Origin of the sequence: Sulfitobacter sp. EE-36, assembly GCF_000152605.1 — a bacterium.
GTDB lineage: Bacteria > Pseudomonadota > Alphaproteobacteria > Rhodobacterales > Rhodobacteraceae > Sulfitobacter > Sulfitobacter pontiacus.
In genome coordinates, this window is the sequence record NZ_CH959310.1 from 2,927,274 (window position 1) to 2,974,643 (window position 47,370).

At 57.9% G+C, this 47,370-nt stretch carries 42 protein-coding genes and 3 tRNA genes (1 of these 45 cut by a window edge); 21 read left to right on the plus strand and 24 right to left on the minus strand.

Going from position 1 to position 47,370, the window contains the following annotated elements:
* Positions 1–561, minus strand: partial view of an iron ABC transporter permease gene (locus tag EE36_RS16705; protein ID WP_005854241.1) — the 5' portion only. The gene continues 432 nt to the left of window position 1, outside the view; 561 of the gene's 993 nt are visible here — the first part of the coding sequence; its start codon is at positions 559–561; the stop codon falls past the left edge of the window.
* A gap of 248 nt (positions 562–809) precedes the next feature.
* Here EE36_RS16705 and EE36_RS16710 point away from each other — a divergent pair, with 248 nt between their 5' ends.
* Positions 810–1,907, plus strand: coding sequence for an AI-2E family transporter (locus EE36_RS16710; protein WP_005854243.1), 1,098 nt, complete (start codon positions 810–812; stop codon positions 1,905–1,907).
* On the opposite strand, the gene EE36_RS16715 is transcribed toward EE36_RS16710, so the two are convergent.
* The 3 genes from EE36_RS16715 to dctP all read right to left on the minus strand — a co-directional run bounded on the left by EE36_RS16715 (position 1,893) and on the right by dctP (position 5,023).
* Complete coding sequence (locus tag EE36_RS16715) at positions 1,893–3,293, minus strand: TRAP transporter large permease (protein WP_005854245.1); 1,401 nt, start codon at positions 3,291–3,293, stop codon at positions 1,893–1,895. The genes EE36_RS16710 and EE36_RS16715 overlap by 15 nt on opposite strands.
* 2 nt (positions 3,294–3,295) lie before the next feature.
* Positions 3,296–3,925: a TRAP transporter small permease subunit gene (locus tag EE36_RS16720; protein ID WP_005854247.1), complete on the minus strand. Its 630-nt coding sequence runs from the start codon at positions 3,923–3,925 to the stop codon at positions 3,296–3,298.
* A gap of 81 nt (positions 3,926–4,006) precedes the next feature.
* On the minus strand, positions 4,007–5,023 hold the full coding sequence (gene dctP / locus EE36_RS16725) for a TRAP transporter substrate-binding protein DctP (protein WP_005854249.1): 1,017 nt from the start codon (positions 5,021–5,023) through the stop codon (positions 4,007–4,009).
* A gap of 380 nt (positions 5,024–5,403) precedes the next feature.
* Here dctP and acs point away from each other — a divergent pair, with 380 nt between their 5' ends.
* Positions 5,404–7,359: an acetate--CoA ligase gene (acs, locus tag EE36_RS16730; RefSeq protein WP_005854251.1), complete on the plus strand. Its 1,956-nt coding sequence runs from the start codon at positions 5,404–5,406 to the stop codon at positions 7,357–7,359.
* Positions 7,360–7,421: 62 nt separating this feature from the next.
* On the opposite strand, the gene EE36_RS16735 is transcribed toward acs, so the two are convergent.
* Entirely contained in the window at positions 7,422–7,937 is a 516-nt protein-coding gene (locus EE36_RS16735; protein ID WP_005854253.1) for a DUF992 domain-containing protein, read from the minus strand.
* A 281-nt stretch (positions 7,938–8,218) separates the two neighbouring features.
* On the opposite strand from EE36_RS16735, the gene EE36_RS16740 reads away from it, so the two are divergent.
* Positions 8,219–8,737: a flavin reductase family protein gene (locus EE36_RS16740; RefSeq protein ID WP_005854255.1), complete on the plus strand. Its 519-nt coding sequence runs from the start codon at positions 8,219–8,221 to the stop codon at positions 8,735–8,737.
* Positions 8,738–8,846: 109 nt separating this feature from the next.
* Here EE36_RS16740 and EE36_RS17725 read toward each other — a convergent pair whose 3' ends face one another.
* From EE36_RS17725 to acnA, 4 genes are all read right to left on the minus strand, one after another.
* The gene (locus tag EE36_RS17725; RefSeq protein WP_005854257.1) at positions 8,847–9,974 is read right to left on the minus strand and encodes a translocation/assembly module TamB domain-containing protein; all 1,128 of its coding nucleotides are present in this window, start codon (positions 9,972–9,974) and stop codon (positions 8,847–8,849) included.
* Positions 9,971–13,003 (minus strand): hypothetical protein, encoded by a 3,033-nt coding sequence (locus EE36_RS17225; protein ID WP_005854259.1) that lies wholly within the window; start codon positions 13,001–13,003, stop codon positions 9,971–9,973. Before EE36_RS17225 ends, EE36_RS17725 begins: the two co-directional genes overlap by 4 nt.
* Positions 13,000–14,823, minus strand: coding sequence for an autotransporter assembly complex family protein (locus EE36_RS16755; RefSeq protein ID WP_005854261.1), 1,824 nt, complete (start codon positions 14,821–14,823; stop codon positions 13,000–13,002). The genes EE36_RS17225 and EE36_RS16755 overlap by 4 nt, the downstream gene beginning before the upstream one ends.
* Positions 14,824–15,121: 298 nt before the next feature.
* On the minus strand, positions 15,122–17,896 hold the full coding sequence (gene acnA / locus EE36_RS16760) for an aconitate hydratase AcnA (RefSeq protein ID WP_005854263.1): 2,775 nt from the start codon (positions 17,894–17,896) through the stop codon (positions 15,122–15,124).
* Between the two features lie 234 nt (positions 17,897–18,130).
* On the opposite strand from acnA, the gene EE36_RS16765 reads away from it, so the two are divergent.
* Positions 18,131–18,829 carry a thioredoxin family protein gene (locus EE36_RS16765; RefSeq protein WP_005854265.1) on the plus strand — a complete coding sequence of 233 codons (699 nt, stop codon included), beginning with the start codon at positions 18,131–18,133 and terminating at the stop codon, positions 18,827–18,829.
* A 28-nt stretch (positions 18,830–18,857) separates the two neighbouring features.
* Here EE36_RS16765 and EE36_RS16770 read toward each other — a convergent pair whose 3' ends face one another.
* The 3 genes from EE36_RS16770 to purB form a co-directional block, all read right to left on the minus strand.
* Positions 18,858–19,760 carry a lysophospholipid acyltransferase family protein gene (locus EE36_RS16770; RefSeq protein WP_005854267.1) on the minus strand — a complete coding sequence of 301 codons (903 nt, stop codon included), beginning with the start codon at positions 19,758–19,760 and terminating at the stop codon, positions 18,858–18,860.
* A gap of 126 nt (positions 19,761–19,886) precedes the next feature.
* A complete protein-coding gene (locus EE36_RS16775; RefSeq protein ID WP_005854275.1) occupies positions 19,887–20,411 on the minus strand; it encodes a tetratricopeptide repeat protein in 525 nt (174 codons plus the stop codon).
* A 179-nt stretch (positions 20,412–20,590) separates the two neighbouring features.
* Positions 20,591–21,895, minus strand: a complete 1,305-nt coding sequence (gene purB / locus EE36_RS16780; protein ID WP_005854277.1) for an adenylosuccinate lyase — start codon at positions 21,893–21,895, stop codon at positions 20,591–20,593.
* A 254-nt stretch (positions 21,896–22,149) separates the two neighbouring features.
* Between purB and EE36_RS16785 the strand changes: the two genes are divergently transcribed.
* Positions 22,150–23,298, plus strand: a complete 1,149-nt coding sequence (locus tag EE36_RS16785; RefSeq protein WP_005854279.1) for a PLP-dependent aspartate aminotransferase family protein — start codon at positions 22,150–22,152, stop codon at positions 23,296–23,298.
* 68 nt (positions 23,299–23,366) lie between these two features.
* Here EE36_RS16785 and EE36_RS16790 read toward each other — a convergent pair.
* Positions 23,367–23,452, minus strand: a tRNA-Leu gene (locus tag EE36_RS16790).
* Positions 23,453–23,625: 173 nt separating this feature from the next.
* Between EE36_RS16790 and EE36_RS16795 the strand changes: the two genes are divergently transcribed.
* The 4 genes from EE36_RS16795 (at position 23,626) to EE36_RS16810 (ending at position 27,293) form a co-directional block, all read left to right on the plus strand.
* On the plus strand, positions 23,626–24,297 hold the full coding sequence (locus tag EE36_RS16795; protein WP_005854281.1) for a DsbA family protein: 672 nt from the start codon (positions 23,626–23,628) through the stop codon (positions 24,295–24,297).
* A gap of 36 nt (positions 24,298–24,333) precedes the next feature.
* A complete protein-coding gene (gene lipB / locus EE36_RS16800) occupies positions 24,334–25,011 on the plus strand; it encodes a lipoyl(octanoyl) transferase LipB (RefSeq protein WP_005854282.1) in 678 nt (225 codons plus the stop codon).
* A 295-nt stretch (positions 25,012–25,306) separates the two neighbouring features.
* A complete protein-coding gene (ctaD, locus tag EE36_RS16805; protein WP_005854284.1) occupies positions 25,307–26,980 on the plus strand; it encodes a cytochrome c oxidase subunit I in 1,674 nt (557 codons plus the stop codon).
* Between the two features lie 238 nt (positions 26,981–27,218).
* Positions 27,219–27,293: transfer RNA gene (locus tag EE36_RS16810), tRNA-Gly, on the plus strand.
* A 675-nt stretch (positions 27,294–27,968) separates the two neighbouring features.
* Here the strand turns inward: EE36_RS16810 and EE36_RS16815 are convergent.
* Entirely contained in the window at positions 27,969–28,694 is a 726-nt protein-coding gene (locus EE36_RS16815; protein ID WP_005854286.1) for a hypothetical protein, read from the minus strand.
* Positions 28,695–28,946: 252 nt separating this feature from the next.
* Here EE36_RS16815 and EE36_RS16820 point away from each other — a divergent pair, with 252 nt between their 5' ends.
* A complete protein-coding gene (locus EE36_RS16820) occupies positions 28,947–29,891 on the plus strand; it encodes a PleD family two-component system response regulator (RefSeq protein ID WP_005854289.1) in 945 nt (314 codons plus the stop codon).
* Between the two features lie 2 nt (positions 29,892–29,893).
* On the opposite strand, the gene EE36_RS16825 is transcribed toward EE36_RS16820, so the two are convergent.
* Together EE36_RS16825 and EE36_RS16830 are read right to left on the minus strand one after the other, a co-directional pair.
* Positions 29,894–30,124: a hypothetical protein gene (locus EE36_RS16825; RefSeq protein WP_235183796.1), complete on the minus strand. Its 231-nt coding sequence runs from the start codon at positions 30,122–30,124 to the stop codon at positions 29,894–29,896.
* A gap of 101 nt (positions 30,125–30,225) precedes the next feature.
* Positions 30,226–30,465 carry an Lrp/AsnC ligand binding domain-containing protein gene (locus tag EE36_RS16830; protein ID WP_005854294.1) on the minus strand — a complete coding sequence of 80 codons (240 nt, stop codon included), beginning with the start codon at positions 30,463–30,465 and terminating at the stop codon, positions 30,226–30,228.
* 150 nt (positions 30,466–30,615) lie between these two features.
* On the opposite strand from EE36_RS16830, the gene hisB reads away from it, so the two are divergent.
* Complete coding sequence (gene hisB, locus EE36_RS16835) at positions 30,616–31,203, plus strand: imidazoleglycerol-phosphate dehydratase HisB (RefSeq protein WP_005854296.1); 588 nt, start codon at positions 30,616–30,618, stop codon at positions 31,201–31,203.
* A 2-nt stretch (positions 31,204–31,205) separates the two neighbouring features.
* Positions 31,206–31,844 carry an imidazole glycerol phosphate synthase subunit HisH gene (gene hisH / locus EE36_RS16840; RefSeq protein ID WP_005854298.1) on the plus strand — a complete coding sequence of 213 codons (639 nt, stop codon included), beginning with the start codon at positions 31,206–31,208 and terminating at the stop codon, positions 31,842–31,844.
* A gap of 15 nt (positions 31,845–31,859) precedes the next feature.
* Here hisH and EE36_RS16845 read toward each other — a convergent pair whose 3' ends face one another.
* Complete coding sequence (locus tag EE36_RS16845; RefSeq protein ID WP_005854300.1) at positions 31,860–32,252, minus strand: DUF2147 domain-containing protein; 393 nt, start codon at positions 32,250–32,252, stop codon at positions 31,860–31,862.
* 130 nt (positions 32,253–32,382) lie between these two features.
* Positions 32,383–32,772: a DUF2147 domain-containing protein gene (locus EE36_RS16850; RefSeq protein ID WP_005854302.1), complete on the minus strand. Its 390-nt coding sequence runs from the start codon at positions 32,770–32,772 to the stop codon at positions 32,383–32,385.
* A 143-nt stretch (positions 32,773–32,915) separates the two neighbouring features.
* Between EE36_RS16850 and hisA the strand changes: the two genes are divergently transcribed.
* From hisA to EE36_RS16865, 3 genes are all read left to right on the plus strand, one after another.
* Positions 32,916–33,632 (plus strand): 1-(5-phosphoribosyl)-5-[(5-phosphoribosylamino)methylideneamino]imidazole-4-carboxamide isomerase, encoded by a 717-nt coding sequence (gene hisA, locus EE36_RS16855; protein WP_005854303.1) that lies wholly within the window; start codon positions 32,916–32,918, stop codon positions 33,630–33,632.
* Between the two features lie 90 nt (positions 33,633–33,722).
* The gene (gene hisF / locus EE36_RS16860; RefSeq protein WP_005854304.1) at positions 33,723–34,484 is read left to right on the plus strand and encodes an imidazole glycerol phosphate synthase subunit HisF; all 762 of its coding nucleotides are present in this window, start codon (positions 33,723–33,725) and stop codon (positions 34,482–34,484) included.
* Positions 34,481–34,786, plus strand: a complete 306-nt coding sequence (locus tag EE36_RS16865; protein WP_005854305.1) for a phosphoribosyl-ATP diphosphatase — start codon at positions 34,481–34,483, stop codon at positions 34,784–34,786. Before hisF ends, EE36_RS16865 begins: the two co-directional genes overlap by 4 nt.
* A 50-nt stretch (positions 34,787–34,836) precedes the next feature.
* On the opposite strand, the gene EE36_RS16870 is transcribed toward EE36_RS16865, so the two are convergent.
* The 3 genes from EE36_RS16870 to rlmB all read right to left on the minus strand — a co-directional run bounded on the left by EE36_RS16870 (position 34,837) and on the right by rlmB (position 36,640).
* Positions 34,837–35,304 carry a CoA-binding protein gene (locus tag EE36_RS16870; RefSeq protein ID WP_005854306.1) on the minus strand — a complete coding sequence of 156 codons (468 nt, stop codon included), beginning with the start codon at positions 35,302–35,304 and terminating at the stop codon, positions 34,837–34,839.
* A 231-nt stretch (positions 35,305–35,535) separates the two neighbouring features.
* Entirely contained in the window at positions 35,536–35,853 is a 318-nt protein-coding gene (locus EE36_RS16875; protein WP_039912131.1) for a hypothetical protein, read from the minus strand.
* A 10-nt stretch (positions 35,854–35,863) separates the two neighbouring features.
* Positions 35,864–36,640, minus strand: a complete 777-nt coding sequence (rlmB, locus tag EE36_RS16880; RefSeq protein ID WP_005854307.1) for a 23S rRNA (guanosine(2251)-2'-O)-methyltransferase RlmB — start codon at positions 36,638–36,640, stop codon at positions 35,864–35,866.
* 127 nt (positions 36,641–36,767) lie between these two features.
* Between rlmB and EE36_RS17515 the strand changes: the two genes are divergently transcribed.
* From EE36_RS17515 to EE36_RS16890, 3 genes are all read left to right on the plus strand, one after another.
* Positions 36,768–36,851, plus strand: a tRNA-Tyr gene (locus EE36_RS17515).
* A gap of 121 nt (positions 36,852–36,972) precedes the next feature.
* Positions 36,973–37,977 (plus strand): hypothetical protein, encoded by a 1,005-nt coding sequence (locus tag EE36_RS16885; RefSeq protein WP_005854309.1) that lies wholly within the window; start codon positions 36,973–36,975, stop codon positions 37,975–37,977.
* Between the two features lie 122 nt (positions 37,978–38,099).
* On the plus strand, positions 38,100–39,392 hold the full coding sequence (locus tag EE36_RS16890; RefSeq protein ID WP_005854311.1) for an O-acetylhomoserine aminocarboxypropyltransferase/cysteine synthase family protein: 1,293 nt from the start codon (positions 38,100–38,102) through the stop codon (positions 39,390–39,392).
* A gap of 93 nt (positions 39,393–39,485) precedes the next feature.
* Here EE36_RS16890 and EE36_RS16895 read toward each other — a convergent pair whose 3' ends face one another.
* Positions 39,486–40,184 (minus strand): SIMPL domain-containing protein, encoded by a 699-nt coding sequence (locus EE36_RS16895; RefSeq protein ID WP_254655600.1) that lies wholly within the window; start codon positions 40,182–40,184, stop codon positions 39,486–39,488.
* Between the two features lie 224 nt (positions 40,185–40,408).
* Between EE36_RS16895 and EE36_RS16900 the strand changes: the two genes are divergently transcribed.
* The gene (locus tag EE36_RS16900; RefSeq protein ID WP_005854314.1) at positions 40,409–43,069 is read left to right on the plus strand and encodes a hypothetical protein; all 2,661 of its coding nucleotides are present in this window, start codon (positions 40,409–40,411) and stop codon (positions 43,067–43,069) included.
* A 66-nt stretch (positions 43,070–43,135) separates the two neighbouring features.
* Here EE36_RS16900 and hppD read toward each other — a convergent pair whose 3' ends face one another.
* Positions 43,136–44,230, minus strand: a complete 1,095-nt coding sequence (hppD, locus tag EE36_RS16905) for a 4-hydroxyphenylpyruvate dioxygenase (RefSeq protein WP_005854325.1) — start codon at positions 44,228–44,230, stop codon at positions 43,136–43,138.
* Between the two features lie 133 nt (positions 44,231–44,363).
* Here hppD and EE36_RS16910 point away from each other — a divergent pair, with 133 nt between their 5' ends.
* On the plus strand, positions 44,364–44,822 hold the full coding sequence (locus EE36_RS16910; RefSeq protein ID WP_005854326.1) for an Lrp/AsnC family transcriptional regulator: 459 nt from the start codon (positions 44,364–44,366) through the stop codon (positions 44,820–44,822).
* A 45-nt stretch (positions 44,823–44,867) separates the two neighbouring features.
* Positions 44,868–46,805: a cation:proton antiporter gene (locus EE36_RS16915; RefSeq protein ID WP_005854327.1), complete on the plus strand. Its 1,938-nt coding sequence runs from the start codon at positions 44,868–44,870 to the stop codon at positions 46,803–46,805.
* Between the two features lie 80 nt (positions 46,806–46,885).
* Here EE36_RS16915 and EE36_RS16920 read toward each other — a convergent pair.
* On the minus strand, positions 46,886–47,370 hold a 485-nt coding region (locus EE36_RS16920), incomplete at its 5' end, for a CarD family transcriptional regulator (RefSeq protein WP_005854329.1).

A 47,370-nucleotide genomic window follows, 5' to 3' on the forward strand; every position in this document is an offset into this window, starting at 1 on the left:
GGACCGGTCCGCCAGGGAGCCCATCATCCAGAATACGATCTCATTCGCCGCATAGGGGTTCGGCGACAGGTTCAGCACCAGCGAGGTCAATGCCGCAGCAAAGGCCGATATTGCGATACCAGCGAGGATCAGCGCCAGTGACGTGCCCCGAGGGCCTGCCAACAGCAACACCAACAACACCCCCAGCAGGGCACCGCCAAGCGCCATTGCGGGAAGCGCGAGCGTTGCAAGCGCGGCCAATCCGGTCTGTATCGCCAGCACAGCGCCCAACGCTGCAGAGCCCGATACCCCGATCAGCCCCGGATCCGCCAAGGGGTTGCGCAGATAGCCCTGCATCGCAGCGCCAGAAAGCCCCAAGGCACCGCCGATCATCACGCCCAATAGCGCACGCGGGAGCCGTATCTCGCGCATGACGGTGGCCAGCGGGCCGCCCTGCCCGGTGACCAACGCATTCAAACTGTCGCCCACGGAAGCGCTGGACGGGCCAATCAACAGCGACCCGACAAATAGCACGCACACAAGGCTGCCGAGACCAAGCGCCAGGACCGCTGACCGCCCCATCAGCAAGCGCCCCGGGCACTTAGGCACTTCATTTGCCCCACTGCATAGGTCGCAACACTTAACATTGGGTGAATGGATATGCTCATCGTTCCGCTCATAATTTCTTCGCGACCCTCCTAGTTTCATCACAGTTGCGCGCAACCTTCGAGGGGCGTTTGGTCACTGCCGCAATATAAGCTCACACACCCGTGAACTTTTCCACGCGCTACGGCGTTGAGGTTTAAATCCTTCAACTGCTGGAGCCATATTTGGAACATCTGCCCTCAATCCGGCGCTCGCTTCAGTTGCTGGTCCTGATTTCCCTTTTCGTCACCGCGTATTTCGCCAAGGACTTGATATTGCCCATTGTTCTGGGCTTTTTGCTTGCCCTGACCCTGTCGCCCGTGGGCCGTGCGCTGTATCGCATCGGCGTGCCGCATCCTGTGTCGGCCTTTTTGCTGGTGACGGCGACGAGTTTGGTGATTGCTGCCGTGGTTTTACTGTCCGCGGGCACCGTGGCGATCTGGAGCGACGAGATCCCGGAAATGGGCCGCGAGATCCAGATAAAGCTGAGCGGCGTGAGCAATGCGGTCGAAACGATGCGATCTGCCTCGGAAGAGGTAGAGAAACTGGGCACCGAAACCGGTGGCAAACCGCAAGAGGTCGTCGTGCGCCAACCTGGCTTGCTCGACACCGCCATGGATACGGTGAGCAAAACTGGGGCGTCGCTGGCGGTGATCCTGATTCTGGCGCTGTTCTTACTTGGCTCTGGCGAGCTGTTTTACTTAAAACTTGTGCAATCCATGCCGACGTTAACGGAAAAGAAACGTGCGCTGCATACGGTCTATGACGTGGAGAAGCGGGTGTCGCGCTACCTGCTGACGATTGCCACGATCAATGCTGTGCTCGGCATATTAGTCGGGACCTATCTGACAGTGCTGGGCTTGCCGTCGGCCTATATCTGGGGGATCGCGGCGTTCATGCTGAACTTCCTGCCCTATATCGGCGGGTTTGCGGGGGTGCTTTTGGTCGCGGGATTCTCTCTCGTGACTTTTGATACCATCGGCTATGCGATGTTGGCCCCGATCGGTTACCTGACGCTGACTCTTTTAGAGGGGCAGATTATTACCCCGTGGCTGGTCGGCCGCCGGTTGGAGATGAATACCGTGGCGGTATTTCTGACGGTCGTGTTTTGGGGGTGGCTATGGGGCATCCCCGGCGCATTGGTCGCGGTGCCCTTTCTTGTGGTGTTCAAAGTCGTTTGCGAGAACTTTGAACCGCTTCATACCATCGGGAATTTCCTGTCCGCAGAGCAGGTTAAACCCGATGATATGAAGGATCAGGAAGTCATGTCAGCCAGCGAGTGATGGCAGCCACAACACGATGGACGGGAAGGCCACCAACAATGCGATTGTAACGGCATCCGCGATAAAGAACGGTGTCACGCCCTTGAACACGTCCTGAACGCTCAGGTCAGGGCGTACCCCTGCAACCACAAAGCAGTTGAGGCCAATGGGAGGCGTGATCAGACAGAACTCTGCCATCTTCACCACCAAGATACCGAACCAGATCGCACACATCGGCCCCGACATGCCAAAGGCGCTATCCGCGGCAGAGACGAACTCGCCCCCGTTCAGCGCCATGACGGCAGGATAGACCACCGGAAGTGTCAGAAGCAGCATGCCAATCGCATCCATGAACATCCCCAGCACCGCATAGGCCAGCAGGATGCACACGAGGATCAGGATCGGCGAAGCCTCAAGCCCCGAAATCCAGTCGGCGAACGCGCCCGGCAGATCGGCAAAGCCCAGGAACCGAACATAAATCAGCACGCCCCAGATGATGGTAAAGATCATCACCGTCAGCTTCGCGGTTTCAAGCAGCGCGTCCTTCAGCTCGGCCCACCGCATGCCGCGATAAAGCGCCATCAGGAACACGATAAATGCGCCCACGGCCCCGCCCTCGGTCGGGGTGCCCCATGCGTCGCCGAAGGGGTTGTAAACAAAGAAAATAATGATGATCACAACCGCAAAGATCGGCATGGCGGCAGGGAGAGACGCGAACCGTTGCTTCCAGGTAAAGCCGCTTACAGGGGGGCCGACGCTTTTCCAGATGGTCGCAATGCCCACGATCAGGACGGCGTAGACGATGGCCGAAAACGCACCGGGGATAAAGCCCGCCAGAAGCAGCTTGCCCACGTCTTGTTCAACGATGATCGCATAGATGACAAGGATCGCTGACGGCGGGATCAACGAGGCCAAAGTGCCCCCGGCCGCCACGACGCCCGCCGCGAATTTCTTGTTGTACCCGATCGCCAGCATCTCGGGGATGGCGATACGGGCAAAAACCGCTGCCGTCGCGACCGAAGCACCGGAAACCGCTGCAAAGCCCGCGGTTGCAAAGACGGTCGACACAGCAAGACCACCGGGCAGCCAAGCAATCCAGCGTTTTGCAGCCTCGAACAAGGCGCGGGTCAGACCGGCGTAATAGGCAAGAAAGCCGATCAGAATGAAGGTGGGAATCAAGCTTAGCGTCTGGCTCGACACTTTGGAGTGTGGCACCTGCCCCGCGGTCTTGATCGCGACCGTCAGCGCCCAGTCCAGTTCGGACCACTGCATGCCTTTCTTGGACCAAAAGATCCAGATCAGGCCGACCAGACCCGCCATTGCCGCGGCGAAAGCCACGCGCATACCGAGCACCACCATAAGCAGCAGCCCGCCCGAGACCCATAGGCCAATTTCAATAGGATCCATAATCAGTCCCGCCCGTCTAGATGTTCAGCTTCCGCCATCGCCTGTTCGGCTGCGGATTGTACCAAAGGTACGGCAACGGGGTTTTCCAACCCCAATACAAAGGCCCGCCCATAGCCCCAGATCTGCAGCAGCAACCGCAGAGCCAGCACCGTAAAGGCCATTGGCACGATCAGTTTCGCAGGCCAGATCGGCAGACCGATATCGATGGAGCTGTCACGGCTCCACATCGGGGCGGCGAAGTCAAAGCTGCGCTGGAAATGCGCCCAAGAGCCCCAGATCAGCGCCAGCATAAGGATAAAGATCAGCACGACCGAGAATGTCTCGGCGGCCCATAGCGCGCGGCCTTTGAGCTGGCCGATCAGGATGTCCATGCGCACATGGCCGCCGTTCCGCTGGGTATAGGAAATCCCCATGATCGCGATCAACGGCATGGCGAATTCAATCCAGTCCACATACCCCGCCAGCGGCGTGCCAAAGAACTTGCGGCCGCCAACGGACCAGACGGCAAGCACCATCAGCATGAAAACGGCAATACCAGAGACCAGAGCAAACACGGTTTCAAGGCGTAAAAGCCCTTTGTCGATACGGCTAAGCAGACTGCCGTCTTCGAGCACGGCGGAGGAACCGGCCATGATGCTTTCCTTTCAAATGAGTGGGAGGGAGATCGTACAAACAAAGGGGGCCTGCATCGGCAAGCCCCCTCCCCGCGCCAATTAGTTGGACGCGCGTTTTTCTTCAAGCGTTTTGACGACCAGGTCATAAAGCTCTTGGCCCGGGATGCCTTGGGCTTCCATGTCCTTGATCCAGGCTTCACGCGCGGGGTCAGCTGCTTTGGATTTGAACTCGGCCAGAACTTCGGGCGTGAACATCACTTTTTCAACGCCTTTTTCTTCCAGCACGGCGTCCCAGCGGTTCAGCAGCTCGCCATAGTTCGCCAGATAGTGATCCAGCGCCTCGTCGACAGAACCGTCCAGCGCTTCTTTTTCCGCGTCCGACAGGGCCTCATAGGCATCGATGTTCACCACAACAGGGCAGTTCACCGTGCCGGGGTTGAGGTTCGCGGTCCACCAATCGGCTTTGTTGATCGTCCCAAAGCTCAGGTGTGCGTGCTGCGCGAACGCCACGGTATCCACAACACCGGATTCCATTGCGTTATATGCCTCGGAGGAGGTCACGGAGGTCGGCACAGCGCCCACGGTTTCGAAGGCTTTGCCCAGACCACCTGTCGCACGCACGCGCATGCCATCGAAGGATTCCAGCGTATCGCGAGGCTCGCCCGTGCCAACAAGGTTATACTGCGGCATTGGCGAGGTCATCAGCATCTTGGCGTTCCACTGTGCCATCTCTTTGGCCACGGCGGGGTGTGCATACACAGCGCGGGATACGGCGACTTCTTCTTCAAGGTTCTGAACCCCGAGGAAGGGCAGTTCTAGCACGGTGATCGCGCGGTTCTTGTCGGCGTGGTAACCAGCACAGAATTGCGCCATCTCGAAGGCACCGATGGAAATACCATCGAGGTTGTCAGAGTTCTTGGACAGACCGCCATAGCTGACATTGATGGTGAATTCGCCATTGGTCTTTTCGGACACAAGCTCGGCAATCTTTTCGACATGCTCTGTGAAGGCACGACGTTTACCCCAGACAGAGGCGTTCCATTCCGTCGCGGCCGCCTGCGAGGCAAAAGCGAAAGTCAAAGCGCAGACAGCTGCGCCGTTCAGTAGATTGTTCATTGATATCTCCCTTATGCGGGCTGTTTGGGGCCCGCTTGGGCGAAATACTATCCTTAGGGCAACTTGCTGCCAACCCCTGAACATATCTCTTGATTGCCCCTGTGGGAGCCTTCGGCGAGGATTTTTCACCATTTGGAACCATGCCCCGCGCGCGATCAGCCCCATTAACAGGCAATCGGTGCTGTTTCCTAGGGTTTTGGCAGGGTTGTCAGCGAAATTTACTATTCTGCGCAGAAAACGGAAAAATATTTACAGACAAACCGCGTGTTTCCATATGCTTATTTCCTTCTTTTCACTTCCCGTTATGATCTGCCAAGGGAGAGCCGCCACGCCTATGCGTCCGAGCGGCAGAAAACGAACAGAGTTCTGAGGGAGGAACCATGTCCAACGTCGCCACACAGACCTATCCGCCATCCGACGACATGGCGGCCAATGCCCATGTGAACGCCGCAAAATACGATGCGATGTATCATGCCTCTATCGCGGACCCCGAAGGGTTCTGGCTGGAGCAGGCGCAGCGCATCGACTGGATGAAGCCATTTACCAAGGTCAAGGACGTCGATTTCACTTTCGGTCAGGTCAAGATCAACTGGTTTGCCGACGGTGCGCTGAACGTCAGCGCCAATTGCATCGACCGTCATCTTGAAACGCGCGGCGACCAGACCGCGATCATCTGGGAGCCGGACAGCCCGGACGAAGAGGCGCAGCACATCAGCTATCGCGCCCTGCATGCCCAGACTTGTAAAATGGCCAATATCCTGCGCGATATCGGCGTCGGCAAAGGCGACCGGGTTATCATCTACATGCCGATGATCCCCGAAGCCGCCTATGCCATGCTGGCCTGCGCGCGCATCGGTGCGATCCATTCGATCGTCTTCGCCGGCTTCTCTCCGGATGCGCTGGCGGCACGGGTTCAGGGGTCGGACGCCAAGGTTGTGATTACCGCAGATTATGCGCCCCGCGGAGGCAAAGCGACGCCGCTGAAGGCCAACGCAGACAAGGCTTTGGCAGGCTGCGACCCATTGGTCAAATGTCTGGTGGTGCGGCGCACTGGCGGTGATGTGGCGTGGAATGATGCGCGCGACGTGGATTATACCGCGCTTGAAAAAGAGGCTTCTGACACTTGCGCGCCGGAAGAGATGAACGCCGAGGATCCGCTGTTCATCCTATATACCTCTGGCTCGACCGGTCAGCCCAAAGGGGTCGTGCATACGACGGGTGGCTATCTGGTCTATGCCGCGCTGACCCACGAGGTCACGTTTGATTACCACGATGGCGATGTCTATTGGTGCACGGCCGATGTGGGTTGGGTGACGGGCCACAGCTATATCGTCTACGGTCCGCTTGCCAACGGGGCGACGACGCTCATGTTCGAAGGCGTGCCCACCTACCCCGACGCCAGTCGCTTTTGGCAGATATGTGAAAAACACAAGGTAAATCAGTTCTACACCGCCCCGACCGCCATTCGCGCGCTGATGGGCAAAGGGCGGGCCTTTGTTGACGGTTGCGATCTGAGCAGCCTGAAACTGCTTGGCACCGTGGGCGAGCCGATCAACCCCGAAGCCTGGAACTGGTACAATGACGTTGTGGGCAAAGGGAACTGCCCCATCGTGGACACATGGTGGCAGACGGAAACCGGCGGTCACCTGATGACGCCGCTGCCCGGTGCCCACGCCACCAAACCCGGCGCCGCGATGAAGCCCTTCTTTGGGATCAAACCGGTCGTACTTGAACCCACCACCGGTGCCGAGATCGAGGGCAATGACGTCGAGGGGGTTCTATGTATCGCTGACAGTTGGCCAGGCCAGATGCGCACGGTCTGGGGCGATCACGAGCGGTTCGAGCAGACCTATTTCAGCGACTACAAGGGCTATTACTTCACCGGGGACGGGTGCCGCCGGGACGCGGATGGCGATTATTGGATCACGGGGCGCGTGGATGACGTGATCAACGTCTCCGGTCACCGGATGGGCACGGCCGAAGTCGAAAGCGCTTTGGTCGCCCACCCTAAGGTGGCAGAGGCTGCGGTCGTCGGGTTTCCCCATGATATCAAGGGACAGGGCATCTATTGCTATGTCTCTTTGATGAGCGGTGAAAGCCCGAGCGAGGACCTGCGGGCCGAGCTACGCAACTGGGTCCGCTCGGAGATTGGTCCGATCGCCTCGCCCGATATGATCCAATGGGCCCCCGGCTTGCCCAAAACCCGTTCAGGCAAGATCATGCGCCGCATCCTGCGCAAGATCGCAGAGAACGACTATAGCACGCTTGGTGATACATCTACCCTGGCAGAGCCCGAGGTTGTCGACGATCTGATCGCGAACCGGATGAACCGCTGACCACATAACGCGAAAGGGGCACCAAATGGTGCCCCTTCTGCATATCGACCTATTGGCCTGAATTAACCTTCAACGCGTTGCAGTGTAATTTCACCCACGCCAATGGCGAAGTTTACGCCGTTCTGCGTGTTGACGCTCACCGGTTGCAGCGCCAGCGTGTCCTCGGAACCGCCGACCATGACATTGGCACCTAGGCCAACACCAACAGTGGCTTCAGCAGAAACACCCTGATAGTCGCCGTTCAACCCGCCTTCGTAATATTCGGATTCAGTTGGTGCCAGCACCAACCAGGACATCTGACCATTCTGGGTCTTGCCGATATCAATGCCGTAGCGTTTGATCTCGCCGATGTATGTCTCGTCAGCCAGACCCTCTTGCACGGGATTGAAGGTGCAGGTCAGCTCGCGGGTAGACCCGAAGATGAAGCCTGTGCCATCACCAACATCACAGCTCAGCGAGCCGACCTCAGTGTGGTCCACAGTCTCGCCGTCGTCGGCCAGTGCAGGCGTGGACAATGCAGCGCCGGTGACAAGGGCTGCGACAGTCAACTTGATGGGGGCAAAACGATTCAGTGTCATAGTTAATCCTTCCGGCGGGAAACCCGCCAATAACAGTCGTGAGCGTCGGCATTCGGGTGCCTGTTGGCGGTAGCTGGAACCTCATATCCCAACACCCCTTCTCCGACAGGCAGTCCGAAATTTCGCGGTCATGCCTCTCAGTGGGGGAACAACACGGCAGGCGCTATTCGGTTCCACACAGCATTATTTAGCGACCACCATCGCCACCCGCAAAGGGCGTACCGCAACGGGCCGGGGTTTGCTGTCTGGACAAATCCGGCTCCCCGTGGCACCGCTGCGGCATGGCTGATCCTTTGCACCACTTCATCCCCCTGCCCGATGCCACAGTCGAGCTTCGCCGCGCCTTTGGTCGTTTTGGTACGGGGGTCACGATTGTGACGGTGCAGACCGCGAATGGCCCATTGGGGATGACCGCGAACTCCTTTTCCTCGGTTTCGCTGGACCCGCCCCTGGTGCAGTGGTCCCCCGCGCTCAGCTCCAAACGTCATGACGCATTCACCAACGCGGCGCAGTTCGCTGTGCATATTCTGGGTAGCGGTCAGCGGGCACTGGCAGATGCCTTTGCTGTCTCTGGCGACGCGTTCGACCAATTCGACTGGACGATTGGCCCCAATGGCGCGCCGACACTGGCAGGCTGCCTCGCCAGCTTCCACTGTGACACCTTCGGCGTGCATCCGGCGGGTGACCACTCCATTGTCCTCGGGCAGGTCACGCACGCCGCATATGACCCCGATGACAGCGTTGCAGGCCTGATGTATGACCAGGGCCGCTATGGCCGTTTTACACCGCTGACGGAATAGCCCGTAAGCCTTTCCAGATGGTCAAAATCCCGGGGGTGTCCCGGCATCGCCGGGACGGGGGCTGGCCCCCATCCCAGCTGAACCGCAGAACAAAGCGCTCAATGGCGGGTCAATAATCCTTCTCAAAGAAGATACCGATCCCGGTGTTCCCATCGGACCCTACCGTCCCCTTCGCCGTCAGGTTCTTGGTCAGATCAAGGTTGATAGACACATCCGCTGTCCCGTCAGAGGCGGCGGTCACATCGGTGTAGACATTCTCAGAAATGTATTTACCCGCGCGGACAGCCGTGGCACCGCTGTCCGTGGTGGTCACATCCAGATCGTCCAGCCCGAACCCCGTGCGTAGATTAGAGATCACCCCCGCGCCACCGCGTCCGGCAAGTGTCGCCACCGCGCTGGCAAGTTGCAGCGCCTGAAACGCCGAGATTTCAGAGATGTTTCGCCCAAACAGAAGCTGCGCCAGCACCTCGTCCTGCGGTGCATCGGGTGTCGATTCAAAGGAAACCTCGGGCGATGTGGCCTTGCCTTCGATCACGATACGAACCTCGCCCGTGTTGGTGGTCGTCGAGGTTACAAACCTCAGATAGGGCACCAGATCGCCTTGGAAGCGCACGGCCCCCTCGTCCAGCTCAAACCGTTTGCCAAGAATATCCAGACGACCACGGATCAGGTCGAAGCGACCGGCAGAGATGATGCGATTGGTCGATCCCGTCAGCAAAAGGCTACCGCCCAGTTCCGCATCCAGACCACGGCCGCGCACGAAAATCCGCCGTGGCGCATTGATGCGGACGTTCAGGCCAAACCCCGGCCCGCTGTCGCCACTTGCCGCGGGATCCGTGCCCGCGTCGGCACCGGTCAAACCGGCCTTGCGACGGGTCGCCACAACATCTGCTGGCGCGCCGATGAAATCGATCTGTGGAATATCACCGATGCTGGTCATACCGGTTGACGGCACGCTTACCTCGGTCTCGCCCACGTCGATCTGACCGCTGATATTCGCCCCCCCCGAAAGCGGTCCCGCAAGACGCAGGTTGCCATCAAGCGACGTGCGATACAGCGATGGATCGATCAGCACGAGGTTGTTCAATCCGATCTGGATGTCGGCGGGCAGTGATCCGGTCAGGGTCACCGCCCCGCCCGCCTTGATCTGCCCCCCGTCCGCGCTGCGTGCAGAAAGGTCGATTTGCGCGCGGTTATTGGCCAGCCGGATATCCGCTGCGATGTCCTGAAGTGTCACCCTAAGGTTGGGGGCGGACAGCGACGCGTTGGAGGTTTGAATGCTCCCGTTGACCGACCAAGTGCCGGCGGGCCGTTCACCGTCAAATCGAACCGTGCCTGACCTTGCAAGCTCCGCGGCGCAATGAACGGGGCGGACAGCCCCAATGGCGCGTTCCCGTTCACGTCAAGGTTCAGATTGCCATCGCTGCCCACAAGCCCCGCGATCGTGGCACGGGTGCCCGCTGGTCCGGTGGCGTTCGTATTGACCCGCCAGCCAGCGCTTTCCTGCTGTGCGGTACCGGATACATTCAGCGGGCCGGACAGTTTTGGCACCACGGCCCCCAGATTGGGGATCGTGACATCATAATTCAGCGCGGGCGCATCCCCCGTGACAACGCCCTGCACAGACGCCCGGGCCGCATAGGGGCCCGTCGCGTTTGTATCTACGGCGATGCCGGCGGGCGTTTGCCGCACCGATCCTTTTGCCGCCAGCGGGCCGAACACGCCCGGCACCAGCGGCTGTACATTTGGCACCGACACGTCAAACGTCAGCGACATATCGGGGCCAGTGGCCAAGCCTTCCACCATCGCGCGCGCGCCATATGGGCCTGTCGCGTTGGTATCGACGAAGAACCCCTTTTCCGTCTGACGCACGGTCCCTGTCGCCGCAAGTGGCCCGTTCACCTGTGGCACCACCGCCTGAAGATTCGGGACCGATGCGTCGAAAGAGATATCGACCATAGGTGTTAACATCCCCTGAACGGCAACCTGCGCGGCGTAGGGGCCACTGGCTTTCGCGTCGATCTGGAACCCTTCTTCCAACTGCTTGAGGTTGCCCGACGCCTCTACCGCGCCGGTCACCTGCGGTGCAAAAGCCTCTACCCGCGGGATCGAGGCGCTAAAGTCCAGATCCAGCGGCGTCAGCAGCCCCTGGACCGAGGCGGTCACATCTTCGGGGGCGGAGGCTTTGGTGTCGACCTGCCACCCGTCCGGCGTCTGGCGGAGCACACCATCCAACGCGATAGGGCCCTCGACCGGCGCGTCGGGCACAAAGTCACGCAGCTCGGGCACATCGGCGGTGAAGTTGAGCACCGCATTCTCGCCCGTTGCCAGCCCTTTGGCGGTCAGCGCGGCACCGTAGGGGCCGTCCGTCACGGCATCAACAGTCCAGCCACGGGTGTCCTGCTCGGCCTCGGCCTTGATCGTGATGGGACCGGAATATTGCGGCAGCACGGTCGCGATATCGTTCAGTTTTGCATCAAATCGCGCTTGCGAATTGTTGCTGCGCAGCTCGACGCCACCGCTGGCGTTCAATGCGTCGTTTTCCAGCAGCAGGTCACGCACGAAGGTGCCCGTCTCGTCACGCGATGCGCCAAGGCTTAGCGTCGTGTCGCCGGCCAGCAATGCGTCCGCCTGTTCGATCCCCACTTTCAAATCCTGCGTCAGGCCAGAAATATTCAGGTCGAACGTCCCGTCCAGTGGCGTGATCTGCCCCGCGATCTCTACATTCGCGGCCCCGTCCATCTCGCGTCCGGCAAGAGCGGAAAAGCGGCTGATGTCAGTGGCTTCAAGGCGGGCTTTCAATTGGGTAAGAAAGCTATCGGCTGGCCCGCTAATCGTGACATCACCGGTCAGACCATAATCCGCGCCAGAAAGATCAAGCCCCGTGATCTGAACCGGTGTGCCTTCGGTATAGGCGATGGTTGTACGCCCCTTGATGGACTGACCGACCGCTTCGGAAACCGCGGCGTTGGTCAGCGTCAGCCCGTCAGCCGAGAATGCCAGATCGCCCATGAATTCGCCGACGGTCCCTGCCGCACCTTGCAACGTTCCGTTCAACTTCAGTTGCGTCGCGTCAATCGCCAGCGCGTCTGTGGCCAGTTCGGTCACGTTGAAGCTGGCATCAATCGCGTCGCCGTCTTGCGCGTTATAGTTCACATCAAGCCCGACGCGCCGCACGTAAGTATCGCCCCCGGCCACTGGCAGCAAAACGCGACTGCCATCGGCGCTGGCGACAGTGCCGGTGATGTCGATCAGGCTGGGCCAATTGTCGCTGTTCAGTGTGACCTTGCCCTGTAGTTCCGCGGATTGCGCCTTGAGGGCGAAATCGCTGACCTCGACACCGCCTTCGGCCTGCACCAAAGCATCCACGGTCAGCGCGACATCGGGGCCAAAAAATTCGCGGTATTGCGACAGGATCAGCGCGGTCACGTCGCCGTTCAGGTCAGCCTGAATACGGCGGTCGGGTGCGGCGCTATCGCCTTGGGCGGCAACGATAACCTGACCGGCAAGCCGTTGTTCGCCGTCGGTCGACAGGTTGATATCTGTCGCAAAATCCGAAAGCGGCCCCTGCCCCGCAATCACCAGATCGACAGAGGGCTCATCAGGCAATTTCAGCGTGCGCGAGATGATGCCCTTGGCTTCCTCGGAAAGGGTTACAGCCATGTCCAGCAGGCTGTCATTGCGATCCAGATCAGCGGTGATTTTGAACTCGCCCTTCTTGCCATCGGTGCGCGCGGCCAGAATATCGACCGTCGCCGTATCGTCATTCAACAGCGCCGTGGCTTGAACGGTCAGTGTGGCCGCTTCGCCCAGAATTGGCGCGCCCAGATTGATCTCTTCGACCGAAAAGTCAGCCACGTCGATGGCGACGGGCAGATCGGGGATCGCCGGAAAGGTAAACGGTTTCGCTTCGGGATCGGGGAGCGTTTCTTCCTGCGCCACGGGCAATCGCGGCACGCTCAGCCGCTTTGCGGTCAGGGCCTGCACCTCCAGCCGGCCGCGCAACAGTGCGGAGCGGTTCCAGTCCAACTCCACCTCTTCCAACGTCAGCCAGACCCCTTGGTCGTCAGCGATGGTCATCCGGTCGAACCGTGCGCGCGAGCTGAGCGCACCCGCGAAACCGTCAATACTGACCGTGCGGCCCGCGCCGCTGAGGGCGTCTTGGATCGTGCGGGTCAGGAAGCCTTTGTCATCCTCTTGGGCCGAAGCGACAGAGCCGACAAAGATCAGGGCGAAAACCAGAAAGCTGCGCATGAAGTGGATCAAAACGATTGTCCAATACCGATATAAACTTGAAAATTCTCATCTGTTTCGGGGCCCGACACAGGCACCGCGAGGTCTACGCGGATGGGGCCGATGCCCGTGGCATAGCGCAGACCAAGCCCTGCGCCTGACTGCCAAGTGCCTGACCCGTCGTAGAATTCCTCGGCACCGATGTAGCCCGCGTCGGCAAAGGCCACGACGCCGATCTTGTCGCGTACCTGCCAACGTGCCTCTGCGGACAGGCCCGCAAAGCTGCGACCGCCCACCGTATCGCCACTGGCCAGATCAACGCCAAGCGATTGGTAGGGTTGCCCGCGCACGGTGCCGCCGCCGCCGGAATAGAACAGATAGTCCGCGGGCGATTCAGCCAGTGTCGGGCCATAGACCGACCCGAGCTGTCCCCGCAGGGCAAAGGTCACGGGCCGCGTGGTGCCAAAGGTTTTATAGCCGCGCACGTCGATGTAGGTGCGCACGCCGTTATCCGACCCCGACAGCGCCACAAAAGGGGTCACGCTGGCCTTGGCATAGTAGCCATCTTTCGCATCAAGCCGATTGTCGCGGTAATCATGTTCCGCGCTTAGGGGCAGCGTCAGCAACGTATATTTGTTCTCGCCAAAAGCGTCGCGGGTTTCAGCTGTCCGCAAACCGACGCCAAGCGTGTAGGTCCGTTCCTCGCTGGCGATGCGTTCGATCCCGGCCTCAAGGTCGAGCTGACGCGAGAAATAGTTCACCTCGTCAAGCTGTTCGATCTCGGCCAGCGCGTAGAAATTCGTGTCGGCATTAAAGGTCGCAGGGCGTTCAAAACGGGTGCCAAGGCGATAATCCGTGCCGCCGGAATCGCCGCCGATCCCCGACACCTCGCCTTCGACACGTAGGCTTTCGGCCCCGCCCAGCAGGTTACGGTGCAGCCAGTAGGTGCTGACGCTGAGCCCTTCAAGCGACGACAGTTCCCCGCCGAAACCAAAGCGTCGCTTGGGCGCGTCAGTGATCTGCGCTGTAATCGGCAGAACATCGGGCGCGGTGATCTGTTCGGCCTCGATCATCGCGACAGAACTGAAAGCGCCCGTGCGCCGCAACCGTGTGGCGGCCAGATCAAGTTGCTCTTGTGAATAGACCTCTCCGATGGGCAGTCCGGCGATTTTGACGATCCGGCGCAAGCGCACATCACTTTTTCCCTTTACCGTCAACTCTCCGAAACGCAGTCGCGGTCCCGGGCGCAGACGCAGGGTTGCCGCCAGCGTGGCATCGGGCACGCGGGCGGTCAGCTGCTGGTCGGCCAGTTCGGCTTTGGCGTGGCCCTGATCGCGCCAGCCTTCGATACCGGCGGCGACGGCCTCTTTCATGACGCCGAGACTTGCGGTTTCACCTGCGGCGAATTGTTCGGGCAGCTCGGTTTCGGGGGCGACAGGGGCGATTTCGGCCTTGGAAAAGCTGAACTTGCGACCGGTTTCGATGTTGATCACAGCGCGGTTGATCTGGCGCGGCGGGGCGACCGGCGCGATGGCAGAGGCGTCTACACCGTCGATGGTAATCTTGATGACCGCAGCAAAATACCCTTCGTCATAGAGCACGGCCAGAAGGCGGGCATAATCGGCCTGCGCGGCGGCCAAAAGCTCTTGCGTGGTGGGGTCTGCATCTTCGTCCGTTTGTTCGCGCAGCAGCGATCCGCCGAGCACCGTCTCGTATAGATCAGAGTCCTTATCGATGCCGGTGATGTCGAGCGTCGCCGCAAGACCCGCCGTGCATCCTCCCCAGACCAAAGCTGCCGCGGCCGTAGACGCCCGCAAGAACTTTGCAAAACTGTCTGATCGAAAATGCCCCATGCGGTGCTCCCTGTACTCATAGAACGACGTGCCGTTGGGTGAGACATAGAGCGCGCGACCGCAACGTCAGCAAACTTATTTATTATTCCCTTGTGCATAGCGGAAACCGCCTGCCATCGGCAAACAGTCTGTTGGGCAAAATCGCGATTGTGAACCGCAAAACACATCCGGTTATGTCATTTTACGCAAGCAGGCGGAAGTTTGCCGTGAAAATGGGGGCGTGTATGCAAAACGCCCGCCAGGGGGAACCTGACGGACGTTCTTTTCAAGGCCGTGCGAAACGGCCAGTGGCCGGTGGTTAGGCCGATTTCGCGAGGTTGCGCAGTACGTAGTGCAGAACGCCACCGTGTTCGATGTATTCAATCTCGATCGCGGTATCGATCCGGCATTTGATCATGATCTCTTTGACCGAGCCATCTGCCATTGTGATCGTGCAAGGCACTTCTTGCAGCGGCTTGATGGTGTCCAGACCGCTGATCGAAACGGTTTCGTCACCGGTCAGGCCCAGGCTCTTGCGGGTGTCGCCGTTGGTGAATTCGAACGGGATAACACCCATGCCAACCAGGTTGGAGCGGTGGATACGTTCAAAGTTCTCGGCGATGACCGCCTTGACGCCCAGCAACGCCGTGCCTTTGGCCGCCCAGTCACGGGACGAACCCGCGCCGTATTGTTCACCACCGAAGATGACCAGCGGCGTGCCGTTTTCCTGATGCGCCATAGCCGCGTCAAAGATCGAGGTCTGTTCGCCATCGGGGCCTTTGGTATAGCCGCCCTCAACACCGTCCAGCATTTCGTTCTTGATACGGATGTTGGCAAATGTGCCGCGCATCATGACCTCGTGGTTACCACGGCGGCTACCGTACGAGTTGAATTCACGCACAGGCACCTGACGTTCCACCAGATACTGACCCGCTGGCGTGGTTTCCTTGAAAGAACCGGCAGGCGAGATGTGGTCGGTCGTGATCATGTCACCCAGAACGGCAAGCACTTTGGCGTTCTCGATGTTGGTGATCACACCCGGCTCTGGCGACATGCCTTGGAAGTAGGGCGGGTTCTGCACATAGGTCGAGGTTGGTGGCCAGTCATAGGTCTTGGCGTCGGTGGTTTCGACGGACTGCCACTTTTCGTCGCCCTTGAAGACGTCGGCATATTTTTCCTGGAAGGCTTCGCGGGTCACGGTCTGCTCGACCAGATCAGCGACTTCCTTGGATGTTGGCCAGATGTCTTTCAGATAGACGTCATTGCCGTCCTTGTCCTGACCCAGCGGGCTGTTGGCCAGATCGACGTTCATGTCACCGACCAGCGCGTAGGCCACGACCAAGGGAGGCGACGCCAGATAGTTGGCGCGCACGTCAGGCGAAATCCGCCCTTCAAAGTTCCGGTTACCCGAGAGGATCGATGTCCCGATCAGGTCGTAGTCATTGATCGCCTTGCTGATCGGTGCTTCGAGCGGGCCGGAGTTACCGATACAGGTGGTGCAGCCATACCCGACGAGGTTGAAGCCGATGGCGTCCAGATCCTCTTGCAGGTTTGCGGCCTCAAGATAGGCGGACACAACCTGGCTACCGGGCGCGAGCGACGTCTTGACCCAAGGCTTGCGTGTCAGGCCCAAGGCGCGTGCCTTGCGTGCAACCAGACCGGCACCGATCATCACATAGGGGTTGGATGTGTTGGTGCACGATGTGATCGACGCAATGACGATGGACCCGTCATGCAGCTGGTAGTTGCCATCTTCGGTTTGGACGTAGCCACGCTTGTGGTTGCCCTCGTCACCGGGGATGTCTTGAGGCTCTGGCTGGCCGCCCTCACCTTCCCAGCGGACTTCGGCGTTGGCTGTGGTGTCTTTACCTTCGCGCACGCCCTTCACGTATTCTGCAAATGCAGTGTGTGCCGAGGTCAGTGCAATGTAGTCTTGCGGACGCTTTGGACCCGAGATCGCAGGCACGATGGTGCCCATGTCGAGCGACAGTGTGTCGGTGTAAACCGGCGCATAGTCATCGCCGCGCCACATGCCGTTTTCCTTGGCATAGGCTTCGACCAGCGCGATGCGGTCTTCATCACGGCCGGTGGTGCGCATGTAACGCAGGGTTTCGGCATCGATCGGGAAGAAGCCACAGGTCGCACCGTATTCGGGGGCCATGTTGGCGATTGTCGCGCGGTCCGCCAGGGGCAGGCTATCAAGGCCGGCACCGTAGAATTCAACGAATTTACCAACCACGCCCTTCTCGCGCAGCATTTCGACCACTTTCAGTACCAGATCGGTCCCGGTGGTGCCTTCCATCATGGCACCGGTCAGTTCAAAGCCGATAACCTCGGGGATCAACATCGAAATCGGCTGACCCAGCATCGCGGCTTCGGCCTCGATCCCGCCAACGCCCCAGCCCAGAACGGCCATGCCGTTTACCATTGTGGTGTGGCTGTCGGTCCCGACGAGCGTGTCAGGATATGCGACTTCGACGCCGTCTTGGTCTTTATCAGTCCAGACGGTCTGCGCCAGATATTCAAGGTTCACCTGGTGGCAGATGCCGGTACCGGGGGGCACAACGCGGAAGTTGTTAAACGCCTTCTGGCCCCATTTCAGGAAGGTATAGCGTTCGATGTTGCGCTCGTATTCGCGGTCAACGTTCATCTGGAACGCGCGCGGGTTGCCGAATTCGTCGATCATGACCGAGTGGTCGATGACAAGATCAACAGGGTTCAGCGGGTTAATCTTGTCGGCATCGCCACCCAAGGCGACCAGCCCGTCGCGCATCGCCGCAAGGTCGACAACTGCGGGAACGCCGGTGAAATCCTGCATCAACACGCGTGCGGGACGGTAAGCGATCTCGCGCGGGTTCTGGCCGCCCTTGGCACCCCATTCGGCGAAGGCCTTGATGTCATCGACGGTGACAGTTTTGCCATCTTCGAAACGCAGCATGTTCTCAAGCACCACCTTAAGCGCGGCTGGCAAGTTAGAGAAATCACCCAGACCGGCTTCCTGCGCTGCAGGAATCGAATAATAAGCGATGGATTGGCTGCCCGAAGATAGAGTTTTGCGGGTTTTGGCGGTGTCCTGGCCAACGAAGATGGTCATGGATGGCTCCCTTTATGGGTTAAAAAAGGTCGGTGACTTGGGGCCTAAATGCCTTATTGCGCGGGTCGCTTCAACTGCAAACACGCGCTTCTGGCGCTTTTGTATACCGTTGTGTACTGGATTGAGGCATTTCATACGCAATCCCGTGACGTTACAGCGCCTCAACAAAGGTTGAGTGGTAATTACAACGGGTGCAGTCTACGAATTGAGCATCCAAACCGAAAGTACCCTGCGATGCCCCGCCTGTTTACGTCCCTGATTGCCGCTGGCCTGCTGTCCATAGCGCCCGCCTTTGCTCAGGACCGCCCCGTTGTCGTCGAACTCTATACCTCGCAAGGGTGCTCTTCCTGCCCTCCTGCTGACGAGATGTTTGCCGAGCTGTCCAAACGGGACGACGTGATCGCACTAGCGCTGCATGTGGATTATTGGGACTATATCGGCTGGCAAGACCCCTTTGGTGCGCCTGCGCACGCCAAACGCCAGCGCGCCTATGCGCTGACTGGTGGGCGGACGTCGATTTACACGCCCGAGATGATCGTCAACGGCCAGTCCGATGTGGTCGGAGCCAAACCCATGAAGTTGATGGAGGCGATCAACAAGCACAAAGAAGACGCCCCGCAGGTCGACCTATCTATCGCACGCGACGGGGAAACCCTGCGCATCAACGCGCATACGGTATCGGGTGCCGCCGGACCGTTCGACGTGCACATGTTGCGCTATCACCCGATGGCGGTCACGCAGGTCAAACGCGGCGAAAACGCGGGCCACACGTTCGAGAATTATAACATCGTCGAAGGCTGGCAGACGGTTGATCAGTGGGACGGGCAAGCGCCGCTATCACTCTCTGCCGCCATCACCGGCGATATGCCGGTGGTTGTGCTGGTGCAGCGCAGCAACGCGGGGCCGATCGTGGCCGCGGCGCGGATCAAGTAGTCGCTCAAAATACCTAGATGTTTAGGCATTAATTGTCGTGGATACGCCAGCGACGATGGACCCAGAACCATTGCTCGGGATCCGCTTTGACCCGTGCGGTAAGACTGTCATTCAACGCCTGGGTCATCGTGACAGCATCGCTGTGTGGCACAGGTGCCTCCAGCACCGTGTCGAATGACACCCCATCAGCTTGTCGAATGCCGTAGAACGGGATCAACAGCGCATCATAGCGCAATGCCAGCTCGGCGGCAGAAAGCGCTGTATTGGCAGGTTGCCCCAAGAAATCGAGCGCCGGCGCGCCAAAGACGTGTTGATCAAACAGCAGTACCAGCTGCCCGCCGTCTTTTAGATGCCGTACGAAACCCGCCGTGCCGCGTCGGCCTTGCGGGAAGACAGGGCCGCCGAAAGCCTCCATCGTTTGGACGTAATGCGCGTTGAAATAGGGGTTTTTCATGTTGCGGTAGAGCCCGCCGATGTCATAGCCCCGCGCCACAAGACAGGCACGCATCGCTTCGTAGTTGCCATAGTGGCCCGTCACCAGAATGACCGGCTTGCCTTGTTCTGCCGCTTTTTCCAGCGCCGCGACGCCTGCGCCGGTCGGCGTATTCTTTGCCATACGCTTGGGAAAGTCGCGCGCCGAATAGTTTTCGATAAAGCTGCGCCCCACGTTGTTAAGGCACTTTGAAGCAATTTCTGCGCGCCGTTCTTGCGGCATCTGCGGCCAAATCATCGCAAGATTTTCAAGCGCCCGCGCCCGATATCCCGCTACCGGCCCGATCACATGTTGAACAACCCAGCCGACGAAGGCTATGCGCGTTTTATAGGGCAGCACCAAGGCCAGTCGAATAAGGCCGACGATAAAGGCATTGGTCAGGTAGTGCCCTGCACGTCGGCTAAATCGAACGTTCTTGGGATATTTGGGACTGGCCATGCGCATCTGCCTGCAAGGAAAAGCGCCCTTAAGGGGCGGGGCCTGCCGTTCATACCGCGCAGGGCCCCGCGCAACAAGCGTGTTTCACCCAGGTGGCAATGCGCCACCGAATGCAACAGCGGCTGGTTAATAGCTAAACGTTTGACCGGTTGCGATCGCTGTCCGCAAGGAGGTTTCGGCCCATGTCCCTGCCCCGCCATGCGCGCGAATGGCACGAAGTTCGGCCAAAGCTTCGGGGATATCGCCCTGCTCTACCAAAGCTTGCCCGAGATAGGACCGCGCGAGAACATTCGCAGGGTTGACTGCCAGCGCACGCGCATAGAACGCCATTCTGCCAGCTGGGTCGCCCATTTTGCGCGACGTGAACCCCATGTAGGTCAATCGACGATCGTCCTGCTCAGGCATAGCGGCAAGTACGATCTGCGCATCCGAGTATTCGCCTGCATAGGCCAGTTCACGAACAGTTTGATAAAGGTCATCCGGTGTTAACCGGCTATCCTTTGCATCGATACAGGTCTTTGACTTCTTGTCATACACCTGTGCGTCTTCGCATTTCACAACGGGCTTCGGTGGGGACGTATCATTGGAGCCAGCGGCAAAGGCCGCGAAAGGAATAGCCAATGACAGGATGGACGCAAACACAACACGCATACTCAAACACTCCTGAACTAAATACACGGCTGATGTTAGACGATCCACGCCATAGGTAAAGCACTAGGTTCAAACCTACCGTCTCGATGTAGCGCGAGATAGGGCCGGAATACGCAGCTTTTGAATCAAAAAGGCTGCACCGCCGTCAAGCGATGCAGCCCTGAATGCCTGCGCGTGTATCAGTCCTTGAAGACGCGCTTAAAGATCGTATCAACATGTTTGGTGTGGTATCCCAGATCGAATTTTTCTTCGATCTCTTCTGCACTTAGTGCGGCCAGGACTTCTTCGTCAGCCAGCAGCTCGGTCTTGAAATCCTTGCCGTCTTCCCAGACCTTCATGGCGTTGCGCTGAACCAGCTTGTAGCTATCTTCGCGGCTCACGCCGGCCTGCGTGAGCGCGAGCAAAACACGTTGCGACATCACAAGACCGCTAAACTTGTTCATATTTGCCAGCATGTTGTCAGGATAAATCAGCATATTGTCGATGACGCCGGTCAAACGATGCAGCGCGAAGTCAAGGGTGATGGTGGTGTCGGGGCCGATCGCACGCTCAACGCTGGAGTGGGAGATATCGCGTTCATGCCACATGGTGACGTTTTCCATCGCTGGAATCACAGCCATGCGAATTGTACGGGCCAAGCCGGTCAGGTTCTCGGTCAGCACAGGGTTTTTCTTGTGCGGCATCGCCGAAGACCCTTTCTGACCCGCCGAGAAAAACTCAGCCCCTTCCAAGACTTCGGTCCTTTGCATATGCCGCACTTCGGTCGCAACGTTCTCGATAGAGCTGGCGATCACACCAAGTGCTGCGAAGAATGCCGCGTGACGGTCACGGGGGATGATCTGCGTGCTCACGGGTTCGGGCGACAGGCCCAGCTTTTCGCAGACATGTTCCTCGACCCGCGGATCGATATTCGCAAATGTCCCCACAGCGCCGGAAATCGCACCGGTGGCAATCTCGGAGCGTGCTGTTTTCAGCCGCGTCAGGTTGCGGTCCATCTCTGCATAAAAGCGCGCGAAGGTAAGGCCCATCGTCGTTGGTTCAGCGTGGATCCCGTGGCTGCGCCCGACGCGCACAGTATTTTTATGTTCCATGGCACGGCGCTTCAGCGCGGCCAGCAGCAAACCCATGTCTTCGATCAGAATATCAGCTGCGCGGGTTAATTGCACGTTAAAGCAGGTGTCCAATACGTCAGAAGAGGTCATCCCCTGATGCACAAAACGCGCCTCGTCGCTACCCACATGCTCTGCCAGATGCGTCAAGAACGCGATAACGTCATGTTTTGTAACGGCTTCAATCTCGTCAATCCGCGCGACATCGAACTCGACATCTTTGGCTTTCCAAACCGCCTCCGCATTTTCGCGCGGAATCACCCCAAGGTCGGCCATGGCGTCACAGGCATGCGCCTCGATCTCGTACCAGATGCGGAACTTGGTTTCGGGGGACCAGATCGCAACCATCTCGGGGCGGGAATAACGGGGAATCATGTGGTGATACCTTTGTTTTGGGGTGTTTTGATGTACGCGCGGGATAGACCGCGGGGGGGTAAAGAACAAGTCTGAACCCTTGCGCCACCAAGGCAGCGACGCTTGCTGCCTCGCCCATAGGCGCCTCCGGCGGGAGTTTTCAGAGCAAAATGAAGAAGAGGCGGGTTTGTCCCATTCTGGTCTGGCAGTTTACCTTCGGACAGGCAAAGGTGCCGCAAATTGAATATATTACGCCATTAGGGAATCGCTAAGAAATGTCTGATACGTCTCGCTTAAGCCCCGCTACGATTGCTGCCCAGGCAGCGGGAGCGGTTGATGCGCAAACCGGCGGGGTGGTCCCGGCGCTGCCTATGTCCACGACCTATCTGCGGGATGAAACATACCAACCGCTGCGTGCAGACAACATTTATCTGCGCGATCAGAGCGATATTGTACGCGTTGCAGAAAAAGTGCTCTCTCAACTGGAGGGGGCGAAAGAATCGCTGCTGTTCCCGTCAGGCATGGCAGCGCTTGCCGCCGTCTTCCGTACCGTCCCAAATGGCGGGCGCGTGCTGGTGCAAAGCCAGATTTACTGGGGCACCACCAAGTGGATTCGGGATTTCTGCACCCGGCGTGACATTGAGCTGCGAGAGGTCGAAGCCTCTGACATGGCGGCGTTTGCCGCCGCCTGCGAGAGCTTTAGACCAACCTTGGCGCTCATCGAAACACCATCAAACCCGTGGCTTCGCGTGGTCGATATCCAAGCTGCGGCTGATGCGGTGCATAGCGCGGGTGGGTTGCTTGTGGTGGATAGCACGGCCGCGACGCCGATTCTGCAACAGCCGCTTAAACACGGTGCCGACGTTGTAATGCATTCTGCCACAAAGGGCATTAATGGACATTCGGACGTATTGGCGGGCGTTCTGGCGACCAATGACGTCACGGGCCGCGTGTGGGAAGATATCAAAGCGGACCGGCATGATGCAGGCGCGGTTATCGGCCCGTTTGAAGCATGGTTGCTGGTCCGCGGGATGCGCACCCTGCCCCTGCGCGCCAAGCAAATGTCGTGCAACGCCATGGAATTGGCAGAATTTTTGCAAAATCACCCGAAGATTGAAAAGGTTCTCTATCCGGGTCTTGCGTCACATATGGGCCACGAATTGGCGACGCGGCAAATGTCAGGAGGATTTGGGTCGCTTTTGTCGTGCATTGTAAAGGGTGGCGGCGCAGCGGCGCTGGAGGTTGTTGGCAAGCTGGAAGTTTTCCATCGCGCAACGTCTTTGGGCGGGGTCGAAAGCCTTGTCGAACACCGCCACACGATCGAACCCCACACCGGGATTCCCGAAGGGTTGCTGCGTTTATCGGTGGGGATTGAAGATATCGAAGATCTAAAACGCGACTTAAGCCAAGCGCTTGATGCATAAAGATACTTCGGGGCGCTCGCGCCCCGGGACCCCATGTCTTTCGAAGATGATTTGAAGGATACAACCAGTGGTGCGGTCGGAGAGACTCGAACTCTCACGGGTGTTACCCCACAGCGACCTCAACGCTGCGCGTCTACCATTCCGCCACGACCGCACGCCATGGTTGGTGAGGGTCGTTTAGACAAACTCTTTCACAAAGTGAAGAGCAAAATTGCGCAGATTAAGTCCTTGTTCAGATTCGTGTGATTTATCATTCAATCGGGCGGGGTGGCTTGAAAAACAGTGCGAAGACGTAAACTTAAAGGAGGATATGAATCGAGGAACAATATGACCCAAGCGCCCATAGATCCCCCTGCCCTGCAGATCGACATCGTTTCTGACGTGATGTGCCCTTGGTGTATTGTCGGGTACCGCCAGCTAGAGCAGGCGTTAGCCGCCTTGAACATCGGCGCGTTCATCCGCTGGCACCCTTTCGAGCTTAACCCCCAAATGGGCCCCGAAGGACAGAACCTGACCGAACATATTGCCGAAAAATATGGTGCATCGCCTGAGCAATCGGCGCAAAACCGCGCGCATCTTGTGCAGCTTGGCACCGAACTTGGAATCGACTTCAATTTCAACGCCGATAGCCGCATCGTCAACAGCTTTGCTGCACACCAATTGCTGGATTGGGCTCAAGATCAGAACCTGCAGCACCCACTTAAGCTTGCGTTGTTTGAAGCACATTTTACGAAGGGATTGGATGTTTCAGACCATAGTGTCCTCGTTGATGTCGCTGCAGATGTCGGATTGGATCGTAGTTCTGCGCAGGACGTTCTCGACAGCGGCAGCCATGTAGAACGTGTTCGCGAACGCCAGTCGGTTTGGACATCGCAGGGGATTTCTGGCGTGCCTTCAATGATCTTCGCGGGCAAATACCTTGTGACCGGTGCGCAGGGTGTCGATAATTATGTGCAAATTATCCAAAAAGTAATTCAAGAGGTAGGCGCCGCGGAATGACTGTCTCGTTTACCTCGGCTCAACGGTGCGCACAGAATGGTTGAATGGATCACCTCCAAGGGCCTTGTCGATTACCGGGATGCCGAAGCATGGATGGAGGAACGCGCGTCCCTTATCGCCGCGGGGAATGCCGATGAATGCGTCTGGCTTGTAGAGCATGCTCCGCTATATTCTGCCGGCACCTCAGCAAAGTCGGAAGATTTGACCGACCCCAAGCGGTTTCCGGTATATGAAACGCGCCGCGGCGGACAGTACACATACCATGGGCCGGGGCAGCGGGTTGTTTATGTGATGCTGGACGTCGGTAAACGCGGCCGGGATGTCAGACGTTTTGTTCAAGACCTTGAACATTGGGTGATCGCGACACTTGCAAGCTTTACCATCAAAGGCGAGATCAAGGAGGGGCGCGTCGGCGTCTGGGTGGAACGTCCCGAGAAACCGCTCACGGCGCAGGGTGGCATTCGCGAAGATAAAATCGCGGCGATCGGTATCCGACTTAGAAAATGGGTCAGCTTTCACGGAATCAGCATAAATGTTGATCCAAATCTTGAGCATTTTTCCGGGATCGTCCCCTGTGGGATCCAAGAACATGGCGTTACGTCTTTAGTTGACCTTGGCCTGCCAGTTATGATGGAAGACGTTGATATCGCCCTGAAAGCGCAGTTCGACACGGTTTTCCCTCCGCTGTCTGAATACGCGCCCAAAGACGGATAATGTTCCTCGCCGCTCAAACGTTTCACTGCGCTCGTGCTATTTCCGCCGCGGCTTTACGGTTTCTTCATCGCTAGAGGCGTATATCCAGCATGATGAGCACTTCTGACACCTCCTACCCCCGTGACTACAAGGCTGTGCGCCTCCGACACAGTTTGATAAATGATCTGTCTTTTTTCGTGCCCTGCGTCAAAGGCGGCCATTGCCCATATTGGCAAGCCGCACTAGAACGAACCTTAATTCAATGTGCGCCCCCTGTCGGGGCGTGAGTTGACAACCCAATCTCAGGAGGCACCGCATGGCAGACGCAGCCATTCACGGGCAAGACCATCACGACGAGCGCGGATTTTTCACGCGCTGGTTCATGTCCACAAACCACAAAGACATCGGGCTATTGTACCTGATCGTTTCGGCCCTCGTTGGCTTCATCTCTGTATGTTTCACCATATATATGCGCTTGGAGCTTATGCACCCAGGCGTGCAATATATGTGTATGGAAGGCGCGCGGTTTATCGCTGATAGCGCAGCGACCTGTACGCCAAACGGCCACCTTTGGAATGTTCTGATCACCGCGCACGGCATCTTGATGATGTTCTTCGTGGTTATCCCCGCTTTGTTCGGTGGTTTCGGCAACTATCTGATGCCATTGCAAATTGGCGCGCCTGACATGGCGTTCCCGCGGATGAACAACCTCTCTTTCTGGCTATATGTCGGCGGCACAACGCTTGCAGTCTGCTCCGTGCTGACACCCGGCGGCAGCGGCCAGCTTGGGTCAGGTGTGGGCTGGGTTCTCTATCCGCCGCTCTCTGTTCGTGAAGGCGGCATGTCGATGGATTTCGCGATTTTCGCTGTGCACGTGTCCGGCGCGTCGTCGATCCTGGGTGCGATCAACATGATCACAACATTCCTCAACATGCGCGCCCCTGGCATGACGCTGTTCAAAGTGCCGCTGTTCAGCTGGTCCATCTTTGTTACAAGCTGGTTGATCCTTCTGTCCCTGCCCGTTTTGGCCGGTGCCATCACGATGCTTTTGATGGATCGCAACTTCGGATTCGCATTCTTTGACCCAGCAGGCGGTGGTGATCCGGTTCTGTATCAGCACATTCTGTGGTTTTTTGGTCACCCCGAAGTGTATATCATTATTCTTCCAGGCTTCGGCATCATCAGCCACGTCATCGCGACCTTCAGCCGCAAGCCTATCTTCGGGTATCTTCCGATGGTTTGGGCGATCATCGCGATTGGCGCATTGGGCTTCGTCGTTTGGGCGCACCACATGTACACCGTTGGTATGTCTCTGAACCAACAAGCTTACTTCATGTTGGCCACCATGGTTATCGCGGTGCCGACGGGCGTTAAGGTATTCAGCTGGATTGCGACCATGTGGGGTGGTTCGGTTGAATTCAAAACACCTATGCTGTGGGCCTTCGGCTTCCTGTTTCTTTTCACCGTTGGCGGTGTGACAGGTATCGTTCTCTCGCAGGCAGCTGTGGACCGCTACTACCACGACACATACTATGTGGTTGCGCACTTCCACTATGTGATGAGCCTTGGTGCCGTCTTCGCGATCTTCGCCGGTATTTATTTCTACCTGCCGAAGTTCACGGGCCGCATGTATCCTGAATGGGCTGGCAAGCTGCACTTCTGGGCGATGTTCATTGGCGCGAACCTGACGTTCTTCCCACAGCACTTCCTAGGCCGTCAGGGCATGCCGCGTCGCTATATCGATTACCCTGATGCGTTTGCATATTGGAACCTGTGGTCGTCGATCGGCGCGTTCCTCAGCTTTGCGTCCTTTATCTTCTTCTTCGGTGTTATGTTCTACACGTTGACACGTGGGGCCCGCAGCCCAGCTGCCAACCCTTGGAACGAATATGCGGACACTCTGGAATGGACGCTGGCAAGCCCCCCACCAGAGCATACGTTCGAAATTCTTCCCAAGCAGGAAGAATGGGACAAACAGCCTAGCCACTAAGCTAGCACAACATTGAAATGAGAGGCTCCAACGGCGGTTGGGGCCTTTTTTTCGTTCTACCCGGGCTCTCGGTACAGTTTCATAAAGACGAATGTTTATGGGCGGTTAGCCGAAATCTTACCTTGTCCCCCAGTAAAATAAGGGCTTCCCAAAATTGTCTGAAATTAATTTCGAAAAATGTTATTTTTCCTCTTGCGGCTCACCGCCGCTATGGGTATTCCACGCCCTACCAGAGGATGCGGGCGTAGCTCAGGGGTAGAGCATAACCTTGCCAAGGTTAGGGTCGGGCGTTCGAATCGCCTCGCCCGCTCCAACTGGTTCTCTGCTTACCCAGCAGGACAGCAAGGCCACCTTCGGGTGGCCTTTTGCTGTTCTGGGCTCCTGTAACAATGCAGCTGTTCACAGGCCTGCAAAGGACCAGCACACTTACCAGTTCGGACAACGATCCGTGCGTTTATGCCCAGTCTAGAACTCTGATCAGGGATAAAGCAGCCACGGCGCAAAATATACTGTCGCCACAATGATACGCCCAAGCGGCACGTGACAAAGCTTTCACCGCTGAAATGCCCTCACTCTGTGGCCTACAACGGTTCCCTAGGCCTCTCTCTGAGGGCAGCAGCACAACAGCGCCCGATACCCCTCCCCCGCTGCTACGAGAGCACCTGAGTCGTCTCAGGCCAGTGCCAACGAAGCTGGGGCACGTGGATATTCGCGAGGCTCTACGCGCTCTGCCTGTCCTTGTGGATCATCGCTGATGAGTTGGATCAAACGCCCCAGGCGCGTGCGCCAGAGCCAAACACAGAGCACGTTTCTATATGGCACCCAACGAGTTTCTGCCGACGCCTAGCGTCAGTCAAAGACCGCTGTTATCAAAAGAAAAAGGCGGGCGCTGATAGCACCCGCCTGCGTCGGCATATACCCGTTCGAATGATGGCACTATGAACACGGCCGCCATACAGCAAACGCCGGTAACGCAATTATTTTCTGCTTAAAGAAGAGATATCGTCGATCGTGCTGATAGTGTTTCACGTTCCATCTGTTCGATGGCGCGAATGTGCCACTCCAAACCGGTTTGACCCTGATCGGCCGCTTCGGCCAAGTTGTTCTGCGCCAGCTTCGCCTGGTCGGCCGACAGAACCAACGCCTCGGCGACCTCTGCGCGGCTGGTGCGTATATCGGCAAGCTGCGCGTCATAAGCATCCTCCGAAATCGCCCCTGAGGCCTTGAGCTGATTCAACGTCGCCACATCTTCTTGCTGCTGTGCGAGCATCTGGGGAAGATGTGTCGTGATATCATCCAGCTGGTCGTTGGACTTGCGGATATTGCGCACAAGGTCATTCGCGGAAACCAGCTCCATCCGTTGGGCGACTTCTCGTTTGCCAGCGAGATTCCCGCTCACCGCACCAACAACGCCACCGGCCGCAGCGGCTCGCAGGCAGCCCGAGGCATCGGATGCGGCAAGCACCGAGATACCGCAGCCCACCGCGGCACCAACCGCGGCATGCTTGATTGTGGAGTTGCGGACAATATCGCGCATCAACGCGTCAAGCGCGGCGGTTTGCTCCACCATACCGGCGTCGTTCTCACGGTTTTCTTTGAAGCTTAGCGTGCCGGACGAAGGGCCGAATTGCGCAGCGCGATCGGCAGTGGGCGCAGCACATCCTGAAACAAGAACAGCAGCGGCGAGGGAAATCGTTAGAACAGTGGTTTTCATTACATGGATCCGTTGAGCTAGACGTATTCGCGACGAATAGATGAAAATTATGCCGATTTTACGGCATGTTCGCCATGAAGTTTTCCGACGTTAACGTTTATCTATTCACCTTCGTGCCACAAATGCCCATAGTTCCCGCACAGGGTGAATTTTTTAAAAAGTCATATTGTTGCCGGTTTTGTTCACTATCGTTTAGGGAGTTCGACATAGGTTGCCTCGGAGCCCCGAAGCAAATCTTGGAAGGAGACCAAATTGAAAATTCTAGCAGTCGACGATGATCCATTCATTCTAGAACTCCTTCCCGCGATGTTTGAACAGGCAGACCTGAACGATCTGCACACTGCCCCTTCGGGCCCGGCTGCTCTCGACATGATCAAAGCTCAGAAGGTGCCATTCGATTGCATGCTGCTGGACGTCGATATGCCGGAAATGGACGGGATCGAGCTTTGCCGAAGAATTCGCACTGTCCCCGGGTATGAGGATAAACCGATTTTGATGCTGACGGCGAAGACAGATTCGATCTCTATCGAGAAAGCGTTTGCCGCCGGTGCGAATGACTACATCGCCAAGCCATTTAACCTGAAGGACATCTACAACCGCATTCGCGTGGCCGAACGCCTGTTGGTGTCGTCCAAGACCATCAAGCGCATCGACGCGAGCGACCTGTCCAAAGAAGGCACACAGGTAGCTGAAGATATCACACTGGCCGACAAGGTCTTTTTGGCGAATGTCGGCAGGCTGATCCTGTCATTCTCCCTTGGGAACTACATTACGCAGCTCGATCGGAGCGAACTGGACAACTATCAGGTTTTCGGCGTGTCCATTGATGATGCGGAACGTATTTTCGAAGAAACGTCACAACAGGGGTTCCTTCATATCCTCACCAGCGTGGCAGAAACCCTGACCGACCTTATCACCTGCCCCCATCTGCTGATGTCCTACGAAGGCAACGGTGCCTTCCTGTGTATTACGCGCGACCCGAACCTGCCCGAATGGGACCGGATGGAGGCTGGCCTACAGGCCAAGCTGGATGCGCTGAACTTGCTAAGCGATGATCTGACGGCAGATAGCATCAGCCTGTCAGTCGGCACGCCCATAGCCCCGAATGCGAACCGGACCCAACGGGTGAAAAAGACCTTCGAACGGGCGCTATCGCGCGCTGAAATGCGCTATGCAAGCAAATGCGCCGCCGCCTGATCCTAGTTGATCGGGAATTGCACCAGACACTGTGCCGCATGTTTGCGGTAATCCTCTAGCGTCTGATCGATCGAGCGGCGGTCGCGCATTTTGCCCATGGCCGATTTCTTTTGCGCCCGTGTGCCGCTCACATGGCGTTCTAGGATCAGGACCGTTACGCCCAGCATGATGGTCTTCTCATCCTCACCGATCATGTCCGCACGCGCCAAGGTCACCGCCGTATAGGCGATCATATTGGCGCAGCGCAGCGCCGCGGCCTCTTCCCCTTCATAGGTAAGCGCATGCGCTGGCCCCCAAAGAACAGATCCGCAAAGAAGCGCAGAAAGCAGGAGCCTCAAAACGCTTTGAACGTCATCGTTGTAAGCGAACGTTCAATCCCTTCGATGTCCAGAAGGTTATCGTTGATGTAAACGCCAATATCTTTTCCCGAAGGAATATAAAGCTTCATCAAAAGATCGTAATCACCAGAGGTTGAATACAGCTCGGAGTGTATTTCCCGCAGCGCGACCTCTTCGGCAACGCGATACGTACTGCCGGGCCGGCACCGGATCTGGATAAAAACGCAGGTAGACATGGACAGGCCTTAGGCTGGTTACAACACGTCCAAGCTGACATAAGGGGGCAACAGCCGCAATCGCTGATTGGGACCGATCGGCATCGAAACGCTTTGTCTTGGCGCGACGGCCTGCCCTGCTATAAGAGCCCGAAAGACGGAGATATTCATATGCGCCAGACCACCATCAATCGCTCGACCGCAGAGACCGAGATCAGCGTCGAAATCAACCTCGACGGGACAGGGTCCTACGCCAACCACACGGGCATCGGGTTCTTCGATCACATGCTGGATCAACTGGCGCGTCACTCATTGATCGATATGAAAATCAGCGCAAACGGCGATCTTCACATTGATGACCACCACACCGTCGAGGACGTTGGGATCACGCTGGGCCAAGCGCTAAGCACCGCATTGGGCGACAAACGCGGCATTCGCCGCTACGGCGCGTGCCTGCTCCCAATGGACGATGCCTTGGTGCGTACCGCGCTTGATCTGTCGGCGCGGCCTTTCTTGATCTGGAATGTGGACCTGCCGACTGCAAAAATCGGGAATTTCGACAGCGAATTGGTACGGGAGTTTTTCCAGGCGCTCAGCACGCATGGCGGGATCACCTTGCACATTGATATGCTGCATGGCCTGAACAGCCACCACATCGCCGAGGCCGTCTTTAAATCTGTCGCCCGCGCCCTGCGCGAAGCGGTAGAAACCGACCCTCGGAAATCTTCTGATATCCCCTCGACCAAGGGTGCGCTGTAACGATGTTAACTGCGATTATCGATTACGAATCGGGAAACCTTCATTCGGCGCATAAGGCGTTCGAACGGATGGCGCGTGAGTGTAATGCTGGCGATGTGGTGGTCACTGCTGACGCCGATGTCGTGGCGCGCGCCGACCGCCTTGTCCTGCCCGGCGATGGTGCATTCCCCTCCTGCATGGCCGCGCTGAAAGGTCAAAGCGGCATCTATGCCGCAATGGTTGAATCCGCCGTCGACAAGGGCCGCCCCTTTCTCGGGATCTGTGTGGGCATGCAGTTGATGGCATCCATGGGGCGCGAGTATGAAGACACAGCAGGCCTGGGCTGGATCAGTGGCGAAGTGACCAAGATCACGCCACGCGACCCATCCCTAAAAGTACCGCATATGGGATGGAACGACCTTGTCATAGACCACCCTCACCCCGTTTTCGACGGAATCGAAACCGGGGATCACACGTATTTTGTCCATAGTTTCCATATGGATGTACAGGACGAGTCCGAGCGGTTGGCGCATGTCGATTATGCTGGTGACGTCACTGCTGTTATCGGCCGTGACACCATGATCGGCATGCAATTCCACCCGGAAAAAAGCCAGACAACCGGCCTTCGTATGATTGCGAACTTTCTGAACTGGCGCCCCTGAACCGGGCACCGCCTTCTACCGAAGGCGGGTCCAGATCATTTCGTCGCAAGCATTTCCTGTGCAGGTCTGTAACCGCATCGCATTGCCGTCGACCAACATCTTCGCCTTATGTTTTTTTGAGGCAGAAGGCTCCAGCAACGTGCCGACATAGCTTCCGTCTGGTTGCGGCTTCATATCCCAGAAGACCCGTTTGCCAACCGCTGTAGAGCGTTTGTCATATCCACGCCGATCCTTGGCACGCTCGACTGTCCCGCATAACGCAGGCCCGCAGGGCTTCGCCCGTACGTGAACAACCAATCCGTTAACATCCGGCGCAGATTTCCAGACACCTTCAACTACATCAGCAAATACAGTGGTCGAAGAAGCTGCAAAAATAGCAGCATAGAAAATATATTTTGTTAAAAACATCGTATCACTCCCCCAAGCGACACATGCCTTACAGCTTTTTAGCAACGCACCAAAAAACCAAGGCGCGGGCATATTCTACACCCGCGTCCCGATTCGCGCAAATCCCACTCATTTGGGATGGAAATGAAGGTTACTGGACCCGCTGCCAGTCCTGCTTTGAACACAGCAACCCGCCCGCGACACAGCCCGACAGTTTCAGGCTGTTACCGGCGACGGTCATCTTGCCGATGTAGATTTTATTGTTTGAAGGTCGCCAAACCTTACCTGCATATTTGCCGCTCCCGTCAGGTTTCATGTCGATGACCAACTGCTTTCCGATATTTTCAGACTTGTATTCGCCCGACGCGTTGAACGTCCGCTGAATCGTACCGCAGATCGCCCCACCACAGGGGGTCATTTTGACATGCGCATAAGCCCCGTCATCCGGTTGCGTTTTCCAAACGCCAACCGCCGGGTCAGCAGCCATGGCTGTTCCTGCAAAACCAATGCCAACGATGGCCGCAATAATCGTTCTTTTCATGATATATCCTCCCGATATGCTCTCAGATTGAAGCGAATACGACGATTCAGGCAAGCTTGACGTAGGGGACACCTCTGCCGCGTTGCAAAAACCCGCCCGCCGTGGCAATTGAAACCAACTCCCCCAATGCCAAGGGCAACACTATGATCCTCTACCCCGCTATTGACCTTAAAGACGGCCAAGCCGTTCGTCTTGTGCACGGCGACATGGAAAAATCCACTGTTTTCAACGATGACCCCGCGGCGCAGGCACGTGAGTTTGTGGATGCGGGCTGCACTTGGCTTCACTTGGTGGACTTGAACGGTGCCTTCGCAGGGACGCCGGTCAATGCCGCCCCGGTGGAAGCGATTTTGAAGTCTTGCAACGTCCCCGCCCAGTTGGGAGGCGGCATTCGCGATATGGCGACGATCGAAGCTTGGCTGGACAAGGGTCTGGCACGCGTCATTCTGGGCACTGTCGCGGTCGAAAATCCCGCTTTGGTGCGTGAAGCAGCGCGTGCTTTTCCAGGCAAGGTCGCGGTCGGCATTGACGCCAGAAATGGTCGCGTGGCAACCAAGGGATGGGCTGAGGAAACCGATGTAATGGTTACAGATCTCGCTAAATCTTTCGAAGATGAAGGTGTCGCGGCGCTGATCTACACCGATATCATGCGAGACGGGGCCATGGGCGGTCCAAACATTGACGCCACCGCCGCTTTGGCGCGTGCCGTCAATATTCCTGTCATCGCCTCCGGGGGCGTCAGCTCCCTTGCTGACCTTGAGGCGTTGAAAGAAACTGGCGTGATATCCGGTGCCATTTCCGGCCGGGCGCTTTATGATGGCGCGATCGACCTGAGCGAAGCTTTGAAGGCCCTCGCCTGAGTTTCCAAATGGTTTCAAATCCTCGGGTGGTTTGGAGGGCAGACAGCCCTCCAACGGTTTTTTCCGCTGCCCCGTCGCGAGAAAGAAGACATGCTTAAGACCCGTATTATTCCCTGCCTCGATGTCGCCGATGGTCGCGTTGTCAAAGGCGTTAATTTTGTTGGCTTGCGCGATGCCGGTGACCCGGTTGACGCAGCGATCGCATATGACGCTGCAGGGGCGGACGAGCTTTGTTTCCTTGATATCCACGCCACGCACGAAAACCGTGGTACCATGTTCGACCTGGTCACACGCACAGCCGAACACTGCTATATCCCGCTTACTGTTGGCGGCGGTGTACGCACCGTTGCAGATGTTCGCGCCCTGCTTTTGGCTGGCGCCGACAAGGTCAGCTTCAACTCTGCCGCGGTGGCAAATCCGGACATTATTGCGCAGGCAGCAGACCAATTCGGCAGCCAGTGCATCGTCTGTGCCATCGATGCGAAAACCGTCGCCCCCGGAAGGTGGGAGATTTTCACCCACGGTGGCCGCAAACCCACGGGCATAGATGCCGTCGAATTCGCAAAGACGGTCACAGAGAAAGGCGCAGGAGAGATTCTGCTTACCTCAATGGATCGAGACGGTACCAAGCAAGGGTTTAACATTCCGCTAACGCGCGCAATTTCCGACGCGGTTTCTGTGCCTGTCATCGCCTCTGGCGGCGTCGGAACGCTGGATCATCTTGTCGATGGCGTCGTTCAGGGCGGCGCTTCAGCGGTGCTCGCAGCCTCGATCTTTCACTTCGGCGAATTTACGGTCGCTCAGGCGAAACAACACATGGCTGATGCCGGTATCCCAATGAGGCTCTCATGACGCTCGACGATCTATTTGAAACAATCCAATCAAGAAAAAATGCTGATCCATCAAGCAGTTGGACGGCGCAGCTTTTGGCAAAAGGTCCCGAGAAATGCGCCGAAAAATTCGGTGAAGAAGCGGTCGAAGCGATCATCGAGGCCGTGAAGGACGATAAAGCTGGCCTGACGTCGGAAGCCGCAGATGTGCTGTACCACCTGCTTGTCATGCTCGCATCCCGCGACGTCGCGCTGTCAGATGTACTGGATGAACTGAGCCGCCGACAGGCGCAAAGTGGCCTCGCTGAAAAAGCCGCCCGCTAACACGGGGCACGTTTACCACAGTGTATTTTGTGGCGCGTAGAAAACTGGGGTCAAAGCTTGCTTGAGATTATTCCCGTTGCAAAGCCTCCCATGCGCAATTCGCCGAAAAGGCGTTGATATTCAATCTTCGGGCATCTGTTTTGAATAACGGTCACGCCCTTTGCTTCTGCTTTTGCGGCAGCTTCAGGATGCTGCACCCCGATTTGCATCCAGATCGTCGCCAGATCAGGAAACACCTCTAATGCCTCGTCAACGATTTCTGGCACAGTCTCTGACCGTCTAAAAATATCGACCATGTCAACGCCACCTTCGATGTCTGACAGCTGCGAAACCACCGTTACCCCCAATAGTGTCTTCCCCGCATGCACCGGATTTACCGGAACAATAACGTAGCCCTTGGTCTTCAAATATCGCGCGACATAATAGCTTGGCCGAACCGGCTTCAACGAAGCCCCCACGACCGCGATACGCTTCGTCTGCGTCAGAATATTTTTCAATTGGGTATCGGTGTAGGTCATGCTTCTTACTAAACCTCTAACGGTTCAAAAAAAAGCGCCCTCGACGATAATCGTGAGGGCGCAAAGGTATGGAACGAGGGACAGTTAGGTGATCGGCGAGAGTTCCAAACTCGCCGTCATACACGATAGGTAGGAACGATTTGCTCCATTCAAAGAGCATGTGACAAATCCGTGAAGAAACGATGAATGCGCCAGCCATTTTCCGCCGAATCTCGCTTCTGGCAGCGTAAACTAGTCAAATATATCGTCGATCACATCCGCGACTTCACGCCCGATCTTCGTCATCCAGGTTTTCTTTTTCTTCACTTTTCGATGCTTAGGCTTGCGAATAGCAGCTGCCGCTTGGGCATGTGGAAATTTCCGCAGCCCCGCCGCAGGCCTGCCGCTGGTATTGGGCTTTTCAGAATCGCGAGGGAGCGGAATTTGTTTCAGATCATGCAATGGTGCGCCGCATTGTGCGCAAGCCAGCTCGTGCCGCCCTGCCCCCAATGTCAGCGCTGCCTTGCTGCCGCAAAAACAGCATGTCGCGATTTTTGTCGGGTAATTCATGCAATTATGCTCAGCTGTGATCCCGCGACGCATATAGCGCGATTGCCGCTGCATTTGACACGTTTAGCGAACCGAACCCGCCCCCTGCGTCGATTCGGACCAGCGCATCGACGGTTTCTTTGGTTTTTTCACGCAAACCTGGCCCTTCGGCCCCCAGCACAAGCGCCACCGGACGGTCGCGCTTCCCCACCAGCGCAGATTCGACGGTCATATCGGCTTCGCCGTCCAGACCAAGAACAAGATACCCCATCGATTGAAGCTCCTTGATCGCGTCGGCTAGGTTCCGGACACGCAAATACGGCTGCCGCTCCAGCGCGCCACTCGCTGTTTTCGCAAGCGCCCCGGTCTCGGGCGCAGCGTGATGACGCATGCCCACAACCGCCGATGCACCTAAAACCTCTGCGGACCGCAGAATTGCACCAACGTTATGCGGGTCTGTCACCCGATCCAGCAGCAACACGCGCGGTGCTTCAGCCCCGATGCAGACATCCTTGAGCGCCCCCCAACTCAGCGGTTTGACCTCTAGTACGGCTCCTTGATGCACCGACCCGGGGTCCAGCGGCGGGCGGAATTTTCGCGGATCAACGACCTCTGGTTCAATGCCGGCTCTGGCAATCGCCTCTTCCAGCTTGATCTGAGCATTCGGCGTAACCATCAGCTTAATCTTTTCACGCGCGGGATTTTCCAACGCGTCGCGCACTGCATGAAGGCCAAACAACCAAACTGTTTGGTTCGCATCCGCCTTCTTTTCCTGCTCTTTTTGCACAACCCACTTAGGTTTTTTCATCGCCGAACCTTCTATCTTTCATCGCAAGGTAAAATTCCCTGCATTTCGCGCCGGTTTTCGCCTTGACGCCTATACTGCCCGCTTGTAATCACGCCTTCACATCCGGTGCAATGCACAGGGTGAAAGTGGGCGACAGGCCGCAAGGTGTGGCAGGGGACTGTAACTCCCTCGCGGAGACGCACGCCTGGTTCGATTCCAGGGTCGCCCACCACTTTCCCCTTTTCGACTATCCTTAAGTATAGCGGCACAGCCGTTTGATACATTGTGTTCCGATGTGAATTTGTGACACATCTTATGCATTTAGAACGCATACGAAATGATAGGGGTGACCCGTGTCCCATGCTTCCCGGCCGGATCAGGCTTTCAACATCGCGATCGTCGGGCAACACGGGCGGCTGGCTTATGAGGCTCTGTTGTTTGCCGCATCGCTGCGCCACCACAGCCCCCATTTTTCGGGCAAACTCTATGTGATGGAGCCGCAGCCCGGCCCGCTTTGGTCGGATGATCCACGAATCAAGAACCCCGATGTTATCAGCGCGCTCCACAACCTTGGCGCAGAGGTTATTCCGTTTGACACAAAGCACTTCGGCGAGAGCTATCCATATGGAAATAAAATCGAAATGCTCAATGGACTTCCAAAAGCTGAGCCCTTCGTTTTCTTCGATACGGACACGTTGATCACTGGCGACCTGATGTCGGTCCCCTTCGACTTTGACCGCCCGATGGCATCCATGCGGCGCACAAACACATGGCCTGTTCCCCAGCTGTACGGACCACAATACGCCGGTCTGTGGAAATCCCTTTACGACAAGTTTGACCTAGATTTTGACAGCAGCCTCGACCTGTCTCAGCCCGACGACTATTGGCAACGGTATCTGTATTTCAACGCAGGTTTCTTCTTCTATCGCTGCCCTCACGAATTTGGTGAAAAGTTTTTGCACTATGCCCTGGCGATCCGGGATGACGCGCCGGAAGAGCTGTGCGCGCAGTCTTTTGACCCTTGGCTTGACCAAGTCGCGTTGCCGCTGGTTATTCATGCGCTTGGTGGGGCGCGCGATACCTTGCCTGACGGGCTGATCGACGGGTCTGTTAGCTGCCACTATCGCCTGCTGCCATTGCTTTACGCACGCGAACCGGACCACGTCGTTGACACTTTAGAAACGATTGCAGCACCAAATAAACTGAAGAAAGTTTTAAAGGGTTCGGAGCCGATTAAGCGGATGGTCTATCAAGGCCGCGGTCGCAAGGCGCGGGCTCTCTTTGATCAGGACAACTTGCCGCGCAAAGAGCAGGCTATTCGGAATCGTTTGAAATCAAACGGCTACTGGATGCGGTAGCGTCGACCGCATTTTATCCGAGTCGGTAAACAACCTCCTAAGCGTGACAGAAGCGACCTACAGCTTGTGCGTTCACATCGGTTCACCTAACCATATTGAAGACAATTTTAGGGAGAACGACGATGACAGATAGCCCCAACTATGGTTTTGATACCCTGCAGATACACGCAGGGGCCAAACCTGATCCGGCGACCGGTGCGCGGCAGACGCCGATCTACCAAACCACGGCTTATGTGTTTCGCGATGCGGACCACGCGGCGGCTTTGTTCAACCTGCAAGAGGTGGGGTTCATCTATTCCCGCCTGACGAACCCGACCGTTGCTGTCTTGCAGGAACGCATCGCCACGCTTGAGGGGGGCGTTGGTGCCGTGTGTTGCTCTTCCGGGCACGCGGCGCAGATTATGGCATTGTTCCCGCTGATGGGGCCGGGCAAGAACATTATCGCCTCTACACGTCTATATGGGGGCACGGTGACGCAGTTCAGCCAAACGATCAAACGTTTCGGTTGGTCTTGCAAGTTTGTAGACTTTGACGACGTTGATGCCGTGAAAGCAGCGGTTGACGACGATACCCGTGCGATCTTTGGCGAAGCCATTGCCAATCCTGGCGGCTACATCATGGACGTACGAGCCATTGCCGACGTGGCGGATGCGGCAGGCGTTCCGCTGATCATCGACAACACAACGGCGACGCCCTACCTTTGTCGCCCGATCGAACTTGGCGCGACTCTGGTGGTACATTCGACGACGAAATACCTGACCGGCAACGGCACGGTAACAGGCGGCTGTATTGTGGATTCTGGCAAGTTCGATTGGTCCGCGAATGATAAATTCCCGTCGCTGAGCCAACCGGAACCTGCTTACCACGGTCTCAACTTTCACGAGACCTTTGGTGGCTTGGCCTTTACTTTCCACGGCATCGCCATCGGTTTGCGGGATCTTGGCATGACGATGAACCCGCAGGCCGCGCATTATACCCTGATGGGGACAGAGACACTTTCGCTACGCATGGAACGCCACGTAGAAAACGCCCAGAAAATCGCGACTTGGCTCGAGAATGATGACCGCGTTGACTATGTCACCTATGCGGGGCTCGAATCCTCGCCCTATTTCGAGCGTGCGAAAAGCGTTTGCCCCAAAGGGGCCGGCGGGTTGTTCACCTTTGCGGTGAAGGGCGGATACGACGCCTGCGTCAAATTGGTAAATGCGTTGGAGATTTTCAGCCATGTCGCAAATCTTGGCGACACCCGGTCGCTGATCATCCACTCTGCCTCCACCACGCACCGACAGCTTAGCCCCGAGCAGCAAGAAGCCGCGGGTGCCGGCGCGAATGTTGTGCGCGTCTCCATCGGAACAGAGGATGCCGCCGACCTGATCGCCGATCTAGATCAAGCGCTGGCCAAAGCGACGGCTTAGGTTACGACCAATAAAAGACCCCCGCCAAAGCAACCCTTCGGCGGGGGTATGTTTACCCATTCAAACCTTCAAATGCCGCGAGGCAGCAGAGGGTTAGTCAGCCTCGGCGATTTCGAACTGCAGCGTGACTTGCGCGCTGATGTCAATCTCTCCGGTCTCGATGGGCATATCCATAGTTTTCATCTGGGCACCCCGCATTTCCATCGGGCGGAAACCCTGGCTCGATTCGGACATGCTGGTGAGTTTACCAAGCTTAACGCCAGCGGCATCTGCAAGCTGCTGCGCACGCGCCATCGCATCCTCAACGGCCCTCTCTCGTGCCTTGGCCAGCGCCGCTGCATTATCCTGCAATCCGAATTGCAAGCCGTTGAAATCATTCGCGCCCTCGGCCACAACCGCGTCCAGCAATTGCCCAAGTTTGCTTAGATCGCGAACCGTCACGCTGACGGTGTTACCCGCCTCGTAGCCCGATACTTCCACCGGGGACGCATCTTCGCGGGGGCGATTGTCATAGACGGGCCGCAGGTAAAGCCCGCTGGTCTGACGGTCGAGGCCCGCGATCTTCAATGTGTCCAATTGGTCTAGAATGCCGCGCACTTTTTCCGAAGTCTGCGCCATTGCGTCCGAGGCAGAGGCCGCCCGCTCGCTCACGCCCAAGCGGATCGTCGCGGTATCAGGGGCAAGCGATACAATGCCCTCGCCATTCACGGTGATCCCCTGCGGTGCTTGTTGCGCCAACGCCCCTGACGCAAAACCGGCACAGACGATCGCGGCAATTTTCAACATTCGCATATTCATGACCTTTTTTTACTGTGATATTCCTTGGCAACATATGTGACCTCCCGCCTAAGTTGCCGCAAGCCTCCTCTGCGCTCCGCTCTTTTCATGAGCAAACTACTGCTCTATTCTTTTGCTGTGAACGGGCGCTCTGTTTTGCAGGCGATCCGCATGGTATTGGCAATCTGCTGCCATCCGAATGTCCCACCGTCCCAATGCCTCTAGTCAAAAGCGTTCCAATGAAGCCCAATTTTGCACTGTCTCTCTCCTTCGAAGGTATTCGCCTGCTGCATCGCGCCCCTGATGGATGGCGGCAGGTGGGCGAAGTGTCCGTCGACGCGGAGGATATGGCCGCCCAACTGGCCGCCTTGCGCAGCACCGCCACCGCGCTAGAGCCGAGCGGCCTGCGCAGTAAGCTACTGATTCCGAACGATCAAATCAAATACATGACGATCGACACCGCAGGGGTTAGCGATCAGGCGCGGCGCGAACAGGCCGAGGTGGCGCTTGATGGCGCGACGCCCTATGCCGTCGAAGATCTTGTCTTTGACATCAGCAATGACGGCCCCCGCACGCATATCGCCGCCGTCGCCCGCGAAACACTGGCCGAGGCCGAAGCCTTCGCGACCGAGCATCGTTTTCACCCCGTCAGCTTTGCCGCGCAGTCCGACGATCATGATTTTACCGGCGAGGCGTTTTTCGGCCCAACAGACTCCGCCCCCAAGTGGTTGGAGCCGGGCGATTCTGTGGAGCGTGACAAAGGGCCTTTCGTTATCCTGGGCGATGTGGAGCTGCCGCCGGAGGATACTTCGCCGCCGAAAGGTGATACGGCTGCTGAGACGGAAAGCCCCGGTAAAGCCGATGATGTGACGGCGGATGCGTCGCAGGAGGGTGACAGCACGTCGGATGCTCCGGCGGCTGATGCCGCAAAGCCGGAAGCAAAGACGGCTGATGCTCCTCAGCCTGCAAGCCAGAAACCAGCAGACGCCCCCGCGCCCAAAGCGGCAAAGCTTGACCCGCCTCGCGTTGCACCCGCGTCCCCCTCGGTGACGCCCCCGCCAAGCAAGGCGTCGGCCCCCGCCCACGCCAAAACGCCCGAAGCGTCAGCTGGCAAGGCACCGGCACCCGCGGCACTGAAACCAGCTGCGCCATCTGTTGAAAAAAATGCGGCAGCGACACCCAAGCCCGCGCCCGCCGTCTCCAAAGCCCCGCCCGCGGCACCTGCCGCTACCAAAGCCCCCGCGGATTTTTCCAGCCGACGCAGCGCGCCCATCGTCACGGGTGCCGCCGCGCGCGGTAGCGTGCAGCCTTTGTCGCACACGGGCGGGCCGGTCCCCGATAGCAGTTCGTTAACCGGTGCCAAACACACACAGCCTGCCAAGTCGTCGCCTTTCAGCTTTCTGAAACGCCGCAAGCCCCGCGCGACACCACCTCCGCCCAAACCAATTGCCGCAAAAGCGGCCCCCATTCCCGGCAAGGCCCTTGCCACCGGGGCCAGCGAAGTCGACCAGATGACCGTTTTCGGGGCCCGCAAAGAGCAGTCCATCGGAGGAAAGCCGCGCTTTTTGGGGCTGGTCCTGACCGCAGCTTTGCTGGTGTTCCTCGCGGGCGTCGCAGCTTGGGCGTCTGTCTTCCTTGATGATGGGTTAGCGCTTTCGCGGCTCTTTGGCGGTCGTGACACCACGCAGACCGCTTCTGCCCCACCAGAGCCGGTGGTCAAACAGCAGGCGGAAAGCCGTGAGGACCCCATCGTACCGCAGGCCCGGCCCGAGACTACGGCTGACACCACTGTCGCCGCGCTTGATCCCACGCTCAGCGATGAGGACGGCGCGGTTTTGGACGCGATGCGCGTGCCACAGCAGCTGCAACCACGCGAGCTGACCGCCCAGGAAATCGAAGCGAAATACGCGACAACCGGCATTTGGGCCATCGCGCCAAAGACACCAAAAGCGCCGTCGATGGTGACGCTGGATGATCTGTTCATGACCAGCATCGATCCCGTCAGCACCTCGAATGACGCTGTTGCACTGCCGACGCTCGCGTCCTTTGGCGGGGATACGGTCGATATCAGCTCGGCCCCTCCGGCGGCGGCGGGCACGTCGTTCACACTGGATGATCGTGGTCTGGTTGTTCCAAGTCCGAATGGCACGTTGAACGCGGATGGGGTTTTGGTTTTCGCCGGGCAACCGGCCCGTGTGCCCCCGGCGACCCTCGCCCGCCCCGGTGCGGTCGAAGAGGAAGAGGTCGAGGATACGGTTGTTGCCGCCCTGCTCGGCTTTCGCCCCAAGCTGCGCCCCGAGGATCTGCCCGAACAGAACGAGCGCGCTAATCTGGGTGGGGTTACCCGCAACGAGCTTGCCGCGTTCCGCCCGACCCTGCGCAGCGCCGACGTCATCAAGGCCGCCGCTGCAGCCAAACAGGCCGAGGTTGACGCCGCAGCAGAGGCAGCAGCTGCCGCGATCAAAGCCGCCTTGCCGCAAGAGCCCGTGAACAACGCGACGCAATACGCGACAGAAGTGTCCAAGCGACCAGACACGCGCCCCGGTAACTTTTCGCGCATCGTACGTCGGGCCGAACGGGCGCAGCCTGCGCCTGTGACGGTCGCCAGTGCGCCGGCTGCGGTCACGCCACAGGTGGTACAGCCTTCGGTGCCGTCGAAAGCCTCCGTCTCGAAGCAGGCAACTGTGAAAAATGCGATCAAACTGCGTCAAATTAATCTGATCGGGGTCTACGGCAAACCCTCAAGCCGCCGCGCCTTGATCCGGCTGAGCAACGGGCGGTACCAGAAGGTTGCCGTCGGGGATCGTCTGGATGGCGGCCGCGTCTCCGCGATTGGCGAGGCCGAATTGCGGTATAACCGCCGCGGGCGCGATGTCGTGCTTAAGATGCCGCGCGGCTAAGCCCCGCAAGATCTGACTGCTCGCTACATGAAAAAGCCGCATCCGAAGATGCGGCTTTCTGTCGTTTCAGGCTTCGCTCAACTCGCCACTGTCGATTTGTTCTTGCTCGATGCTCTCGAACAGCGCCTTGAAGTTCCCTTCGCCAAAACCGTCGTCCCCTTTACGCTCGATAAACTCGAAGAAGATCGGCCCGATGACAGTTTTCGAGAATATCTGCAACAAAATGCGGGTTTCGCCGCCATCGACGACCCCTTCCCCGTCAATCAGGATGCCGTGTTTTTTCATCCGATCAAGCGGCTCTTGGTGGCCGGTGACGCGATCCTTGCTCATCTTATAGTAGGTCTCGGGCGGGCCGGGCATGAATTTTAACCCGTTGTCCGCAATGGCATCCGTCGCATCATAGATGTTCCGCGCGCCCACGGCGATGTGCTGGATCCCCTCGCCGTTGTATTTCTTGAGATAGGCCACGATCTGCCCCTTCTCGTCGCGATCCTCGTTGATCGGGATACGGATGCGGCCGCAGGGAGATGTCAGCGCACGCGAGGTAAGGCCGGTAAACTTGCCTTCAATATCGAAAAACCGGATCTCGCGAAAATTGAACAGATCGCCGTAGAACTTGAACCAGACGTCCATGTTCCCCTTAAACACATTATGCGTCAGGTGATCGAGATAGTAGAAACCGACGCCAGCGGGTTTGGATTGCGCGATCCAGTCGTATTCCTCGTTATAGGGCGACGTGTCGTAATACTGATCCACAAAGTAGATTAACGACCCGCCGATCCCCTTGATCGCGGGCACATCCAGCACCTTGCCTGCGCCTTTATATTCCTCCGCCCCTTTGGCAACAGCGTGATCCAGCGCCTTTTGCGCATCCACAACCCGCCAGCCCATCGACGGCGCACAGGGGCCATGCTCGGCCACAAAGCCTGCGGCAAAGCTGTCAGGGTCGGCGTTCAGCACATATGTGATGTCCCCCTGCTGCCAGAGTTCGATTTTCTGCGTTTTGTGGTTCGCCACATGGGCATAGCCCATACGGGTAAATAGATCGCGAAGCTCCTGCGGGTCGGCGCTGGCGAATTCGACGAATTCGAACCCGTCGGTGCCGGCCGGGTTTTCATCGGTTATTTTGGATTTTTCGGCGTCATGCGGAAACGGACCCATGAGATGCTCCTTTAATAGCGTTCGTGCGCAGTCTATCGCCGGAACCACGCTATCTTTGCGCAAACATACAAGTGTGACTGGCTATTCGCGCGGGGTTGACGCATGGTTTTATCATTCTATGTGAGAATACCGCATGACATTAGATGATATCGATAAACGCCTGCTGGCGGCGCTGCAAAAGAACGCGCATCTCACGGCTCAAGAGTTGGGAGAGAAGCTGCACCTATCCCCGTCCCAAGCAGGTCGGCGGCGGCAACGGCTTGAAACCGAAGGGTATATCCAAGGCTACACGGCCCGGCTCAACCCCGAACGGCTGGGGCTGACGGTACAGGGGTTTGTGCAGGTCCATCTGGGTACCCACGGCCCCGAACATTCCGCCAGCTTTGCGCGGCTTTTGGCCACCCGCCCCGAAATCGTTAGCGCCTGGACGATGACGGGGGATGCGGATTATTTGCTGCGCGTCTATTGTGCAGACCTGCCCAGCCTGAACCGCCTCATCCATGATGTGCTGCTCCCCCATGGTGCTGTCGCAAAAGTGCATAGCCAGATCGTTATGGATCAGCTTAAACGAGACGGGCCCTTGCCCACCTGATTGACCCGCTCGGGGCCTGCCCGACACAAAGAAAGTATGCCCCTTATGGAAGGTTTCCTGTTTCAAGCCTCGATCTATCTCGCTGCGGCGGTGATTGCGGTTCCCATCGCATCGCGTCTGGGGCTGGGGTCGGTGCTGGGATATCTCGCGGCGGGGATCCTGATCGGGCCGGCCTTCGGGCTGGTCGGATCGGAAACCAAGGATTTGCAGCACTTCGCCGAATTTGGTGTGGTGATGATGCTGTTCCTCATCGGGCTAGAGCTTGAACCCCGCGCCCTGTGGAACATGCGCCACCGGCTGCTGGGGCTTGGCGGGATGCAGGTCGTGCTTAGCGCTGCGGCGCTGATGGGCATTGCGATGGCCTATGACCAGCCGATGGGTGTGGCGATTGCGATCGGTCTCACGCTGTCGCTGTCGTCAACCGCGATCGTGCTGCAAACCCTGTCTGAAAAGGGCTTGATGCAAACAGCGGGCGGACGGTCCGTCTTTTCGGTGCTGCTGACGCAGGATATCGCGGTGATCCCGATCCTCGCGTTTCTGCCGCTGCTTGTGGCGCAGCTGCCCGCGCAAATGCGACCGGACGGGTCGATCTCGGTGAACCCCGAGGATGCCGCCCACGGGGCAGAGGCAGCCTCGGGGCACGGTCCTGCGGCGGCGGGTCATGGTGCGGAAACCGCGCAGGCGGCAATTTCACTGGTGCAGGGGCTGCCGGGTTGGGCCATAACGCTGGTCACCTTGGGTGCCATTGCCGGGATCATCATCACCGGCGTGTTCTTCACCCGCCCCGTTTTCCGGTTTATCCACGCCGCCAAGCTGCGCGAGATGTATACCGCTTTGGCCCTGCTGATCGTCGTCGGGATTTCCTTTCTGATGATGCTGGTGGGCCTGTCGCCCGCACTTGGGGCCTTCCTTGCGGGGGTGGTGCTGGCCAGCAGCGAATTTCGGCACGAACTGGAAACCGACCTCGAGCCGTTCAAAGGGCTGCTACTGGGGCTGTTCTTCATCACCGTGGGGGCGGGTATCAACTTTGACCTGCTGTTCGCCGATACGATCATCATTGTTGGGATGGCGCTGCTGGTTATTCTGGTGAAGGGCCTGATCCTTTACGGGCTTGGCACCCTGTTCAAGCTGCAAGGGCGCGACCGCTGGCTCTTTGCACTTGGTCTGGCACAGGCGGGTGAATTCGGCTTTGTGCTGGTCAGCTTCTCGGTCGCCACGGGGGTCATGCCCAATGACGTGGCCGAGACATTGTTGCTGGTCGTCGCCCTATCGATGCTGATCACGCCGCTGCTGTTCATCACCTATGACCAGATCAGCAAACGGATGGACACGAAATCCGGCCCCATCGTTGCGGACGAGATTGACGAGCAGGGCACCGTGATCATCGCGGGTGTCGGGCGGTTCGGGCAGATTGTGAACCGTCTGGTGCAAGCCAGTGGCTTTCGCACCGTCGTTCTGGACCACAACCCCGAAACCATCGCCGTCATGCGCCGCTTTGGCTTCAAGGCGTTCCTGGGTGATCCGACCCGCGCTGACATTCTGCGTAAGGCCGGTCTGCGCGATGCCAAGGTTCTGGTTGTCGCGCTGGATGATCCCAAGTCGGCCTTGCAGCTTATCGCCTATGCGCGCAAGGAACGGCCCGACCTGCATATCGTAACCCGCGCCCATGACCGGACGGATGTGTATCAACAATACCAAGCCGGCGCGAATGACATCGTGCGCGAGATGTTCGACAGCTCGCTTCGGGCGGGGCGCTATGTGTTGGAAAACCTCGGGCTCTCCGACTACGAGGCGGCAGAGGCGCAGCGGATGTTCTATTCGCACGACCGTGCGTCTGTGCGCGAGCTGGCGGCCCTATGGCGGCCTGACATCCCACCAAGCGAGAACAAAGCCTATGTGGCGCGCGCGAAAGAGCTGCAAAAGGATCTGGAAACCGCTTTCCTGAACCGAATTGACCAAGAGGATAAGACCCAAGGGTCGTAGCCCCCCTCGCCCTTTCAGACACCAAAAAGCCGCGCCCGATATGATATCAGGCGCGGCTTTTCAAAATTTAACGGTTGCGATCAGGCAGCGGCGACGCGGCTTTCCAACACATCACCGACCTGCTTGGAGGCCGCCAGTTCGTCCCCACCGGCGACGGCGGCAACTTCACGGGTCAGACGCTCAAGCGCAGCTTCATACAGCTGACGCTCGGAATAGCTTTGCTCGCGCTGGTCGTCGGTGCGGTGCAGGTCGCGTACGACTTCGGCGATGGCGATCAGATCACCGGAGTTGATCTTTTGCTCATATTCCTGCGCACGGCGCGACCACATGGCGCGTTTGACCTTGGCCTTACCCTTCAGGGTTTTCATCGCATGGCTGATCACGTCAGGGCTGCTGAGCGCGCGCATGCCAATCTCTGTCGCCTTATGGGTGGGCACCCGCAGCGTCATCTTGTCTTTCTCGAACGCGATCACGAACAGCTCCAGCGAGATGCCCGCGACTTCCTGCTCTTCGACCGAGATGATCTGACCAACGCCATGCGCCGGATAAACAACGAATTCATTCG

What these genes read in the sequence shown, in the direction of transcription:
- hisH (WP_005854298.1), top strand. Translation starts at nt 31,206, where the DNA reads ATGTTAACTGCGATTATCGATTACGAATCGGGAAACCTTCATTCGGCG.
- EE36_RS16825 (WP_235183796.1), bottom strand. Translation starts at nt 30,124, where the DNA reads ATGATCGCCTATACGGCGGTGACCTTGGCGCGTGCGGACATGATCGGT.
- EE36_RS16895 (WP_254655600.1), bottom strand. Translation starts at nt 40,184, where the DNA reads ATGCGAATGTTGAAAATTGCCGCGATCGTCTGTGCCGGTTTTGCGTCA.
- EE36_RS16775 (WP_005854275.1), bottom strand. Translation starts at nt 20,411, where the DNA reads ATGCGTGTTGTGTTTGCGTCCATCCTGTCATTGGCTATTCCTTTCGCG.
- EE36_RS16785 (WP_005854279.1), top strand. Translation starts at nt 22,150, where the DNA reads ATGTCTGATACGTCTCGCTTAAGCCCCGCTACGATTGCTGCCCAGGCA.
- EE36_RS16875 (WP_039912131.1), bottom strand. Translation starts at nt 35,853, where the DNA reads ATGAATTACCCGACAAAAATCGCGACATGCTGTTTTTGCGGCAGCAAG.
- acs (WP_005854251.1), top strand. Translation starts at nt 5,404, where the DNA reads ATGTCCAACGTCGCCACACAGACCTATCCGCCATCCGACGACATGGCG.
- EE36_RS16735 (WP_005854253.1), bottom strand. Translation starts at nt 7,937, where the DNA reads ATGACACTGAATCGTTTTGCCCCCATCAAGTTGACTGTCGCAGCCCTT.
- EE36_RS16890 (WP_005854311.1), top strand. Translation starts at nt 38,100, where the DNA reads ATGACAGATAGCCCCAACTATGGTTTTGATACCCTGCAGATACACGCA.
- acnA (WP_005854263.1), bottom strand. Translation starts at nt 17,896, where the DNA reads ATGACCATCTTCGTTGGCCAGGACACCGCCAAAACCCGCAAAACTCTA.
- EE36_RS16715 (WP_005854245.1), bottom strand. Translation starts at nt 3,293, where the DNA reads ATGGATCCTATTGAAATTGGCCTATGGGTCTCGGGCGGGCTGCTGCTT.
- EE36_RS16795 (WP_005854281.1), top strand. Translation starts at nt 23,626, where the DNA reads ATGACCCAAGCGCCCATAGATCCCCCTGCCCTGCAGATCGACATCGTT.
- EE36_RS16910 (WP_005854326.1), top strand. Translation starts at nt 44,364, where the DNA reads ATGACATTAGATGATATCGATAAACGCCTGCTGGCGGCGCTGCAAAAG.
- EE36_RS16900 (WP_005854314.1), top strand. Translation starts at nt 40,409, where the DNA reads ATGAAGCCCAATTTTGCACTGTCTCTCTCCTTCGAAGGTATTCGCCTG.
- EE36_RS16720 (WP_005854247.1), bottom strand. Translation starts at nt 3,925, where the DNA reads ATGGCCGGTTCCTCCGCCGTGCTCGAAGACGGCAGTCTGCTTAGCCGT.
- EE36_RS16755 (WP_005854261.1), bottom strand. Translation starts at nt 14,823, where the DNA reads ATGGGGCATTTTCGATCAGACAGTTTTGCAAAGTTCTTGCGGGCGTCT.
- purB (WP_005854277.1), bottom strand. Translation starts at nt 21,895, where the DNA reads ATGATTCCCCGTTATTCCCGCCCCGAGATGGTTGCGATCTGGTCCCCC.
- EE36_RS16865 (WP_005854305.1), top strand. Translation starts at nt 34,481, where the DNA reads ATGACGCTCGACGATCTATTTGAAACAATCCAATCAAGAAAAAATGCT.
- EE36_RS16765 (WP_005854265.1), top strand. Translation starts at nt 18,131, where the DNA reads ATGCCCCGCCTGTTTACGTCCCTGATTGCCGCTGGCCTGCTGTCCATA.
- ctaD (WP_005854284.1), top strand. Translation starts at nt 25,307, where the DNA reads ATGGCAGACGCAGCCATTCACGGGCAAGACCATCACGACGAGCGCGGA.
- EE36_RS16845 (WP_005854300.1), bottom strand. Translation starts at nt 32,252, where the DNA reads ATGTTTTTAACAAAATATATTTTCTATGCTGCTATTTTTGCAGCTTCT.
- dctP (WP_005854249.1), bottom strand. Translation starts at nt 5,023, where the DNA reads ATGAACAATCTACTGAACGGCGCAGCTGTCTGCGCTTTGACTTTCGCT.
- hisA (WP_005854303.1), top strand. Translation starts at nt 32,916, where the DNA reads ATGATCCTCTACCCCGCTATTGACCTTAAAGACGGCCAAGCCGTTCGT.
- EE36_RS16815 (WP_005854286.1), bottom strand. Translation starts at nt 28,694, where the DNA reads ATGAAAACCACTGTTCTAACGATTTCCCTCGCCGCTGCTGTTCTTGTT.
- EE36_RS16915 (WP_005854327.1), top strand. Translation starts at nt 44,868, where the DNA reads ATGGAAGGTTTCCTGTTTCAAGCCTCGATCTATCTCGCTGCGGCGGTG.
- hppD (WP_005854325.1), bottom strand. Translation starts at nt 44,230, where the DNA reads ATGGGTCCGTTTCCGCATGACGCCGAAAAATCCAAAATAACCGATGAA.
- EE36_RS16740 (WP_005854255.1), top strand. Translation starts at nt 8,219, where the DNA reads ATGGCTGATCCTTTGCACCACTTCATCCCCCTGCCCGATGCCACAGTC.
- lipB (WP_005854282.1), top strand. Translation starts at nt 24,334, where the DNA reads ATGGTTGAATGGATCACCTCCAAGGGCCTTGTCGATTACCGGGATGCC.
- hisF (WP_005854304.1), top strand. Translation starts at nt 33,723, where the DNA reads ATGCTTAAGACCCGTATTATTCCCTGCCTCGATGTCGCCGATGGTCGC.
- hisB (WP_005854296.1), top strand. Translation starts at nt 30,616, where the DNA reads ATGCGCCAGACCACCATCAATCGCTCGACCGCAGAGACCGAGATCAGC.
- rlmB (WP_005854307.1), bottom strand. Translation starts at nt 36,640, where the DNA reads ATGAAAAAACCTAAGTGGGTTGTGCAAAAAGAGCAGGAAAAGAAGGCG.
- EE36_RS16830 (WP_005854294.1), bottom strand. Translation starts at nt 30,465, where the DNA reads ATGTCTACCTGCGTTTTTATCCAGATCCGGTGCCGGCCCGGCAGTACG.
- EE36_RS16850 (WP_005854302.1), bottom strand. Translation starts at nt 32,772, where the DNA reads ATGAAAAGAACGATTATTGCGGCCATCGTTGGCATTGGTTTTGCAGGA.
- EE36_RS16870 (WP_005854306.1), bottom strand. Translation starts at nt 35,304, where the DNA reads ATGACCTACACCGATACCCAATTGAAAAATATTCTGACGCAGACGAAG.
- EE36_RS16770 (WP_005854267.1), bottom strand. Translation starts at nt 19,760, where the DNA reads ATGGCCAGTCCCAAATATCCCAAGAACGTTCGATTTAGCCGACGTGCA.